The sequence below is a fragment of the Parapedobacter defluvii genome (genome assembly GCF_014642075.1).
GTDB lineage: Bacteria > Bacteroidota > Bacteroidia > Sphingobacteriales > Sphingobacteriaceae > Parapedobacter > Parapedobacter defluvii.
This window is the reverse complement of record NZ_BMIK01000005.1, coordinates 1-57,671: the sequence shown is the minus strand read 5'-3', so window position 1 is coordinate 57,671 and position 57,671 is coordinate 1. Positions and strand designations below refer to the sequence as shown.

The 57,671-nt window shown below is 46.6% G+C and carries 57 protein-coding genes and 1 tRNA gene (1 of these 58 running past the window's edge); 33 read left to right on the top strand and 25 right to left on the bottom strand.

Annotated elements, in window-relative coordinates; all coding sequences use genetic code 11:
• Window positions 1-1,143 carry the end of a ligand-binding sensor domain-containing protein gene (locus tag IEX60_RS09615; protein WP_188749963.1) on the top strand. 1,980 nt of this gene lie to the left of the window's left edge, so only the last 1,143 of its 3,123 coding nucleotides appear in the window; the start codon falls outside the window, past its left edge; the stop codon is at window positions 1,141-1,143.
• A gap of 1 nt (window position 1,144) precedes the next feature.
• On the top strand, window positions 1,145-1,930 hold the full coding sequence (locus IEX60_RS09610) for a response regulator transcription factor (RefSeq protein ID WP_188749961.1): 786 nt from the start codon (window positions 1,145-1,147) through the stop codon (window positions 1,928-1,930).
• A gap of 53 nt (window positions 1,931-1,983) precedes the next feature.
• Here IEX60_RS09610 and IEX60_RS09605 read toward each other — a convergent pair whose 3' ends face one another.
• Window positions 1,984-3,852, bottom strand: a complete 1,869-nt coding sequence (locus tag IEX60_RS09605; protein WP_188749959.1) for a glycoside hydrolase family 2 protein — start codon at window positions 3,850-3,852, stop codon at window positions 1,984-1,986.
• A 297-nt stretch (window positions 3,853-4,149) separates the two neighbouring features.
• Here IEX60_RS09605 and IEX60_RS09600 point away from each other — a divergent pair, with 297 nt between their 5' ends.
• The 3 genes from IEX60_RS09600 to IEX60_RS09590 all read left to right on the top strand — a co-directional run bounded on the left by IEX60_RS09600 (window position 4,150) and on the right by IEX60_RS09590 (window position 6,932).
• Window positions 4,150-4,494, top strand: coding sequence for a hypothetical protein (locus IEX60_RS09600; RefSeq protein ID WP_188749957.1), 345 nt, complete (start codon window positions 4,150-4,152; stop codon window positions 4,492-4,494).
• Window positions 4,495-4,619: 125 nt separating this feature from the next.
• The gene (locus IEX60_RS09595; RefSeq protein ID WP_188749955.1) at window positions 4,620-6,257 is read left to right on the top strand and encodes a SulP family inorganic anion transporter; all 1,638 of its coding nucleotides are present in this window, start codon (window positions 4,620-4,622) and stop codon (window positions 6,255-6,257) included.
• Between the two features lie 12 nt (window positions 6,258-6,269).
• Window positions 6,270-6,932 carry a carbonic anhydrase gene (locus IEX60_RS09590; protein WP_188749953.1) on the top strand — a complete coding sequence of 221 codons (663 nt, stop codon included), beginning with the start codon at window positions 6,270-6,272 and terminating at the stop codon, window positions 6,930-6,932.
• Between the two features lie 541 nt (window positions 6,933-7,473).
• On the opposite strand, the gene pruA is transcribed toward IEX60_RS09590, so the two are convergent.
• Window positions 7,474-9,108, bottom strand: coding sequence for an L-glutamate gamma-semialdehyde dehydrogenase (gene pruA, locus IEX60_RS09585; protein WP_188749950.1), 1,635 nt, complete (start codon window positions 9,106-9,108; stop codon window positions 7,474-7,476).
• Window positions 9,109-9,164: 56 nt separating this feature from the next.
• Entirely contained in the window at window positions 9,165-9,902 is a 738-nt protein-coding gene (locus IEX60_RS09580; protein WP_188749948.1) for an RDD family protein, read from the bottom strand.
• A gap of 84 nt (window positions 9,903-9,986) precedes the next feature.
• On the opposite strand from IEX60_RS09580, the gene IEX60_RS09575 reads away from it, so the two are divergent.
• From IEX60_RS09575 to IEX60_RS09545, 7 genes are read left to right on the top strand one after another with little or no spacing between them, the layout of a single operon-like run.
• On the top strand, window positions 9,987-10,967 hold the full coding sequence (locus IEX60_RS09575; protein WP_188749946.1) for a stage II sporulation protein M: 981 nt from the start codon (window positions 9,987-9,989) through the stop codon (window positions 10,965-10,967).
• Window positions 10,945-11,838: a hypothetical protein gene (locus IEX60_RS09570; protein WP_188749944.1), complete on the top strand. Its 894-nt coding sequence runs from the start codon at window positions 10,945-10,947 to the stop codon at window positions 11,836-11,838. The genes IEX60_RS09575 and IEX60_RS09570 overlap by 23 nt, the downstream gene beginning before the upstream one ends.
• Before the next feature lie 5 nt (window positions 11,839-11,843).
• Entirely contained in the window at window positions 11,844-12,575 is a 732-nt protein-coding gene (locus IEX60_RS09565; protein WP_188749942.1) for a DUF4129 domain-containing protein, read from the top strand.
• Window positions 12,572-13,783 carry a DUF4350 domain-containing protein gene (locus IEX60_RS09560; RefSeq protein ID WP_188749939.1) on the top strand — a complete coding sequence of 404 codons (1,212 nt, stop codon included), beginning with the start codon at window positions 12,572-12,574 and terminating at the stop codon, window positions 13,781-13,783. Before IEX60_RS09565 ends, IEX60_RS09560 begins: the two co-directional genes overlap by 4 nt.
• Entirely contained in the window at window positions 13,747-14,724 is a 978-nt protein-coding gene (locus tag IEX60_RS09555; RefSeq protein WP_188749937.1) for an AAA family ATPase, read from the top strand. Before IEX60_RS09560 ends, IEX60_RS09555 begins: the two co-directional genes overlap by 37 nt.
• An 11-nt stretch (window positions 14,725-14,735) precedes the next feature.
• The gene (locus IEX60_RS09550; RefSeq protein WP_188749935.1) at window positions 14,736-15,191 is read left to right on the top strand and encodes a GNAT family N-acetyltransferase; all 456 of its coding nucleotides are present in this window, start codon (window positions 14,736-14,738) and stop codon (window positions 15,189-15,191) included.
• On the top strand, window positions 15,188-16,606 hold the full coding sequence (locus tag IEX60_RS09545; protein ID WP_188749933.1) for a glycoside hydrolase family 140 protein: 1,419 nt from the start codon (window positions 15,188-15,190) through the stop codon (window positions 16,604-16,606). Before IEX60_RS09550 ends, IEX60_RS09545 begins: the two co-directional genes overlap by 4 nt.
• Before the next feature lie 20 nt (window positions 16,607-16,626).
• Here the strand turns inward: IEX60_RS09545 and IEX60_RS09540 are convergent, their stop codons facing one another.
• Entirely contained in the window at window positions 16,627-16,776 is a 150-nt protein-coding gene (locus IEX60_RS09540; RefSeq protein ID WP_188749931.1) for a hypothetical protein, read from the bottom strand.
• A gap of 57 nt (window positions 16,777-16,833) precedes the next feature.
• Here IEX60_RS09540 and IEX60_RS09535 point away from each other — a divergent pair, with 57 nt between their 5' ends.
• Window positions 16,834-18,153, top strand: a complete 1,320-nt coding sequence (locus tag IEX60_RS09535; protein ID WP_188749929.1) for a serine hydrolase domain-containing protein — start codon at window positions 16,834-16,836, stop codon at window positions 18,151-18,153.
• A gap of 13 nt (window positions 18,154-18,166) precedes the next feature.
• The gene (locus tag IEX60_RS09530; protein ID WP_188749927.1) at window positions 18,167-18,610 is read left to right on the top strand and encodes a DinB family protein; all 444 of its coding nucleotides are present in this window, start codon (window positions 18,167-18,169) and stop codon (window positions 18,608-18,610) included.
• A gap of 72 nt (window positions 18,611-18,682) precedes the next feature.
• Here the strand turns inward: IEX60_RS09530 and IEX60_RS09525 are convergent, their stop codons facing one another.
• The 6 genes from IEX60_RS09525 to IEX60_RS09500 form a co-directional block, all read right to left on the bottom strand.
• Window positions 18,683-20,539 carry a RagB/SusD family nutrient uptake outer membrane protein gene (locus IEX60_RS09525; RefSeq protein ID WP_188749925.1) on the bottom strand — a complete coding sequence of 619 codons (1,857 nt, stop codon included), beginning with the start codon at window positions 20,537-20,539 and terminating at the stop codon, window positions 18,683-18,685.
• Window positions 20,540-20,917: 378 nt separating this feature from the next.
• Window positions 20,918-21,922, bottom strand: coding sequence for a zinc-binding dehydrogenase (locus IEX60_RS09520; RefSeq protein ID WP_188749923.1), 1,005 nt, complete (start codon window positions 21,920-21,922; stop codon window positions 20,918-20,920).
• A gap of 121 nt (window positions 21,923-22,043) precedes the next feature.
• Complete coding sequence (locus tag IEX60_RS09515) at window positions 22,044-22,655, bottom strand: superoxide dismutase (protein ID WP_188749921.1); 612 nt, start codon at window positions 22,653-22,655, stop codon at window positions 22,044-22,046.
• Between the two features lie 167 nt (window positions 22,656-22,822).
• A complete protein-coding gene (locus IEX60_RS09510) occupies window positions 22,823-23,299 on the bottom strand; it encodes a nucleoside deaminase (RefSeq protein ID WP_188749919.1) in 477 nt (158 codons plus the stop codon).
• Window positions 23,300-23,314: 15 nt separating this feature from the next.
• Complete coding sequence (locus IEX60_RS09505; RefSeq protein WP_188749917.1) at window positions 23,315-23,653, bottom strand: tRNA-binding protein; 339 nt, start codon at window positions 23,651-23,653, stop codon at window positions 23,315-23,317.
• Window positions 23,654-23,665: 12 nt separating this feature from the next.
• On the bottom strand, window positions 23,666-23,881 hold the full coding sequence (locus IEX60_RS09500) for a CsbD family protein (protein WP_188749914.1): 216 nt from the start codon (window positions 23,879-23,881) through the stop codon (window positions 23,666-23,668).
• A 202-nt stretch (window positions 23,882-24,083) separates the two neighbouring features.
• On the opposite strand from IEX60_RS09500, the gene IEX60_RS09495 reads away from it, so the two are divergent.
• The 7 genes from IEX60_RS09495 (at window position 24,084) to IEX60_RS09465 (ending at window position 33,325) form a co-directional block, all read left to right on the top strand.
• Window positions 24,084-24,707, top strand: a complete 624-nt coding sequence (locus IEX60_RS09495; RefSeq protein WP_188749912.1) for a hypothetical protein — start codon at window positions 24,084-24,086, stop codon at window positions 24,705-24,707.
• Between the two features lie 38 nt (window positions 24,708-24,745).
• A complete protein-coding gene (locus IEX60_RS09490) occupies window positions 24,746-25,045 on the top strand; it encodes a hypothetical protein (protein ID WP_188749910.1) in 300 nt (99 codons plus the stop codon).
• A 72-nt stretch (window positions 25,046-25,117) separates the two neighbouring features.
• The gene (locus IEX60_RS09485) at window positions 25,118-25,717 is read left to right on the top strand and encodes a porin family protein (RefSeq protein WP_188749907.1); all 600 of its coding nucleotides are present in this window, start codon (window positions 25,118-25,120) and stop codon (window positions 25,715-25,717) included.
• 173 nt (window positions 25,718-25,890) lie between these two features.
• The gene (locus IEX60_RS09480; RefSeq protein ID WP_188749904.1) at window positions 25,891-26,664 is read left to right on the top strand and encodes a succinate dehydrogenase cytochrome b subunit; all 774 of its coding nucleotides are present in this window, start codon (window positions 25,891-25,893) and stop codon (window positions 26,662-26,664) included.
• 50 nt (window positions 26,665-26,714) lie between these two features.
• Window positions 26,715-28,646: a fumarate reductase/succinate dehydrogenase flavoprotein subunit gene (locus tag IEX60_RS09475; RefSeq protein WP_188749902.1), complete on the top strand. Its 1,932-nt coding sequence runs from the start codon at window positions 26,715-26,717 to the stop codon at window positions 28,644-28,646.
• A gap of 85 nt (window positions 28,647-28,731) precedes the next feature.
• Window positions 28,732-29,502, top strand: coding sequence for a succinate dehydrogenase/fumarate reductase iron-sulfur subunit (locus IEX60_RS09470; protein ID WP_229717495.1), 771 nt, complete (start codon window positions 28,732-28,734; stop codon window positions 29,500-29,502).
• Window positions 29,503-29,560: 58 nt separating this feature from the next.
• Complete coding sequence (locus tag IEX60_RS09465) at window positions 29,561-33,325, top strand: sensor histidine kinase (protein WP_188749899.1); 3,765 nt, start codon at window positions 29,561-29,563, stop codon at window positions 33,323-33,325.
• Between the two features lie 20 nt (window positions 33,326-33,345).
• On the opposite strand, the gene IEX60_RS09460 is transcribed toward IEX60_RS09465, so the two are convergent.
• The 5 genes from IEX60_RS09460 to IEX60_RS09440 all read right to left on the bottom strand — a co-directional run bounded on the left by IEX60_RS09460 (window position 33,346) and on the right by IEX60_RS09440 (window position 37,768).
• A complete protein-coding gene (locus IEX60_RS09460; protein WP_188749897.1) occupies window positions 33,346-34,284 on the bottom strand; it encodes a DUF8428 domain-containing protein in 939 nt (312 codons plus the stop codon).
• A 100-nt stretch (window positions 34,285-34,384) separates the two neighbouring features.
• Entirely contained in the window at window positions 34,385-35,524 is a 1,140-nt protein-coding gene (gmd, locus tag IEX60_RS09455; RefSeq protein WP_188749895.1) for a GDP-mannose 4,6-dehydratase, read from the bottom strand.
• A gap of 92 nt (window positions 35,525-35,616) precedes the next feature.
• Window positions 35,617-36,495: a glucose-1-phosphate thymidylyltransferase RfbA gene (rfbA, locus tag IEX60_RS09450; RefSeq protein ID WP_188749893.1), complete on the bottom strand. Its 879-nt coding sequence runs from the start codon at window positions 36,493-36,495 to the stop codon at window positions 35,617-35,619.
• Between the two features lie 198 nt (window positions 36,496-36,693).
• A complete protein-coding gene (locus tag IEX60_RS09445; RefSeq protein WP_188749891.1) occupies window positions 36,694-37,215 on the bottom strand; it encodes a DUF2911 domain-containing protein in 522 nt (173 codons plus the stop codon).
• Window positions 37,216-37,243: 28 nt separating this feature from the next.
• On the bottom strand, window positions 37,244-37,768 hold the full coding sequence (locus IEX60_RS09440) for a hypothetical protein (RefSeq protein WP_229717494.1): 525 nt from the start codon (window positions 37,766-37,768) through the stop codon (window positions 37,244-37,246).
• 83 nt (window positions 37,769-37,851) lie between these two features.
• Here IEX60_RS09440 and IEX60_RS09435 point away from each other — a divergent pair, with 83 nt between their 5' ends.
• The 5 genes from IEX60_RS09435 to IEX60_RS09415 all read left to right on the top strand — a co-directional run bounded on the left by IEX60_RS09435 (window position 37,852) and on the right by IEX60_RS09415 (window position 41,252).
• Entirely contained in the window at window positions 37,852-38,187 is a 336-nt protein-coding gene (locus IEX60_RS09435) for a hypothetical protein (protein ID WP_188749888.1), read from the top strand.
• A 55-nt stretch (window positions 38,188-38,242) separates the two neighbouring features.
• Window positions 38,243-39,163 carry a lysylphosphatidylglycerol synthase transmembrane domain-containing protein gene (locus IEX60_RS09430; RefSeq protein WP_188749886.1) on the top strand — a complete coding sequence of 307 codons (921 nt, stop codon included), beginning with the start codon at window positions 38,243-38,245 and terminating at the stop codon, window positions 39,161-39,163.
• Between the two features lie 11 nt (window positions 39,164-39,174).
• Window positions 39,175-39,879: an SDR family NAD(P)-dependent oxidoreductase gene (locus tag IEX60_RS09425; RefSeq protein WP_188749884.1), complete on the top strand. Its 705-nt coding sequence runs from the start codon at window positions 39,175-39,177 to the stop codon at window positions 39,877-39,879.
• A 28-nt stretch (window positions 39,880-39,907) separates the two neighbouring features.
• Window positions 39,908-40,429: a hypothetical protein gene (locus tag IEX60_RS09420; RefSeq protein WP_188749882.1), complete on the top strand. Its 522-nt coding sequence runs from the start codon at window positions 39,908-39,910 to the stop codon at window positions 40,427-40,429.
• Between the two features lie 91 nt (window positions 40,430-40,520).
• Entirely contained in the window at window positions 40,521-41,252 is a 732-nt protein-coding gene (locus tag IEX60_RS09415; RefSeq protein ID WP_188749881.1) for a lysophospholipid acyltransferase family protein, read from the top strand.
• Here IEX60_RS09415 and IEX60_RS09410 read toward each other — a convergent pair.
• On the bottom strand, window positions 41,249-42,385 hold the full coding sequence (locus IEX60_RS09410) for a glycosyltransferase family 2 protein (RefSeq protein ID WP_229717493.1): 1,137 nt from the start codon (window positions 42,383-42,385) through the stop codon (window positions 41,249-41,251). The genes IEX60_RS09415 and IEX60_RS09410 overlap by 4 nt on opposite strands.
• Window positions 42,366-43,340 carry a lysylphosphatidylglycerol synthase domain-containing protein gene (locus IEX60_RS09405; protein WP_188749879.1) on the bottom strand — a complete coding sequence of 325 codons (975 nt, stop codon included), beginning with the start codon at window positions 43,338-43,340 and terminating at the stop codon, window positions 42,366-42,368. The genes IEX60_RS09410 and IEX60_RS09405 overlap by 20 nt, the downstream gene beginning before the upstream one ends.
• A gap of 108 nt (window positions 43,341-43,448) precedes the next feature.
• On the opposite strand from IEX60_RS09405, the gene ruvC reads away from it, so the two are divergent.
• Complete coding sequence (gene ruvC, locus IEX60_RS09400; RefSeq protein ID WP_188749877.1) at window positions 43,449-44,015, top strand: crossover junction endodeoxyribonuclease RuvC; 567 nt, start codon at window positions 43,449-43,451, stop codon at window positions 44,013-44,015.
• Between the two features lie 6 nt (window positions 44,016-44,021).
• Here ruvC and IEX60_RS09395 read toward each other — a convergent pair whose 3' ends face one another.
• Window positions 44,022-45,065 carry a hypothetical protein gene (locus IEX60_RS09395; RefSeq protein WP_188749875.1) on the bottom strand — a complete coding sequence of 348 codons (1,044 nt, stop codon included), beginning with the start codon at window positions 45,063-45,065 and terminating at the stop codon, window positions 44,022-44,024.
• A 402-nt stretch (window positions 45,066-45,467) separates the two neighbouring features.
• Between IEX60_RS09395 and IEX60_RS09390 the strand changes: the two genes are divergently transcribed.
• Complete coding sequence (locus tag IEX60_RS09390) at window positions 45,468-45,941, top strand: Lrp/AsnC ligand binding domain-containing protein (RefSeq protein ID WP_188749873.1); 474 nt, start codon at window positions 45,468-45,470, stop codon at window positions 45,939-45,941.
• A gap of 3 nt (window positions 45,942-45,944) precedes the next feature.
• Here the strand turns inward: IEX60_RS09390 and IEX60_RS09385 are convergent, their stop codons facing one another.
• Entirely contained in the window at window positions 45,945-47,249 is a 1,305-nt protein-coding gene (locus IEX60_RS09385) for an FAD-dependent oxidoreductase (RefSeq protein ID WP_188749871.1), read from the bottom strand.
• Window positions 47,250-47,390: 141 nt separating this feature from the next.
• Here IEX60_RS09385 and IEX60_RS09380 point away from each other — a divergent pair, with 141 nt between their 5' ends.
• Window positions 47,391-49,064, top strand: coding sequence for a glutamine--tRNA ligase/YqeY domain fusion protein (locus IEX60_RS09380; RefSeq protein ID WP_188749869.1), 1,674 nt, complete (start codon window positions 47,391-47,393; stop codon window positions 49,062-49,064).
• 59 nt (window positions 49,065-49,123) lie between these two features.
• On the opposite strand, the gene metF is transcribed toward IEX60_RS09380, so the two are convergent.
• From metF to era, 4 genes are all read right to left on the bottom strand, one after another.
• Window positions 49,124-50,080: a methylenetetrahydrofolate reductase [NAD(P)H] gene (metF, locus tag IEX60_RS09375; protein WP_188749867.1), complete on the bottom strand. Its 957-nt coding sequence runs from the start codon at window positions 50,078-50,080 to the stop codon at window positions 49,124-49,126.
• 111 nt (window positions 50,081-50,191) lie between these two features.
• A complete protein-coding gene (rimM, locus tag IEX60_RS09370; RefSeq protein ID WP_188749866.1) occupies window positions 50,192-50,713 on the bottom strand; it encodes a ribosome maturation factor RimM in 522 nt (173 codons plus the stop codon).
• A gap of 92 nt (window positions 50,714-50,805) precedes the next feature.
• Window positions 50,806-51,390 carry a 30S ribosomal protein S16 gene (locus tag IEX60_RS09365; RefSeq protein WP_188749863.1) on the bottom strand — a complete coding sequence of 195 codons (585 nt, stop codon included), beginning with the start codon at window positions 51,388-51,390 and terminating at the stop codon, window positions 50,806-50,808.
• 70 nt (window positions 51,391-51,460) lie between these two features.
• A complete protein-coding gene (era, locus tag IEX60_RS09360; RefSeq protein WP_188749861.1) occupies window positions 51,461-52,339 on the bottom strand; it encodes a GTPase Era in 879 nt (292 codons plus the stop codon).
• A gap of 211 nt (window positions 52,340-52,550) precedes the next feature.
• On the opposite strand from era, the gene IEX60_RS09355 reads away from it, so the two are divergent.
• Window positions 52,551-52,626 (top strand) — tRNA-Met (locus IEX60_RS09355).
• Between the two features lie 193 nt (window positions 52,627-52,819).
• Here IEX60_RS09355 and istB read toward each other — a convergent pair.
• Window positions 52,820-53,566, bottom strand: a complete 747-nt coding sequence (gene istB, locus IEX60_RS09350; RefSeq protein ID WP_188749858.1) for an IS21-like element helper ATPase IstB — start codon at window positions 53,564-53,566, stop codon at window positions 52,820-52,822.
• Window positions 53,567-53,590: 24 nt separating this feature from the next.
• A complete protein-coding gene (gene istA, locus IEX60_RS09345) occupies window positions 53,591-55,117 on the bottom strand; it encodes an IS21 family transposase (protein ID WP_229717492.1) in 1,527 nt (508 codons plus the stop codon).
• Between the two features lie 218 nt (window positions 55,118-55,335).
• On the opposite strand from istA, the gene IEX60_RS09340 reads away from it, so the two are divergent.
• From IEX60_RS09340 to ric, 3 genes are read left to right on the top strand one after another with little or no spacing between them, the layout of a single operon-like run.
• A complete protein-coding gene (locus IEX60_RS09340; protein ID WP_188749854.1) occupies window positions 55,336-55,653 on the top strand; it encodes an ATP-binding cassette domain-containing protein in 318 nt (105 codons plus the stop codon).
• Between the two features lie 5 nt (window positions 55,654-55,658).
• The gene (locus IEX60_RS09335; RefSeq protein WP_188749852.1) at window positions 55,659-56,426 is read left to right on the top strand and encodes an ABC transporter permease subunit; all 768 of its coding nucleotides are present in this window, start codon (window positions 55,659-55,661) and stop codon (window positions 56,424-56,426) included.
• 46 nt (window positions 56,427-56,472) lie between these two features.
• Window positions 56,473-57,417 carry an iron-sulfur cluster repair di-iron protein gene (gene ric, locus IEX60_RS09330; RefSeq protein ID WP_188749850.1) on the top strand — a complete coding sequence of 315 codons (945 nt, stop codon included), beginning with the start codon at window positions 56,473-56,475 and terminating at the stop codon, window positions 57,415-57,417.
• The last annotated feature ends 254 nt before the right edge of the window (window positions 57,418-57,671 follow it).

The window sequence follows — 57,671 nt, the reverse complement described above, 5'->3', positions numbered from 1 at the left end:
AACAAGGAAGGTTCGCCCCTGCGGCAGTCAATCACCTTTACGGATGACATCGAGCTCAAATACAACCAGTCGTCCTTCAGCATCGACTTTGCGGCGCTGAGCTTCGTGTCTCCCGGCATGACGGAATATGCGTATAAAATGGAGGGATTGGACAAAGAATGGACGCATATACGCACCAACCGAAAAGCTTATTTCACCAAACTGCCTCCGGGCGACTACCTGTTCAGGGTCAATGTGGCAGATAACGGCGGTGGCTTTAAGGGCAGGGAAACCACCCTGCATATTACCATCCTGCCGCCTTTCTGGGCGAGTATCCCTGCATACCTGCTTTATGCCGCACTGGTGCTTGCCGTAACCTGGTACATCATCCGGAGCTATCATCGCCGCATCCGGGAGAAAAACAAACGGAAACTGGAGTTGATACGGCATCGCAAAGAAGAAGAACTCTACCGGGCAAAGATTGATTTTTTCACGAATGTAACCCATGAAATACGCACACCGCTTACACTGATCAAAGCACCGCTGGAAAAGGTAATGAAACAAGCGGATGAATTGCCGGTCGTCAAACGGCACCTGCAAACGATGGAGCGGAATACCGAGCGGCTCCTGGAACTGACCAATCAGTTGCTTGACTTCCGGAAAACCGAAGTGACGGGTTACCAATTGACCTTCGCTCCCATCTCCATCAACGAGTTGCTCAAAGAAAATTGCCGCAACTTTAAATGGGTTGCCGCGCAAAAAAATATCCGTCTGAAGCTTGACCTGCCCGCTGCTTCGTGTGTGGCCTCCGTCGACAAAGAAGCCGTAACCCAAATCATCAGTAACCTGCTGACGAACGGACTTAAGTACGCTGAACGCACGATCCATATTTCGCTCTCGGAACAATCCCCGGGCGACAGCACATGTACCATTCTGATCAAAAACGACGGTTACCTGATCCCTACGGAGATGCGTGAGAAAATTTTTGAAACATTTGTACGGCTAAAGGCAACAGGCAACCAGCCGGGCTCGGGATTAGGCCTGGCGTTGGCCCGTTCCTTAGCCCAACTGCACAATGGCAGCCTCCGTTTAGGAATGCCTGACAACGATATGAATGTCTTTGTATTGACATTGCCGCTTGAGCAGCAAAAAAATGAAATGTGACATGGAACGAGTACCCCAACAGACCGAACGTCCGCTCATATTGGTCGTAGATGACCATGTGGAAATACTGGATTTTATCGCCGATGATCTGAGTGATGACTATGAAGTTTTGCGGGCAGAAAACGGTCATCAGGCTATCGAAATATTAACCGATCATGCCGTACAGCTTGTCGTGAGCGACGTGATGATGCCTGAAATGGATGGCTATGCGCTTTGCCGGCTGATCAAATCAGATGTGGAACACAGTCATATCCCGGTAATCCTATTGACCGCAAAAAACACCCTTCAGTCGAAAATACAGGGGCTGGAACAGGGTGCCGATGCATATATTGAAAAACCGTTTTCACCGGAACACTTACACGCCCAGATTAACAGCCTCCTGTCGAACCGGAATAAAGTCCGCGAATTTTTTGCAAGCTCACCACTGGCACATATCAAAACCATGGCGCACACCCGGGCTGATGAGCGATTTCTGGAAAAATTAAATGAATTGATCCTCGATTGCATGGGCGATGCCAGCTTTGACGTAGAACATCTGGCAGACAAAATGAATATGAGTCGCCCCACCCTGTACCGAAAAATCAAAGCGATATCTGACCTGACGCCGAATGACCTCATCAACGTGGCCCGGCTAAAAAAAGCGGCTCAACTCCTCAGCGAAGGCCAATATAAAATCTACGAAATTTCTGATCGCGTGGGGTATAGTTCACAAACCCATTTCGGGAGGAATTTCCAGAAACAATTCGGCATGTCTCCGAGCGAATACATGGCCCAATTCAAAACGTAAGCCCCGGCAGGCAGGTGCGCTGTCGGGGCTTCGCTAACTGAACCAATTCAATATCAGTCGGTCTTCGTATTATACAGCTGTTGATGCCATTGATGCAATTCCGTCTCGGGCATCTTAATTACCTTGCGGTCGTAAGTCATCAACCCATTGGTTTCAATTTCGACATCCGTGGTCTGTGTGTATACGGCAGCCGAAAGTCCAAGCGGAATAAGCCTCGCGAGGTCACTTACCAAACCTTTGTAACGGTTTTTCAATTCGTCTACATTTTTGAAGCTTTGGTATCCCCAGTTGTCTTTTTCCTGCCACGTGTGCCCTTCAATGGGCAACCCGAGTCCACCGAATTCTCCCAACACCAGAATCCGGTCATTTCCGAACAATTCCGGCCGTGGCATCACTGCATCTGGGTAATTGTGGATATCGAAAATGTGGCCTGTTGGGAAGAAGTTGCCTCCGCTGGCGCTGTTCACCAACCGGGAAGGATCATATTTCATGGTCCATTCGGTAATTTCGACGGTTTTGAATTGCCCCCAGGCTTCGTTGAAGGGAACCCATACAACAATACTGGGGTAATTATGCAGGGCATCTAGGATGGCCTTCCATTCTTTGCGATAGATGGCCTCTGAGGCGGCCGACCGGTCTTTGTCATGCTGTTTGCCCGAAGTAATACCCGGACGCATATCCCAATGGTTGCCACCCAGATCGCCGCTGGGCATATCCTGCCATACCATCACACCAATGCTGTCGCAGTAATAATACCAACGAGCCGGTTCTACCTTGATGTGCTTGCGGATCATGTTGAAACCCATTGCCTTGGTTTTTTCCACATCGAAACGCAACGCCTCATCTGTGGGTGCGGTATACAGTCCATCCGGCCACCAACCCTGATCCAACGGACCGTACTGAAATAAAAATTCATTGTTGAGTAACATGCGCTGAATCCCCTTCGCATCTTTCCCCATGGAGATTTTACGCATGGCGAAATAGGAGGATACCTCGTCGACCACTTTTCCCTTCCGCAACACCGACACCTTCAAATCATAGAGGAATGGATTGGATGGAGACCACAGTTCAGCATTGCCGATTGACAACGACACGTCCGCACCTACAGCCGCTGTTTCTTCAGCAACCTTCTCCTGTCCTTTCCAGGCAGAAATCCGCAGTTGGTCACCTTCTTTGGCCGATTCCACCGCAGCTTGCACCAGAAGCTTACGTTGGTCGACATCAGGGGTTTGTTTCGTTGCTGCAATATAGGTTTCGGGGACACCTTCCAGCCATACGGTTTGCCAGATGCCCGTAACGGGCGTGTACCATATACCATGGGGATTTACAACCTGCTTGCCATTGGGCTGAGGGCCTTCGTTGGTGGGATCCCACACGCCTACCGCAATCTCCTGGTCGGCGCCTTTTTTCAGATAAGAAGTAATATCAATTGAAAACGGATCGTAACCTCCCTCATGCGAACCTGCCTTCTGACCGTTGACATACACTTCACATTGCCAATCTACGGCTCCGAAGTGCAAAAGCACCCGTTGCTTGCGGATGTCTTTATCCACAGCTATCGTCCTACGATACCATAAAGAACTGTCTTTACCAACTGTCTTTCCTACACCCGAAAGCGACGATTCTACCGCATACGGGACTAAAATCTGTCCATCGTAACCCGTGGGAGCTGTTCCCAGTTTGCCGGGTGCGATGGCATATTCCCAAGAGCCATTGAGATTTTGCCATCCACTGCGTACAAGATTCGGGCGTGGATATTCCGGCAGTGGTTGCTTGGGATCAATGTTTTCAGCCCATGCCGATCGGATTTTGTTGCCAACCGGCTGCCAAACCGCTGGCTGCTGGGCAACAAGATGTCCTGCCTGTAGGCAGAATAAACCTAACAAGACTGACACGAATTCTCTTTTTCCTGTTTTCTTCATTTGAATAAATTGTTTTTAATACTTACGAAACTTGCAGGTTTTTATACCAAGTTATCGCATAGTGGATCCGTTTTTATATATATCTGTTTATGTATGGATAATTAAGGCAACGAATATAGGTACAAAATCAAGCTTTTTTGTCTCATTATTTCGACATATTGTCTTATGCGATTTACACCTCCTCCATGTCAATTGTTAAAATTACATTATTTTCTAGTTTATTTTGTAACATTTTCAGAAGAGGTCTATAATTTTAATCATTTTTTTAACTACTTTTGTTCCCATAACATACCAAGCATGGTTATGTCGACGCAGGTTACTAGGAAAATATTTGCAAAACTGTTCTTTGCCATCTTTTTCGCAAAGATGTTTATTTCCACTGCACCTATTTTCATTCAGCAGTTTGATAGAGACACCTTATTACAGGTGGTCATGCAGCTTGAGATCGAAAACAATACCGGGAAATCTGGCATAGGCGATCAGGTAAAGGATACTTTCGCCAAGGATTATGCCAAGTCGGCAATCCATTTCACACTGCAACCCCCTACAGACTTTTTCATCCGTACAAATTTTATTTCAGACGATGCGAGGCATATCTGTGCCTTTTACCCATCTGTGCCAACTCCCCCTCCCAACTGTTAACGCCTCTTTATTAATCAGTTAATTTAATTGGATAACCCCTTGCACAGTGTTTCCGATAAGGGATTCGTGAGCCTGTTCATAGCGGGGATTCCAGAGATGTTGTACATTTTATATGAGTTGTTCCTATGTTTGGTACACGTGTATCCGCGTTTTTGAAATTATCAAAACGGGATTTGAAATATGACTTTCCGGCAAGTATTGTAGTTTTTTTGGTAGCCTTGCCGTTATGTTTGGGGATTGCTATGGCCTCGGGTGCACCGCTATTCTCCGGTTTGTTAACAGGAATCATCGGAGGCATTGTTGTCGCCTCTTTTAGTGGTTCGCAATTGAGTGTGAGTGGTCCCGCAGCGGGACTGACCGTTATCGTATTGGGCGCCATCCAGCAACTGGGTGCTTACGAGACTTTTCTGCTTGCGGTGGTCATTGCCGGATTGATCCAGTTAGTTTTAGGTATCATCAAAGCCGGCATGATTGGCAACTACTTTCCATCGGCCGTCATCATCGGCATGTTGGCAGCTATTGGCATCATTATCATCCTTAAGCAGCTTCCACATGCCGTTGGCTATGACTCGGGGTTCTTTGGCGAAGAGAGCTTTTCCCAACTTAATCAGGATAATACCTTCTCAGCGCTCCAGAAAGCACTCGGAGCCATTAATTACGGCGCCACCGTCATTTGTCTGATTTCCCTGGCCATACTAATCGTGTGGCCGACATTTAAGCGACTGAGACTGGTTCCTGCCCCCCTTGTTGTGGTCATTCTGGCCGTCGTGTTGGGTCAGGTTTTTGAAGGTACTTCCTTCGCGTTGGATACAAAGCATTTGGTGGTAATTCCGGTCGTACAATCATTCGGCGAGTTTTTGGGATTATTTATCTTCCCGGATTTTACGCAGATTTTCAATCAAGAGGTCTGGGTAGTGGCTTTTACCATTGCCATTATTGCCAGTTTGGAGACCCTGCTCAGCGTTGAGGCGGTAGATAAAATAGACCCCTTCAAGCGCAACTCACCAACCAACCGTGAGCTTTTTGCGCAGGGTATCGGCAATGCCACCAGTGGCTTGCTGGGTGGCATCCCCATGACGGCTGTAATTGTGCGGTCATCGGCCAATGTCAACGCAGGTGGCCGTACACGGCAGAGTGCTATCTTGCATGGCATCTGGTTATTGCTTGCGGTGATTACCATCCCCCAAATAATTAACCTTATACCGCTCTCGTGCCTCGCAGCGATATTGTTGCACACCGGCTATAAGCTGGCGAAGCCATCGGCATTCAAACAAATGTGGCACAAGGGACTGGATCAATTCGTTCCATTTTTAGTAACCATTGTTGCCGTAGTTTTCACCGACCTGCTTACCGGAGTCGGCGTAGGTCTATTGGTAGCGATGTTCTATATTCTAAGGAACAATTTATCCAATGCTTTTGAATATGATATTGAAGAAAATGAGGATGGAGCGAAAATAACTTTTATCTTAGCGGAAGAAGTGACATTCCTCAACAAAGCAGCGATACAAAAGGCCCTTTATGCCCTCCCAAAACGCATTAATGAAATTGTCATTGATGGTTCGCAAAGCCGCTTTATAGACAAAGACGTTATTGAAGTCATCAAAGATTTCGAACAGCATGCCGTGAGCAAAGGCAAGACCATCGAACTGGCAGGAATCGTAAACCGGAAAAATGTGCCGAATATCAAGCGTTTTACACAAGCGATCCTGAAAAACGGCTCACCGACACGTCCTATAGTAAAAAAACCATCAGAAACCATTTAATAAAAACATACCATGTATAAAAAACAGTTAGAAAACCCAATATTAAAAGCAAGCTTCGAGAAAATACTAGCTGGCAATGAGGAATGGGTAAAGCAAGTTAAGGAAGATACAACGGGTAAACTTCAGCAATTGGCCCAGGGCCAAAGCCCCGAACTATTATGGATTGGCTGCGCCGACAGCCGGGTGCCGGCTAATCAAATCACCAACACACTGCCGGGAGAGGTGTTTGTTCACCGCAATATCGCCAATATGTGTGTGCATTCGGACATGAATATGCTGAGTGTACTTGACTATGCTGTTAACGTACTGAAAGTAAAACACATCATCGTAGCAGGGCATTACGGTTGCGGGGGGGTATCGGCCGCACTCAGCCGTAATCAATTCGGCATTATTGATAACTGGCTGTGCCATATCAAGGATGTATACCGGTTCCACAGTGATGAAATTGACGCCATTGAGGACGAGGTGCAAAAAGTAAACCGTTTGGTTGAGCTGAATGTTGCCGAGCAGGTATTTAATTTATGCACCACATCGATTGTACAGAATGCTTGGAAGGAACGGAACGACCTGGCGGTGCATGGGATGGTCATTGATATTGCTACAGGTAAATTGATCGACCTTAATATCACCTTCACGGATAGTTTGGGTTTGGGTAAAGTATTTGCATTTAAATAAAAGAGAGTTGCTTCCGCGGCATTTTTCCGCTCAAGCCGCGGAGGCTTTGCTCAATCGCTGCAAGGGCTTGTTGGCGAAGCGCACAAGGCTTTCCGTCGCTCGCCGCGACAAGGCGTTACTTTCTGACCGCAGAAAGTAACCAAAGACTCGCCTCTTGGAGATCCTCTTGGAGATCCTGCTACGGTTGGTAGTGCATCCCACTGCATCCCGCAGGATCTCCCATGTGGCATAAAAAACGATACGGCGGGTCCGTGCGGATAGACGCACGGAAGGGTCGTTCGTAGGAGAATGGCCGTCCTCCCCCACCAAACCTCCGTTCAGAGGGGGATCGGCCTTGAAGGATCGGGAAGTAGGGAGCAGCAAAGCATGTGCAGAAACAACCGTACCGGCAACAAACAAGCGGATTGAGGGAGCGCAGCGGCTGCAATCCGCGCTATGAATGCTTTGCAATCAACCTACGACCGAGGCTTCAAAGCCTTGAACTTTTGGTTCTTTTCTTTCAAGAGAAAAGAACGAAGCCCGCCCGACGATGGCAAAAATCTTATTTCTCTTCCATAAAAGGGTACCGGTAATCCGTAGGCGGATCAAATGTTTCTTTGATCGTCCGCGGCGATACCCACCTCAGCAGGTTGATCATTGATCCAGCCTTGTCGTTCGTGCCCGATCCGCGGGCACCACCGAAGGGTTGCTGCCCGACAACCGCACCGGTACACTTATCATTCACGTAGAAGTTGCCTGCTGAATGACGAAGGGCATGCGTCGCTTCGCTGATGGCATAGCGGTCGCGGGCAATCACGGCTCCCGTCAGCGCATAAATGGAGGTGTTGTCAATCACTTCCAGTATCTCGCCCCATTTTCCGTCTTCGTAAACGTATACGGTCAATACCGGTCCGAACAATTCCTCGCACATCGTCACATAGTCGGGCCGTTTCGCCTGAATCACCGTCGGATAAATATAGTACCCTTCACTTTTATCATACGTACCTCCTACCAGAATTTCGGCATCGGAATCCTGTTTTGCTGCATCGATGTATTTCGCCAGTTTATCGAATGATTTCTCGTCGATTACTGCATTGATGAAATTAGTGAAATCATCCACGGGACCGACTTTGAATGACTCCACATCCCTTACAATCAAGTCCTTCAATTCCGGCCACAAGGATTGCGGAATGTACACCCGGGATGCTGCGGAGCATTTCTGGCCCTGGTATTCAAATGCGCCCCGCACGATCGCGGTTGCGGCTACCTTTACATCGGCCGACCGGTGTACCAGGATAAAGTCCTTGCCGCCTGTCTCTCCTACGATCCGTGGATAGCTACGGTAACGGTGGATATTCTCTCCGATGGTTTTCCATATCTGTTGAAACACGGCTGTTGAACCCGTGAAGTGGATTCCCGCAAAGTCGCGATGTTTGAAAATCACCTCCCCCGCTTCTGGCCCATCTGTGTAAATCAGGTTGATTACCCCATCGGGCACACCCGCTTCCCGGAACACCTCCATTAATACATGGGCAGCATACACCTGGGTATTCGCTGGCTTCCAAACCACCACATTCCCCATCAATGCAGCAGAGGTGGGCAGGTTACCCGCGATTGCCGTGAAATTGAAGGGAGTCAGCGCGAAGACGAACCCTTCCAACGGACGCTGTTCCACCCGGTTCCAACTTCCCCGGGGCGAAACCGGAGGTTGCTGGGCGTAGATCTCACTCATGTACCTGACGTTGAACCGGAGGAAATCCACGATTTCGCACGCCGAATCAATCTCCGCCTGAAATGCGTTCTTAGACTGCCCCAGCATCGTTGCGGCGTTCAACTTATATCGATAGGGACCTGCTATCAGGTCGGCTGCTCTCAAGAAGATAGCCGCCCGTTCTTCCCAGGGCAATCCTTCCCAGGCCTCCTTTGCTTTCAACGCGGCATCGATGGCCGCCTGCACATGACTTTTGTCTCCGTAGTGGTAATATCCGAGCACGTGCTTGTGCGCGTGCGGTGGACGGATAGCAATTTGATGTTCGGTACGGACCGCCTCGCCCCCGATATACATCGGAATATCCACCTGCACCGCCAAGGCGGCTTGCAGTGCCTGTTGCAGCAGTTTACGTTCTTTGCTCCCTACAGCGTACGAGAGTACCGGCTCATTTACCGGATCCGGTACCTTAAAAAATCCTTGTGACATGCTTTCATTCATTTGTGTGACGCAACAAAGCTACCAAAACCCACAGGACTGTGCAATTAATTTACCTCCCGAGCGGTGATGGCATTGTAATCTTTGACGATGGTATGGAGAAATCCCATTTCATCCATTCCCTCAGGGATTTCAAGATTCAGGTGGCTTTTCAGCTTATTTGCCAGTTGATAAATCAATAGACTGTTTCCAGACTTTGAATAGTTCAGCAACACTTCATGTACCAAGGCAATATCGCGATCGTTCAATGCGTCAACTTCCGGAAAACGGGGCTGGTACCCTTCAAGAACCGGCTTAAAGGCGACAGCTGATAACCCCGTGCGCGGTGTGGTTTTGATAAGGGTCGTATTGGCGACTATATCGCCGATCCGTTGCTTGTTGGTGGTTACTGCTACGGAAATAAGTGCGCCCAAACCACTGGTAAGCAAAAAATCAACGATCCGGAACGTCCACCGCAATAGATACTGCCCAAGGCTCGGTTGCGCTCCGTCCAGGCTGATGACCTTGATTTTCATGGCACGCTTGCCCACGCTCTGCCCGTTGAAAAAGAGCTCACATACCAGATCGTAGAACACATAAAATACACCAAAGATGATCAATAAGACGACAAACCCCACCTCATCCGCACCAGCGCCGAATAATATTCCGGCCAGTATGGCTCCCAAAATGTATAATAATATAAATATACCCATGTCGATCAGTCGGGCGGCGATACGTTCGCCAAGTCCGGCAACATCGTATTCGATATCGATATTTTGTGTGGTGCTTACTTTGATGGTATTCATTTGAACAAATATAGTGGATGTGCTAAAACATTGGCCGATGTTTACTATTTTTATTGCCATCCATTAACGATAAGTGACTGAAACATGCGCGAAGCATTATTTGTAAAGCAGAACGCAGCGAAGTGGGAACAGTTTGAAAATATGCAATCCAATTCGCCGGACGAGTTGGCAGACCGTTTTATTTCCATCACGGATGACCTTGCATATGCCAAGACTTTCTATCCCAAATCGCGGACAACGGCCTATCTCAACGGGCTTGCTGCGAGGCTACACCAGTCCATCTACCGGAATAAACGTGAAAAAGGGGGAAGGTTCATCACCTTTTGGAAGTACGAACTGCCGTTGCTTTTTAAGCAACACGAAAAGCAGTTGCTGTATGCACTGCTGTTTTTCCTGACCTTTTGCGTCATGGGAGCCTTGTCTGCCCGATACGATGACACATTTGTACGGCTCATCCTGGGTGATAGCTATGTAAACATGACGAATGAAAACATTCAAAATGGGGATCCATTTGGTGTTTACAAACAGGCAGATCCGTTCGAAATGTTTTTTTTCATTGCCATCAATAATATCTGGGTATCCTTTCTTGCCTTTACCCTGGGCATTATCTTTTCGGTGGGTACACTCTATGTGCTTGTCCGCAACGGTATCATGCTGGGATCGTTTCAGTATTATTTTTTCAGCAAAGGACTGGGCTGGGATTCGGTGTTGGTCATCTGGATTCACGGCACATTGGAGATTTCAGCCATTGTCATCGCCGGCGCTGCCGGCCTTGTCATGGGCAACAGCTTCTTATTCCCCAAAACCTATAAACGGATGGTTGCCTTTAAACAGGGGGCCAAAGATGGACTGAAAATGATCATCGGCCTGATTCCGGTTTTTGTAGCGGCAGCTTTCCTCGAAGGTTTTGTAACCCGTCATACCGGGATGCCCCTATGGGTGAGTTGCTCCATATTAGCCGGATCGCTCGCCTTTATCAGCTGGTATGTGGTAATCTATCCGAATCGTTTACATCTATCCTCTAAATTAACTAAGTTGCACCATGGAACAGAAGGTCGAATTTAGCCGTACCCGCGATTTTGGCGAAATGATCAATGACAGCATCAATTTCGTCCGGCAAAACTTTAAAGCATTGTTTACGCCGCTGCTTTACATCTGCCTTATTTTCATACTGGCAGCCATGGCTACCGGTATCCTGATCCAGGTCAAGACCATCGGACTCCTGGGCGCGGAAAGAGCCGGTACATTGGGTGCTTTTGGCGGTACGGCATTTCTTACCGGATTTGGAATTAACTATGTACTGTATCTGCTGTTTTATTTCCTTTCTTTTACCGTTGTCCAGTTGGTTACGTTGTGTTTCATCGATCTATACAAGAAAAACGGCAACGTTGCTCCCACCAAAGAAGAAGTTTGGAATGCCTGCAAAACACATTTTTGGCGCTTCACACTGGCCTCGCTCTTATTGAGTATCATCGTGGCTATTGGCACCCTGTTTTGCATCATCCCGGGGATCTATCTATTTCCGATTGCGAGTTTGGTGTATGTAATGATCATTATGGATGGTGCGCCATTCGATCAAGCGTTTACCCGGGCATTTACCTTGATCAAAGACAATTGGTGGAAAACGTTCGGCGCACTTTTCATCGTTTGGCTGATTGCCTACTTCAGTGTCGGATTGGTTGCCCTGCCCGGCACCCTGATGACCATGAGTAGTTTACTTTTGGGTGAAACATCCTCCCTGTCGTTGACCGGAGCGATACTGAATGTGGTTGTCCAATCCTTCGGCATGCTGGTCTACTCCCTTCCCACAATTACCACGGCACTTTGCTATTTCAACCTCCGCGAAGAAAAGGAGGGCACCGGGCTGATGGAACGTATTGAAAACCTCGGCACAAACACGGATACGGGCCGGGATTTACCCGATGAAGAATATTGAAACTGATGTGGAAGTTCCGATATATCCTTTGGTTACTCTGCTGCAGTAGCTGGCTAAGTGTCTCTGCCTATGCAGACCATGCCCCGGCAGACCAAACGGCCAAAATCGTCATGCCGGACTCGTCTGCGGTAACTCCCCGACAGTTTGACCAAGCTTCGCTGGACAGCTATAAGGCGCGCGCCGACTTCCAATACGACGAACAGCGGGTAGACCTGTCGTGGTGGCAGCGCTTTAAACAATGGCTCGCGTACAAGATCGCGGAATTGATGAGCCGGGAAGGCTCCCATGCGCTGTTGAAAAACGTGCTCGTCGTCTTGGGTATCGCAGCACTGCTGTACCTCGTCATAAAATTGCTGGGGATGGATGCGGCAGGCATTTTTTCCCGGAAGTCAAGAACTTCCGATCTCGGTGTTACCGAGCATACTGAAAACATCCATGGCATCGATTTCGCAGCGGAACTCCAGAAAGCGATGGAAAACGGGAATTACCGGCTCGCAGTACGGTTGTTGTACCTGGACTGCCTGAAAAAACTCAGTGATTCAGGCCTCATCCATTGGCAGCCGGCCAAGACCAACGCTGCCTATGTAGGCGAACTGGAGGACACCAGGGTTCAATCGGAATTTAAACGGCTCACCCGGCAATTTGAATACATCTGGTACGGTGATTTCGGCGTCAATCGCCAACATTTTAACCAATTGCACGAAGCATTCCAACAGTTTGATGAAGAGCTGAAATGAAGGATCTGAAGGTATACATCATCATTGCGTTGCTGGCATTGGGCACATTTCTATACGTCCAATACCGGAAACCTGCTCCGGTGAACTGGACAAAAACCTATGCCAGAACGGATAAGATCCCCTACGGAACGTATATCCTGCACCACGAATTATCCAACTTGTTTGGCGGAGTGGCCGTTCGCCCTTACCGAAAACGGATATACAATACCCTTGAGGAAGCGGGCAACGGCGCCGATAGTTACCTGATTATTGCCTCCCAACTGGATATGGACGAGCCGGACTATCGGAAATTGCTGGCTTATGTAAAAAGCGGAAATGACCTGTTTATCGCGGCGCATCTATTCGGATCTGTATTTTCCGACAGCCTAAAACTAACAACCCAGGGCTATTTCCCATGGGGCGACACCGTAAAAACGGTCAACTTCACAAACCCAGCACTCCATTCCGAAACGGGATTTCGGTTTGACAAACGTATATCGGAAGGGCATTTCACAGAATTTGATACGTTACGGACTACGGTACTGGCAACCAACGGCAGGGGCAATACGGTTTTTCTCCGCTATCCGGTTGGCGATGGCAACCTGTACTTGCTGTCATCTCCCGACTATTTCACCAATTATGCACTCTTATCGCCGGAAGGAGCTGCCTTTGCGGCCAATGCACTTTCGTACCTGAATCCGCAACGGCAGTTGATCTGGGACGATTACCAGACATTGGGAGACCCGACACAACAGTCTCCCTTGCGCTTCTTTCTCACCAATGAACACCTGCGCCCCGCCTACTTCATCGCGTTGTTCAGTTTACTCGCTTTTGTACTTTACGGCATCAAACGCCGCCAGCGGGCGATTCCCGTTGTGGAACCTCTTAAAAATACAAGCATCGAATTCGCACAGGTAGTCAGCTCGGTTTATTACCAACGTCGGGATAACCGCGATTTACTTGCCAAGCAGTACCGCTATTTTCTGGAACACGTGCGTTCGGCCTACCATCTAAACACCAACGAAGTCGACGGAAACTTCATGCAATACCTGAGTTTACGGTCGGGCGTGGATGCGTCTATTTTGTTAAACATCCTTCAGGGTATGAACGAGATACAGCGCGGCAGCACCATTGACGACAAGAAATTGGTATCCTATCATCGTGATCTTGAACTTTTTTATCAGCAAACTTTATGGAAGAACAACATTTCGAACAACGTACTGACCTGAGTGGACTAACAGGTGCTATCCAACAGATCAGGGACCTGCTGGCAACCGTAATTGTGGGGCAACAGCAGATGGTCGATCTGCTTATTGCGGGGATCCTTGCCGATGGGCATCTCCTCATAGAAGGTGTACCGGGCGTAGCAAAAACGCTCAGTGCAAAGCTGATCGCCCAGTGCATTGATGCCAAGTTTTCCCGCATTCAATTTACGCCGGATCTCATGCCTTCGGACGTTTTGGGTACATCTGTATTCAACCCGAAGGAAAATGAATTCAGCTTTAAACCCGGACCCATTTTCGGTCATATTATCCTGGTCGACGAAATCAACCGTTCGCCCGCAAAGACACAGGCTGCCTTATTTGAAGTGATGGAAGAACGGCAGGTTACCTTAGACGGCCATACCTATCCGATGGAGGAACCCTTTGTGGTACTGGCTACACAGAACCCGATTGAACAGGAAGGTACCTACCGGTTGCCGGAGGCCCAATTGGACCGCTTTTTATTTAAAATAGAAGTTGGATATCCTTCCCTGGAAGAAGAAACACAGATATTGGCCTACCATCATACGCAGAAACTGGATGAAAAAATTACCTCCATCAAACCCATACTTACCACGGCAGATATCCGCAATTACCGCAAGACGGTGAAAAGCCTGCATATCGAAGATAAATTATTGGAGTTTATCGCCCGTATCGTACATGAAACGCGCAACCACAAATCCATCTACTTGGGAGCGTCGCCCCGTGCCTCGTTGGCAATTGCCAACAGCGCCAAAGCAATCGCCGTAATGGATGACCGCGACTTCATTACACCGGACGATGTAATACGCGTGGCCCCTGCTGTATTACGCCACCGCCTCATCCTCACCCCTGAACGTGAGATGGAAGGGTTGACGGCAGACGACGTGGTGTCACAGATCATCAAAGGGATTGCTGTGCCCAGGTAAACGCAAGAACCATGATTAAACTCACAAGAACCGATTCGGGCAATCCGGACTTTGCAATGCTTGTCGGGTTGCTGGATGCCGACCTGGCGCAACGGGATGGGAGTGAACATGCTTTTTATCACCAGTTCAATAAAATTGACCGCATTAAACACGCCATCGTCGCCTATGAAAACAATAAACCCGTTGGCTGCGGGGCCATGAAAGAATATGCGTCCGAAATAATGGAAATCAAGCGGATGTATGCACTGCCCGAATCTAGAGGCAGGGGTATCGCCACCCAGGTGCTTGCCGAACTGGAAAGCTGGGCTGTTGAACTGCGTTATAAACGCTGCTTATTGGAAACAGGGAAAAAACAACCCGAAGCTATTGCCCTGTATGAAAAGAACGGCTACACGCGGACTGAAAACTATGGTCAGTATATCGGTATTGAAAACAGTGTTTGTTTTGAAAAGAAATTAGCTTTATGAATCCGCTACGCACGCTACTACCGGCATTGGCTGCCTTTTCCATCGCCACCGCCGCCTACGGACAAACAAACTGGGAACATGGCCGCCTACAGGTTACACGGGATGGCCACTACCTGCAGTATGAGGATGGGACCCCATTTTTTTGGTTGGGAGATACGGCATGGGAACTGTTTCACCGCCTTGCAAGGGAAGAAATTGCGCAATACCTCGATAACCGGAAAGCCAAAGGTTTCAATGTTATCCAGGCCGTGGTGCTGGCTGAGATGGACGGTTTAAAGCGCCCGAATCAATATGGAGATATTCCGCTGGCCGACCAGGATCCCGAGAAGCCGAATGAATCCTATTTTCAACTGGTGGATGAGGTGATCACATCGGCGTACGAAAGACAGCTGTTCATCGGATTGTTGCCAACGTGGGGCGACAAGGTGACCCGCATGTGGGGCGGCGGTCCGGAGATTTTCACTACCGAGAATGCCTACCGTTATGGCAGCTGGCTCGGAAACCGTTACAAAGACAGGGAAAATATCATCTGGATTTTAGGGGGTGACCGTCCGGCCATCCATGATTCCGTAGATACCCGCCCGGTATGGCGTGCGATGGCCAACGGCATTCTTGATGCCACCGGAGGGCAAGCACTCCTCTCCTATCACATTTCGGGCGGACCGAACTCGACCTCCCGGCAAATCCACGACGAACCGTGGCTGCACGTAAACATGATGCAGTCCGGGCACGGGTCGGGACACGATGTACCTGTATGGGAATGGATTACACGCGACCGCGAAAGAGCGCCGACGAAGCCGACATTGGATTCGGAGCCGAATTATGAAGATCATCCGGTAAATCCTTGGCCGGCATGGGATCCTAAAAATGGTTATTTCAACGATTACGACGTTCGCAAACAAACCTACCGTTCCGTCTTTGCGGGTGCATGCGGAGTGACATACGGACATCACAGCATCTGGCAATTCTGGAGTGAGAGAGAGGAAAAAATCAACCATGCGGATCGGTATTGGACCGAAGCCCTTGACCGACCGGGTGCATTCCAGGTCGGTTATCTCCGTCAACTCATCGAATCACGTCCGTTTAAGGACCGCGTACCCGATCAGACCATCGTTGCCGGCGGACAGGGAAAAAAAGGAGAACACATACGTGCGTTCCGGGATCGTAGGAGAAGTTACCTCATGATCTATATACCTCAGGGACGGGACATCACCGTCAATACATCAGCACTCAAAGCCGGTGCACTGCGGGGATGGTGGTTTAATCCGGCTACTGCAGAAACCACCGATTTGGGAACATTAAACCGTACAGGAGAACTTCAGCTGGTGGCACCGACGCAAGGTTTCGGCAAAGATTGGGTACTGGTAATCGATCATGCAGCAGCGGGGTATCCGATTCCGGATTTCAAGCGGTGAGCACGCGGAAGTGTGCCTCCTCATCCATGCTCCCCCTCATACACCTTTACTCCGCTATCTAGCCGCTTGCCCTTCGCTAATAGGTCGATGGCGGGCACTTTTACCGAGGTATATGCGGGGGATATGGGGATAGGGACCGAAGGAAGGGTAAGGGAAGCGGGCAGGAGCATAGGTGTGACATAATCTGGTTATCGTAACAATCTGGAGTGGCTAGGCGTCAAAGCAGCATGAAAAAATCAACTTTTATTACATTACTGTGTTTATTCGGCGGGGTAGTTGCCTTTTGCCAAGACGTTGACAAAAGCAAACTGGACGCTTACTTCGACACCCTTGAAAAGAATAACAGGTTCATGGGTAGCGTAGCCATATCAAAAAACGGAAAACTGATTTACACGAAATCCGTGGGATACCTCGATGTGGAAGGGCAAAAAAAGCCGGATGAAAACACCAAATACCGAATTGGCTCCATAAGCAAGACATTCACCGCAACGCTGGTGCTGAAAGCAATAGAGGAAAATAAACTGCGTCTCAATCAAACGATCGATTCATATTTCCCAACGATAGCAAATGCGGAAAAAATAACCATCAGCCAGTTGCTGAACCATCGAAGCGGTATAGCCAATTTCACCAATAACGACGATTACTTAGAATGGAATAAGCAACCGAAATCGGAAAAGGAAATGGTGGAAATCATTTCGGCATTCGGTAGTGATTTTGAGCCGGATTCCAAAGCGAGTTACAGCAATTCCAATTATGTATTGCTGACCTACATACTGGAAAAAGCTTTTGGAAAGCCCTATGCACAACTACTGGATCAGTATATCACTAAGCCGGTAGGTTTAAGCCATACATTCCTCGGTGGCAAGATTGACCCAGAAAACAACGAAGCGCGGTCCTATACAGCTTCAGACGGATGGATCAGGGATTCCGAGACCGACCGTTCGATACCGCTTGGAGCCGGAGCCATCATTTCTACACCCACAGACATCATTAAGTTCGGCGAAGCCCTGCTTACAGGAAAAATCTTGTCGGAAGAAAGCGTAGCGCAAATGGAAACCATCCGGGATGGCTATGGAATGGGACTGTTCCAACTACCGTTTTACGAAAGGAAAGCATTTGGACACTCGGGCGGTATTGATGGATTCCGCTCTACCTGGGGCTATTTTCCCGAGGACCAAGTTTCGTTTGCCCTTCTGTCTAATGGTACAGCAATGAATAACAACGATGTTGCAATAGCCGTATTGAGTGCAACGTTTAACAAACCGTATGACATCCCTGTGTTCAGTAGCTACTTGTTGGAAGAAGACAAAATCCCTCAGTATCTGGGCGTATATTCGTCTTCCCAACTACCGATACATATTACCATCACAAGCGACGGGAGTCATTTACTGGCGCAAGCAACGGGACAGCCTTCGTTTCCCCTGGAGGCTACCGGAAAGGATAAATTTAGTTTTGACCAAGCTGGGGTGGTCATTGAATTCAATCCGGCGGAAAGTTCCTTTGTGCTCAAACAAAACGGCGGGGAATTTACGTTTACCAAGGAGTAAAGTAGGCAAGAAAATGAAAACATTCTTTGAGAATCTGTTTACGTATAATCACCACTGCAACCAGCAATTAGCAGCCATATTGAGTGAAAAACCCGAGCAAGCCGATGTAAAATCAATGTCTCTGTTCAGCCATATGCTGAATGCTCACCAGATATGGAATAACCGGATTCTGGGCCAACCAACCGGCTGTACCGTATGGGAAAGCCGTCCAAGTGACGCATTCGCAGCAATAGATCAGCACAATTTTAACCAAACGATTACCCTGTTGGGCAGTTTCGGATTAACCGACCCAATCACCTATAAGACCAGCGATGGGCGACCTTTTGTCAATACAGTGGGGGATATTCTTTTCCATGTCATCAACCATTCTACCTACCATCGCGGACAAATTGCACTCTTATTCCGACAAAACGGAATGGAGCCGTTGATTACGGATTATATCTTTTACAAACGGTAGTTCCGCGACAAGTCCTACGTCTACACATACCATTAGCCGATCACCCCGTGGCTGCGAGCACCGTAAAACCAATCAGTACCCCGGGTTTTGCGTCATGGTGGGATTTCTTTCCATTTCCTGCTGCGGTATGGGTATCAGTTCCCGATAGGCTGGTATATCCAATACTTCTTCTGCTTTACCATTTCGCTTTAGCGCCGAAAAGCAAAGTCCGTCTTTCCCCAATTCGTCTTTAATTTCGTCCAACAGTGCCTGTTCGATTACGGCACGATCTGTTGAAGCCAATGCAGATTTGCCTTTACTCTGCCTAATTTGATTCAGATATCCGACGGCTTGGTCAACTTCTCCCAAATTAAGACAGGCCTCCGATGCCGTTAACACGATTTCAGGATAAGTAACATATTGGATGGTATTGCTGTTATTAATCAGCTCTCGGTAGTCTGGATTAACTAATTCTTCGAGAAAATCGGCTGACAGGGTATAACCATATACGTTTTCAGTCCCTCCCCACCGATCGGGTGAAAGACTGAACAATCCGCTTTGAATAACGTCCTCTGCGTATTGCTTTGCCTTGATATAATTGCCTTCCAACAGGTATAGCCTCGCCAAAACAGCCAACGGAAATGATCTACTGATGCCATATTGATTGTTTGCTGCCTGAATGTGCTGCGCCGCAGCTTCAATCGACGGAGTGAGGTAAGACAGGATATCAATCATCCGGGTTCTGGGAGGAGTTATTAGATTATCCAACTGCGCAGGATCCAAATACGGAATGTCCCCCCATAAGGTCATCATTGACCAATAAAGGTAACCTAGGTGGGTATGTGCGTAGCGCGCAATCTCGTTTGCCATCGTCAGTTGACTACCTTCCCCCTTTTGTATCAGCAAACTAAACATCCGCACGGTTCCGTAAGCTTTTACCCATAATTGGAATACCGGTGTATTAGTAGGTGCAAATTGATGCCCTGCAATTTCAAAATAGGTTGGATTGGTGCTCGCGTCTACGGTGTGAGCATATGCAGCTTCAAACACTGCAAATGCCTGGTAATACTCATAAAATGATTTTACCGCCGCACCGTAGGCCACAATAAAATCTTCTTCGGTCGTAAAAAAATCTTGTTCAGTGATTTCATCTATGGGTATTACGTCCAAAAAATCTGGAATCTCCACTTCCATTCCCAGGTCACGGTACCGTGTAACGACATTGTCGGCAATATATTCCATATTCAACGACCGTATTGATTGCTTGATCCGTTCACTGTCTGCTTCACTGAGCGCTCCATCCGACTCGATTTGTTGCGCTAGGGAATTCAGCGTTTCAGTCAACGCTGCATCAGACGAAACCGTATTGAGCAGCGCGGACGATATAGCTAGCAATGAAGCTGCATTGTTATTGTTGTCTACAAGGCTCACATTATCGGACGTGACGTCCAGCTCTTCGCTAATGTAAAACGCCTGCAGGATTTCGCTACTCGCTTGCTTCTTTGCCTGCACAAAAGTAGCCCCTTCCTTCATCAAATGTTTTACGCGTCGTTGCTCAAGATGGGTAATGACATTGACATTGACCGTATTCTGCGAACTGATATCGACCAAGGCACCCAGTGTGATACGCGAGTTCGAAAGTGCCCCAGTTACCTCATTAAAATAGAAACCGTCTACCAATACCTGCACATAGGGCGACACTAACGCTAGATCATTCATCTCAAAATGCCCCAAATCACTCAGTATCTCTGTTTTAAAAATCCGACCCGTTGGATTTAGATCTGCTGACAACTCCACGATAGATATTTGGGAACCTTTTAAAAAGGGTCCTTTTTCAACCGCACCGGTTAATTTCGGTTTTACGATACGTTCGGTCTCTGGATTATCCTTTTTGCAAGCGAAAGTGAATGCCAGTAGGAATAAGGTGATTAAAAAGTAACAATATTTCATATACGTGATGGTCTGATACCAATTTCTAAGATACAATAATTTTGGTTTCGTTGTTCGTCGATTTCATCCGAAAATTTCAGGTATTTCCTCTCCTTGATTTTCTTGCTTTTTTACCATAACATTAGATCTATTGACACGGTAAATCATCGTTAGGTTTGTTTTCCATTCGGCTCAAGATTTCCTGTATTCATAACTGTTTTCGTTGCAGGACGAAAAACCCATTCTTACGGGAAACCGTAAAATCTCTTAAAAACTTGGAAATACTTTTGTTTGGCCATGGTTAAGTTGATCACATGATCAATCGATTCCTTATATTCCGCCACGGAGCCCCGATACGGCGGATAGTACATGCGCCCCTTTTTCCTTGTTTTCCGAAATTCACATCCTTTCTACACTCAACACAATTTTTCCGAACTGCGATGAGTCGTCCATACTCCGAATAGCAGCCTCCGCCTCATCGAGGGCATACACACTGTCCACAACAGGCTTGATTCGATGGTCATCAACAAAGGACAGCATTTGTGAAAAATCGCGGGGTGATCCCATAGTGGTTCCTAATATGGAAAGTTGCTTCCAAAATATCTTCCGTGCATTGAGCGGGGGAATATTTCCGGCTGTTCCCCCAAAAAACACGATCCTGCCCCCTGGATTCATCAAATCGAGATGATGTGTAAACGCATCTCCCAGTGCACTGTCTACGATTACATCAAATCCACCTGTCTTTTCCAACAATTGCTGTGCCCAGCCTTCCTCAGTATACAATGCACCGCCCGATGCACCCATAGCAATCGCCTGTTCAATTTTTATCCGGCTTCCCGAAGTAACGTACACTTCGGCACCGGCATGCAACGCAAACTGCAGGGTAAAGGAGGCTACGCCGCCACCGGTACCGACCACCAGCACTTTTTCGCGGGCTACCAGCTTAGCTCGGCTGAAAAGGGCCCGATATGCGGTAAGCCCGCCGAGTGGTAACGCAGCTGCTTCCTCAAAAGAAAGGTGCCGGGGTTTCTCGTACAAATTTTCCACCGGTACCCGTACATATTCTGCAAAGGTTCCATCCTGCGGCAGCCCCAAAATAGAAAAAGACTTTTGCTGGAATGCTTCATTATCTCCCCAGGCCATAGAAGGATTGAGGACAACCTCTTTGCCCACCCAGGTATTGCCCGCATCTGCACCGACGGCTTCGACAATTCCCATACCGTCGGAACCCAGAATAATGGGAAACTTCAACCCTGCATATTGTCCTTGCTGTATCCACCAATCTCGGCGATTCAACGCGGCGGCCTTGACACGTACCAACGCCTCGTGACCACTTAATTGGGGTGCAGGCACTTCCTGTATTACTAAAGGCTTTTTGATTCCGTGAAGAACGATCGCTTTCATTTTTTTTTGATATGAGATATGAGACATCAGATATGAGACATCAGACTCTTTGGCCATACTGCCAAAAAAGCGGCTCATACAAGGATGTACGGCCGCTTTTTTTACTTCTATGTTTTACTTTTTATTTCTTTGCATCGGCATAGCGCTTGCCTACTGCATTCCAGTCGATTACATTGAAAATCGCTTCCAGATAGCCCGGACGTTTATTCTGATACTTCAGATAATAAGCGTGTTCCCACACATCGATTCCCAGGATAGGTGTACCCTTTACCTCAGCAATGTCAAATAGCGGATTGTCTTGATTAGGCGTTGATGTAACCTGCAATTTACCGGAATCATCCACAACGAGCCAGGCCCATCCCGAACCGAAACGGGTAGCTCCCGCTTCCTGCAGTTTCTTTTTTAACTCATCAAACGACCCAAATGTTTCATCGATGGCAGCCGCAAGGTCACCGGAAGGTGTACCTCCACCATTTGACGAAAGAACCGTCCAGAACAATGAGTGATTGTAATGCCCCCCACCATTGTTGCGTACCGCTGCAGGGTATTTGGAAATGTTTTTGCAGATTTCTTCGATCGTCAGATTCTCCGCATCTGTACCTGCAATCGCTTTATTAAGGTTATCCACATAAGCTTGGTGATGCTTGCCATGGTGGATTTCCATGGTTTCCTTGTCAATATGGGGTTCTAATGCATCTGAGGCGTAAGGTAACGCCGGTAATTCAAAAGCCATAATACGTATATTTTAATTAAAAATTAGTTATTAGTGTTGGACAAACTTAGCTAAAGTTGCCCACAAAAGCAATTTTATTGATCGCAGCGACGCTGCCTGAAAGCCGCCCTGCTAGCATAATTAACGATTATCAAAGCTAATTTGTTTGCAGGGCCAATCATTAATGATTATTTAATACGTTTATTACGAAAAAATGACGTGATCAGCTCCGCACATTCAGCTTCCAGCACGCCACTCATGAGCGTTGTTTTGGGATGCAGTACATTGGCGCGGCCCAAATTGGAAAAACCGCGCTTTTCGTCACGGGCCCCAAACACGATGCGGGTGATTTGAGTCCAATATGCTGCACCCGCACACATCACACAGGGCTCTATGGTTACATACAAGGTGCAGTCGTGTAGGTATTTGCCGCCAACGTAATTTGCCGCAGCGGTAAATGCCTGCATCTCCGCATGGGCGGTGACATCGTTCAGCCGCTCTGTCAGGTTGTGGCCGCGACCGATGATCCTGCCATTGGATACAATAACTGCACCGATCGGAACCTCACCCTGCTCCAACGCTTTATGCGCTTCCTTCAGCGCTTCCTTCATGTATATTTCGTCGGAAACCGTATCGCTGGCTTCTTCAAAGTTGATATATTTCATGCGTTCTTCCGTGAATCAAATCAACTTGGCTCCATTGGGTACCGGGCGTTCGACCGTGCTTAGGACAATATCACCGTTTTTATCGGAAAATCCGGTAATCAGGCACTCCGATAGGAAGTCTGCTATCTGCTTTTTGGGAAAATTAACCACCCCGATCACCTGTTTCCCCAATAAGTCCTCCTTGCTGTAGTGTTTGGTAATCTGTGCACTGCTTTGGCGCACTCCTATTTCTTCGCCGAAATCAACTCGCAATTTATAGGCTGGCTTTCTGGCTTTTGGAAAATCTGAAACGTCGATAATGGTACCCACACGCAGTTCTACTTTTTCAAAGTCCTGCCACGAAATTTCTTCCATGCAATATCCTTTTTAAACCCGATTGCTCTCCAAATCCGCCAGCCCCTTTTTCAAGGTAAACAGCACATAATCGCGGGTCCGTTTTATCCGGTTGGCTAAACGGCTTACCAACTCGTCCTCTTTCCCCTGCTCGAACGCAAGATCTTCATCAGAAAGATGGTTGTATTTCCGCCTGAGTTTCTTTTTCAGGATTTCCCATTCCGGTATTGTGATTTTTATATCTGCCATATCCTACCTGTTTTATCAATTGATTAACTGCTAACAAAAGTACATGAAGTTTTTTGAACTCCACACAGGCATCTAAAAATTGAAACCGCAGCGAACTCCAAAACCCCCTTTAGGGGGGTATCAGCACGAAAGACACGTTCTATCTTTGGATCGGAAAAACATATATCTAACAGAAATTTTTAAACACACAACTAATCAGCAAATGAAGAATGGCAAATTAATGAAAGGACTGTGCATGGCAGTGTTCATCACAGCCGTAACGGTGTCTGCAGGTTTTGCCCAAAAACCGAAGGTCGTATCCGGCAATCTCGACTTCCTGAAAGGGCAGGAAAACGTCGCTGTAAAACTAGACCTCAGTGAGGTCAGGTTTTACGATGAAAATCTCAGTGAACAGCAGTACATCGATAAGCGCGTTAAGGAAATCGAAGAAAAAAAGTCCGGGGAATCAGCGGATTGGTTAGCGGATTGGAATGACGCCAAAACCAACCGGTTCCTGGATCATTTCATCGCCGCCGCGGAGAAACATGCCAAGACCGGCATCCGCTTTGTCAAAGAAGGAGAAACACCGTATACACTCATTGTCAAAACCAAATGGATCTATCCGGGTTGGTTCGGCGGCATCAAAAACCAGCATGCCAAAGTGAGTTCCACCTTAACCTTTGTGGAGACGGCAAATCCGGGCAATGCGCTTCTGGAGATTGAGGCCGACCGGGTACCCGGCGACAATTTTTTTGTAGGCACCCCCAACCACAATGACCGGATTGCTCAGGGATTTGCCATGACGGGCAGGTGGCTGGCGATTATCACCAATAAAGGATTAAAATAACCAGAATCAGTTAATTACCATTTTAAATTTTAAACGTTATGAACACGAACAAGTCAATTTTCGGGATGCTGTTTATCACCGGGTTTCTACTGATATCCGGCTGCAAAAAAGACGGAGGAACAGGCCCATTGGGCTGCAAAGCCGAGCGGGAATCTGCGGCCTACCAACAGGCAATAGAAGCCTATGTTGCCGATCCGTCCTCCGTCGAAAATTGCGAACGTCTGAAACAGACCGCAACTACGCTGCTGGAAAAGATAAAGAACTGTACGCTTGCCAACCGGAAGGAACTGGAAGAGGCGATCGCACAATACGAAGACATCGACTGCACCAATCCTTGACCGGCCTACAATGGGAAAGCGACGATTTCGGCTCGAATTTTGTAGTGAAATGTATTTAAATTATTAAATACTATGAAAAAGTTTTTTATCACAGCTTTTCTATTGACATCGGCAATTGTCGGGGCGAATGCCCAGTTATTGCCAAGCTTACAGTTTGGCGTTAAAGCAGGGCTGAACTTCTCCAGTTTAAAGTCGGACAACGAAAAGTATTTGGACGCCAGTACACGTACAGGTTATCAGGCTGGTGTTTGGGCCCGCATCGGCGGTGCAGGTGTACACTTTCAACCCGAACTTTATGTGACAGGCAAAAGTTCTGAAGCAAAACTGGTTGAACAAAATGAGGAAGGAAAGGTATCCTTCACCTCCTTGGACCTGCCCTTATTATTGGGTACCCGTATCGGCATGGGGCCTGCGGGGTTGCGCATTGTTGCAGGACCGGTTGTCTCCTTCGTAGTAGACAAAAATATCGCTAATACGTTTACGGAACAGGTACTGAATGTCGATGACTATAAAAATCAGGCGTGGGCAGTGACCGGTGGTCTTGGCCTTGACATCAGTAACTTCCGTGTAGACTTACGGTACGAACACGGATTGAGTGAATTGAGCAAAAATGACAGTGCCCCCCAAAAGTTAAATCTTTGGACCGTTGGGGTTGGATACAGGTTGTTTTAACGACTTGGCACGATCGTGTCTGAACACGGCCATGCCATTTCTGGCATGGCTTTTTTATGCTCCTATATGTCAAAAACTTAGAACAGTTCTAAATTAACTATTTTGCTTGTTTGTTTTTACCGATAATAAATCAATTGGTAGATTTGCTTACCAAAAGCAAATAATCGAGGAGAATGAGCAAATCAAGACATCTGCTTTCTTCATCACTGGGGAAGAAGTTGATAATGAGTTTAACGGGTCTGTTCCTATGTACATTCCTGATCGTCCATCTGATTGGCAACCTGCAGTTATTTTACAACGATCAAGGTAAAGCATTCAATGACTACGCCCACTTTATGACCCACTTCACCCCCATCCGGGTCGTTTCCTATCTGCTGTATGCATCCATTGTTATACACGCGATTTATGCGCTGGTAATAACGATCCATAACCGGAAGGCAAGACCCGTAAAATATGCCGTATACCGCGGATCCGCAAACAGCGCCTGGAATTCGCGCAACATGGGGATACTTGGTACGGTGCTACTGGTCTTCATTGTGACCCATATGAGCAATTTCTGGTGGAAGTACCATAACGACGGCGTGCCTTACATTGAATATCGGACCGACCTGGCCACCCAGGAAACCACGGTAACTGAATTAATCGGAGATGAATACACGGATTACGTGAAATACATCGACAACGATGTGGAGGTAATCAAGGCAAAGGATTTATATAAACAAGTTCAGTTTACCTTTAAAAACTGGCTTCTGGTTGCATTTTATGTGATTTCCATGGCTGCCCTCTCCTTTCACCTGATCCACGGCTTTAAAAGTGCATTCCAGACACTGGGATTTGATCATAAGAAATATGCACCCGTCATCCGGTTTCTGGGTGTCTGGTTATTCGGAGTCGCCATCCCCATCGGGTTTGCCGCCATGCCGTTGTATTTTTATTTTTCCAGTTAAGCGATTCGCGATGCCCATAGCGGGCATATTGATATAATGGTTATTACACTATGTTAGATTCAAAAGTACCAGCAGGGCCCTTGGCCGAAAAATGGTCGAAACATAAGTTCAATCTGAAACTGGTCAACCCGGCCAACAAGCGGAAATACACCATCATCGTGGTAGGTACCGGATTGGCGGGATCGTCTGCTGCAGCTTCCCTAGCAGAGCTGGGGTACAACGTCAAAGCTTTCTGCTACCAGGATAGCCCAAGGCGGGCCCACTCCATTGCCGCACAGGGCGGGATCAATGCGGCCAAAAACTATCAGAATGATGGTGACAGTGTATACCGTTTGTTTTACGATACGATCAAAGGAGGCGACTACCGGGCGCGCGAAGCCAATGTATACCGACTAGCTGAAGTCTCCGTAAACATCATTGACCAATGTGTGGCCCAGGGTGTTCCGTTTGCCCGGGAATACGGCGGTTTGTTGGATAACCGCTCATTTGGCGGTGCACAGGTATCCCGGACATTCTATGCCCGCGGACAAACGGGTCAGCAGCTGCTGCTCGGTGCGTATTCTGCCCTGAACCGCCAGATCAATAAAGGAAAAATAGAAATGTTCAACCGGCATGAGATGCTAGATTTGGTTACCATCGATGGGCATGCCCGCGGCATTATTACCCGCAACATGGTAACGGGAGCCATCGAATCGCATGAAGGTCATGCCGTGCTATTGTGTACCGGGGGATATGGCAACGTATTCTTCCTATCCACAAATGCCATGGGCTGTAACGTTACCGCCGCGTGGCGCGCTCATAAACGCGGGGCGTTCTTTGCAAATCCCTGCTATACGCAGATTCACCCTACCTGCATTCCGGTCACAGGGGATCACCAGTCAAAATTGACGCTGATGTCGGAATCGCTCCGGAACGACGGACGGGTATGGGTACCGAAAACGGTGGAATTGGCCCAAAAACTACGTAAAGGGGAAATCAAGATATCCGACATCAAGGAAGAGGACCGCGATTACTATTTAGAACGCAAATACCCTTCTTTCGGCAACCTGGTACCACGTGACGTGGCTTCCCGTAATGCCAAGGAGGTTGTGGACGAAGGCCGCGGCGTAGGCGCCTCAGGTATTGCAGTTTTCCTAGACTTCGAAGATGCAATCAAACGGTTGGGTGAAGATACCGTACGGGCGAAGTATGGAAACCTGTTTGATATGTATTATCAAATTACGGATGAAAATCCGTACAAGCAGCCCATGCGGATTTATCCTGCTGTGCATTACACGATGGGCGGCCTTTGGGTAGATTACAACCTGATGACGTCAGTTCCAGGCTTATATGCCCTGGGTGAATGTAATTTTTCCGATCACGGGGCAAACCGGCTCGGGGCATCAGCACTGATGCAGGGGCTAGCCGATGGGTATTTCGTAATTCCATATACCGTGGGCGATTACTTAGCCGGACTGGGCTTCGACCCTGTTGACAAAAATCATCCGAACTTCGAAAAAACCCGTAAAGAAGTTGAAGAGAACGTACACAGATTGCTTTCGCTGAAAGGAAGCAAAACAGTGGACGACATCCATAAAAAGCTGGGGCACATCATGTGGGAGTATTGCGGCATGGCACGCAACGAAGTCGGGTTGACAAAGGCAAAAGGGCTTATTCAGGAATTACGCAGGGAGTTTTGGTCTGATGTAACCGTATTGGGCGAAAATGAGGAGATGAATCAGTCGCTCGAAAAAGCCGGTCGTGTGGCCGATTTCCTTGAACTGGGAGAACTGATGGTAGACGATGCGCTCAACCGGCGCGAATCATGTGGGGGGCATTTCCGTGAAGAAAGCCAAACCGAGGAAGGTGAGGCTAAACGGGATGATGAAAATTTCCGGTATGTAGCCGCTTGGGAATATCAAGGTGAAAATCAACCCGAGGTACTCCACAAGGAAGCATTGGAATTTGAAAATGTGAAGCTGACACAGCGGAGCTATAAATAGGAAGTACGAGGTACGAGATTAGAAGTACGAGGTACGAGGTTAGAGGTACGAAATCTCTGAAAAGAGAAGTCAAAATAAGATAATCATGAGTGGAAACATGAACCTGACGTTGAAAGTATGGCGTCAAAAAAATGACAAAACGAGGGGTAAATTTGTAACCTATCAAGCGAACGGGATTTCTCAGGACATGTCTTTTTTAGAAATGCTGGATGTTGTCAACGAAGATCTGGTACGCAAAGGTGAAGACCCCATCCACTTTGACCATGATTGCCGCGAAGGTATTTGTGGAATGTGTTCCCTACACATCAATGGCCGCCCCCATGGCCCTAAGCAGGGAACGACCACCTGCCAGTTGCATATGCGCAGTTTTCACGACGGGCAGACCATTGTAATTGAACCGTGGAGAGCCTCCGCTTTTCCCGTAATCAAGGATCTGGCGGTAGATCGTACAGCGTTTGACCGCATTCAACAGGCAGGCGGATATGTTAACGTGAATACCGGCGGTGTACCGGATGCAAACACCATTCCCATTCCGAAGGTTGTAGCCGACGAAGCTTTTGAATCTGCCACCTGCATCGGGTGTGGAGCCTGTGTGGCTGCCTGTAAAAATGCATCTGCCATGCTGTTTGTCTCTGCAAAAATTTCCCAATATGCGTTGATGCCGCAGGGGCAGACGGAACGCTACAGCCGTGCGCAGGCCATGGTGGCTCAAATGGATGCTGAAGGTTTCGGCAGCTGCACCAACACAGGTGCCTGTGAGGCCGAGTGCCCGGTAGGCATCAAATTGACAAATATTGCACGGATGAACCGTGAATACCTCAACGCCAAAATCTTTAAAGAAGAAGAGGCTCATTGATCACCATTGGTATTTAGCGGGGGATTTGCTATTTTTACGTGATTAACCCGTCTAAAGGTTGAGTACAGTCGTCAAAATAAGGTTGCTGCTGTTGGTGCTGACTTTGTGTTTCATCGGCACTGCTATTTCCATTAACCTTACCTTCAATGACGAAGAGATTCTTCTCTTAGACGCCCGGAAAATCCAGAGTAACCTACACAAGAAGGAACAAATTGTTCTTGACTTCCTCAACGATACCAGCCGGTTCAATGCACTGAAAGCATTGGACACCGATGTCAAACTTACGGAAGACATCCTTGATTACTTTGTTGATCAGAATGACATCTATCCCTTTACATACATAAATAACGAATTAATCTTTTGGGGAACGGATACGTTCGTACCGAAAACCGATGCAGGTATCCGCAATGGGGTTGACATGATAAAAACGGAAAACGGATGGTATGAATCCATCAAAAAGAGTACTGGAAATTTCGCCGTGCTGTTCCTGATTCCGATAAAATCAGATTTCCAAAAAAACAATGAATATTTACGGAATGTATTTTCGAAAAACCTCGTTGAGACCGACAATCTTGAAATTGCCGGATACGACGATCAGCTGATTCACAACATCCGGAGTGTGACCGGCGAATACCTGTTTTCCGTCAAATTACGTGAAGGCCAGCACGACACCTTTTTTTCAAAGTTGGAACTTGCCATGTGGCTGCTCGCAGGATTCTGCGTGGTATTATTGCTCAATATCATCTGTGCGTGGATGGCAAAACGAGGCTGGGTTTGGTATTCGGTTTTACTGTTTGCCTGTAGCTTGACGGGCATACGCTATCTAGAGCTTCACTACGGCTGGCTAGCCTCACATTTCTACACCGGAATTTTTGATCCCAGAAATTTTGCTTCTAGCTTTCTGTTTCCCCATTTGGGTGGCCTCCTGCTCAATGTGATTGCATTTACCTGGTTTACCGGATATCTTTTTGCATTCCGGAATCAGCTGAAAATCCCTGCATTTGGATACACCAAAGCAGGTAGCTTTGTTTTACTGCTGCTGTTCGGATTGTTCATTTATTTGGTGAGTCTGGGTATCACAAATGTATTCGCCGGACTTGTCACCAATTCAGACATTAACTTCGATGTCACCAATATACTGAACCTGAATATATACAGTTGGATTGGGATCATTGCCCTATGCCTCAGTATTATGTCGCTGCTCCTGCTGATCGATTTGCTGGTTACACTGGCACACGCAATTGTTCCCAATCCAAGGAGGCTACTTTTTATTGGCATTGCCTTTATTCTATGTGCGGGGATAATCCGCAGTGTTTTCTTTATGAAACTTTCACTTGATAATTTCCCCGTTACCTTCATTTTATTATTTGTATTGATCGGATTACGTGGTTGGTATGTCAAAAAATGGGAGGGCCAATTCGATTTGGCCATCTTTATCTCGACCTTATTATTACTTGCTGCCATCACCGCTATAAAGCACGATCAATTCCAGCGCTATAAAAAAGAGGAAGCGCAAAAACTGGCCATTTTTAGAATGGAAGCCCCGGATGATGGCAACGCGATTGCTTTGTTTCATGACCTTGAAAAAGAAATCGTAAAAGACCCCGTTCTGATCGAATATTTTGAATGGCCGGAAGCTGAGAACCGAGATCTGCTTAACGAACACCTCAAAAGAACTTACCTAAGCGGCTATCTCTCGAAATACGAATTTGTGGCGAATGAATATGATACCAATTGGATTCCCATTGGGGAAAGTTCGGTTAGTAAACTCGAATCATACCGCAATAAAGTAATATCAGGCGCCATTAAAGTGTCTGAAAATTTTTACAGGGGAAACAGCCGGTTCGGCAATTTCGAATACTTCGCGCAGCTGCCGGTCGAAAAAGACGGAAATCTGCTAGGCATTCTGCTCATCGAATTGCAAAACCGCTCGTTCAGCCAGCTTGCCGCTTATCCCGACATTCTAATCGACAGCCGAATCGATCAACGGCAGACAGAATTGGTTACACAGTATTCTTTTGCATTTTACCGGGACGGCACCCTTGTAAGTCAATACGGCGACTACGTTTATCCATTGTCATCGGAAGCGTATCCGCCGGATCAACGCAAATACATCCCCCTTGGCAACGAAGGTGGTTTCGATCACATGATGTACCGGCCCAACAGCCGGACGCTGATCGTTGTCAGCCAGCCACAGCAAAGCAGCTGGAAGCAGCTGGCAGCACTTTCCTTTATTTTCCTTGTCTTTCTGTTATTTGCCATTCTTGCTTTCATTTCACGGTGGTTGGTATTGACACTGAACAGCAACGATTTCAGCTTGCGGAACCTCCGATGGAGCTTCTTAATTCTCACCAATCGTGTATTGTACAGCACGCGCATACAGACATTTATGGTGGCTGCAGTCGTATTTACGCTAATCGTGGCGGGAATCATCACTTTCTTTAGCATCAGCAGCCAATTCAGAAAACAACAGGAAAGTGCCGTACTGAAATATGTGGTAGACATCGCGGGGAGATTAGAGTCAAAAATCCTTAAGGAGGCAAATGTTAACCGGGAAATTTCCACTGACGAGCAATTCAATACCATTGCGGAATCCATTGCTTCGGATCTTAATCTATACGGGATTGATGGACAACTGACCTATTCCACCCAACCCCGTATCTATGACCTTCGCTTGGTATCCCGGTACATAAACCCCAAAGCCTGGCTTCATTTAGCCCGCCAGCAACGGTCGGAGTTTATTCAGCATGAACAGATCGGCAATTTGAATTTTATTGCCGCCTATGCGCCGATCCGAAATGATGCATATGAACCGGTGGCTTTTCTGAGTTTGCCCCACTATAGTTACCAAAAGGAATTTGAACAGAATATCGGACTGCTCCTCAACACGCTGGTCAATATATATGCACTGGTTATTCTTGTGTTGGGACTATTCGCTGTATTTGTTGCCAATAAAATAACCGCTCCATTGGCGCTGGTACAACGCAGCCTGGCCAAAACCAGTATCGGCAAACAAAATGAGCCGATCTTTTGGAAACGTCACGACGAAATCGGGAGCTTAATTAAGGAATATAATCTCATGATTGCGGCACTCGAACAGAGTGCCAATACGATTATGCGATCGGAACGGGAATCTGCCTGGCGGGAAATGGCAAAACAAGTGGCCCATGAAATCAAAAATCCATTGACCCCCTTGAAGCTGGGGATTCAACAGTTGGAACGCTCGTGGAAAGAGAAAGATCCACGGTTTGACGAACGGTTTGCCCGATTCAGCGAATCATTCATCGAACAGATCGATAGCCTATCGCTGATAGCCTCCGAATTTTCGGAATTTGCGAGAATGCCGGATACACAACTCAAAGAAGTAGATGTGCTGGATATCATAAATAAGACAGTGGAGGTATTCAGTAACAATATCGGTGTCAAAATACAGATTTTTAATCGTTGCGGGGACCCCGAGATTAAGATACAGGGAGACCGCGACCAACTGTTGAGATCGTTTAATAATCTGATTAAAAATTCAATTGAAGCAGCGATTACCAAACGAAAATGTCTGATCGACATCCACATTAACTATGAGTCCGACAATTACGTTTCGATCGCAATCGAAGACAACGGCCATGGAATCAGTCCCGAGGCACGGGAAAAACTATTCCAGCCCAACTTCACCACCAAAAGTTCAGGAACAGGCCTCGGTTTGGCATTCGTAAAACAAGCCGTCGAAGGAATGGGAGGAAGCATTCAGTACGAAACGTATGTTGGAAAAGGTACGACGTTTTTTATCCGGATTCCGGCAGTAGGTGTAAAACAGCCTTTGACATAGGTTACTAAGCATAGGCATTGTTATTTCAATACGACACTTCCCTGTCCCATTATTGCATTGTTCGCATATAACAGGATGGTATATGCGCCTTTTTGGAAAGCCCGGGTATCCTTCCAGTCAATGGTGTAGGATGCACCGTCATTCAGGAATTCGATGGCCGTTTTATAGGTGTATTGAATTTGATTTCCATTCACTTCAAAAAGCCCGTAATCCGCCGTACGTAAATTACCATTGGGATCAATTACACGAAGGTAAACATCATGCATCCCCCTTTCTGCCAACGGATTATCGGCTATCGTAAATGTGATTTTTAGCTTATCGGTCCTTCTTGCACGCGTTTCGACATTTTCTTTATCGCTATTGCGTTCCTTCACACCATTCACCACAATGTCTGAAATTTTCAATGCCGATGCTACCTTTACTTTATCTGTTAGATCTGTATTCAGATCCTCAAGTTCGGCAACCCGTTCTGAAGACGATGAGATTTCCCGTTTCAACTCATCCCTCTCCGATGTAAGGCGTGCGTTTTGATTCTTCAGCTGTTCTATTTCCTCTTTGTACTGAGAAACCTGCAGCTTTAGTTGATTGATTTCCTGTTGGGCTTCTGTCAGCTGCTCCCGCGTAAGATTGTTTTGTTCCAATTGGTGTCGAAGGGATGCAATGGCAGACTGTACACTATCCTGGGAAGCCTTCAATGCAGCATTGATTTCAACATTTTCATTGGTCAGCCGATCCATTTCCGCTTCAATACGATCAATCTCAGCCTGCATATTCACCTTCTCGCCCGTCAACTCATAAACCTGATCGCCCGTATTTTTATACTTCACATAAAAGTACACGTTGGTAGCAAGCAACGCAACAATGGCCACCACAAAGAAATAAATCTTGGTTGAATCTTTTCTTATCTCCTCAGGCTTGGATTCAGTACCTGTTTCTTGCATGGTATGTATTTCTTGCATGGTTTATGTACGGCAAAACCCCTTTCCTTACAACACACAAACCCATGCAAAAATTGTTCCAACATCCTTCGAACGTAGGCCGCCAAGGCAACCCACCGGCTTATTCAAAATAATTCAGCGTCCCGAAACCACCCTTTTTAAGATATTCCTCCTTACGCATCAGCAGTAAGTCTGAATGTATCATATCCTGTACAAGTGCTTCTAGGTTGTATTTAGGTTGCCAACCCAATTTCACCTGGGCCTTTGTGGCATCACCGATTAATAAATCTACTTCAGTTGGGCGATAATACGTTGGATCTACCTTAACCACCGTTTGGCCGAATTTCACGGTTGATGGTTGAATACCCAGTTCAATAAGCCGCTTTTCATCCGCATCAATGATTACGCCCTTTTCACGATCTCCCTTTCCACTGAATTCCACTTCAATACCCAGCTCTGCAAAACTCATCTTTACAAAATCACGTACCGTTGTCGTCACACCTGTTGCAATCACATAATCTTCTGCTGTCTCCTGTTGCAACATCAGCCACATTGCTTCTACGTAATCTTTTGCATGCCCCCAGTCACGTTGGGCGGAAAGATTACCCAGATACAGTTTGTCCTGTAACCCCAGTACTATCCGGGCTACGGCCCTTGTTATTTTACGTGTCACAAAAGTCTCGCCGCGGATGGGGCTTTCGTGGTTGAACAGTATTCCGTTGCAGGCGAAAAGGTTATACGCTTCCCGATAATTGACGGTAATCCAATAGGCATACAACTTAGCCACTGCGTACGGGCTGCGCGGGTAAAAGGGGGTTTTTTCATGCTGGGGTACTTCCTGAACGAGACCATACAACTCGGAAGTAGCCGCCTGATAAAAACGGCATTTATTACCAAGACCTAATAACCGGATGGCTTCCAATATGCGGAGTGTTCCCAATCCATCGGCATTCGCTGTATACTCCGGTGTATCAAAACTCACTTTAACGTGACTTTGTGCGGCTAGGTTATAAATTTCATCCGGCTGCGTCTCCTGGATAATCCGGATCAGATTGGTGGCATCAGTGAGATCGCCGTAATGTAATGTAAAATGACGACCCGACTCATGGGGATCTTGGTACAAATGGTCAATACGGTCTGTGTTGAACAGCGAACTCCTTCGTTTTAAGCCATGCACCCGATACCCTTTTTTCAGCAAGAACTCGGCTAAATAGGCTCCATCCTGTCCAGTTATGCCGGTAATCAACGCAGTTTTTGACATTCCTTCAGTTATTTTTCATTAGAATAAATTGTTTCTAAAAGGTGATGAAGCTTGCATGAGCCGCTTATTTATATCCTTTTTTGAGCGGTAGCTCATACAGGTTTCTTCAATACCGATTTCAGCAGGTATTGGCCGTATCCGCTTTTTAGCAACGGTTGGGCAATGGTTTCTAATTGCTGGCCATCGATGAATCCCATGCGGTAGGCGACCTCTTCTATACACCCGATTTTCAACCCTTGCCGTTCTTCGATGACCTGCACAAATTGTCCTGCCTGCATCAGCGAAGTAAAGGTTCCGGTATCCAGCCAAGCTGTGCCGCGGCTAAAAACTCCTACTTTCAGCCGTCCCTGTTCCAGGTATACTTTATTGACATCTGTGATTTCATATTCACCGCGGGCTGACGGTTGTATATTCTTAGCGATTTCGATGACCGTATTGTCATAAAAGTAGAGACCCGGGACCGCATAATTAGACTTAGGGGATGCCGGCTTTTCTTCAATGGACACCACATTTCGTTGCTCATCAAATTCGACCACACCATAACGTTCAGGATCGGATACGGGATACGCAAACACGACCCCTCCTCCTTCCGGCAACTTAGCACTTTGCTGCAGCAAGCGCGACAACCCTTCACCGTGAAATATATTGTCTCCCAATATTAAGGCAACGTCTTCACGCCCCACAAATGACTCTCCAATTACGAAAGCCTGGGCTAATCCATTTGGAACCTCCTGTACGGCGTAAGAAAAAGAACATCCCAATTGCGAACCATCTCCCAATAATTTGCGGAAAGCGGGCAAGTCATGGGGGGTGGAAATAATCAGCACTTCACGGATACCGGATAGCATCAAGGTGGATAGTGGATAATAAATCATGGGCTTGTCATACACGGGCATCATTTGCTTGCTTATCGCCAGCGTTAATGGATGTAAGCGCGTACCGGAGCCCCCGGCCAGAATAATACCTTTCATTCAACTAGTGTTTGTTCAATGGTCTGTGGAACGCGCTGCTCTAGCAAGTTCCACTGTACCTTTATTTTGACTGTAAAAAGCCAAAAGTATTAAATTTTACGGATTAAAATGGATGGGTAAACAGGTTTAGTCAATTAAAACTTCGTGGAGCCGGTGTCAATTGAATGAGCCGCGCATCCACGAAGACTTTACTGCTAATTAATTAGCGGCTTTAACCGTAAAAGGTACCGAATAAGGTCCCCAAACCAGCGTAACCGTACCGTTTTTATCGGCTTTGATGGTAAACTGCTCAACGGACTGCCCGCTTTCGTTGCCCATAACAACTACGCGAAGGGCATCCTGGGACTCGTCGTACTGAGTGCCCCACTGATCCCACACTTTGTTGAAAATGATCGTTGTGTTCTGTTCGGTGGGGATGGAATACAGACTGTATTTTCCTGCGGGAAGTGCCTGTCCCTGCACCAGCACGTCTTTGTTCACTTCAAAGGTAGTGGCTTCATTTGCACCGGTACGCCATACCTTGCCAAAAGGTGCAATATCAACACCTATTTTGCGCCCTTTTAAGGAAGGCTGACTGTAATGGATGTCAATGGTGACTCCGTCCGCCGTAGTTACGGTAGTATGAGCCGGAGGGCTCGCCCGTTTACTTTTATCCTGTTGTGCAAAAGATAGCACAGACAGGGCCATTACAAACACGAAAGATAACACGGTTGCTTTCATACGTTTTAATTATTAAGTTTACAATGTATCATTGAAGCCGTTCAAAATTAAAAACCAGGTAACCTGCAGTACCCTCTAAATCCAATGGCATCCGCAGCACAAGCTGTTCACTATCTGCGTAGGAAAGATCCAGCCGATAACCGGCGGTCACGTTACTCGGCTTATCTCCAGGGTATATTTTCTTGAACTGAAACTGCGGCTGCCCGTTGCCCTTCCCGGGGTTATAAATAGACCACACAATGTTGCGTACAGCCCCCGGTGCGCAAAGTGTACCTTCTGCATCGAAGGTGATGGTACCTTTGCCATTGTTTGGCAGGTTCCAAACACTGCCGACAAAACACTCCGGTGGAGCTTCTTCAAAAACTGATTTCACCGAATATGCAGAAGGAAAATTTTCTTTGTCAATAGAATGCAGTACCCATTGTCCTTTCACCCCGTTTTTCCACGCAGTCGCAGACGGCCCCCCTTCAACAGACCTCTGCTGAGAGGAACAGGACGTCGAAAATAAAACCGAAGACAGAAGCACTGTGAGTACAAATAATGACCTATTCATAGTATCGCAAAAATCTGTGTGATTGGAATTGTATTTTTGTGCCGTAAAGATAATAGATTCGCTTGTAAAAATAATTATTCTGTATGACAATCTCTCCCAAAAACCATACCATCAGTAAATTTGTTGCAAAATTGCTGGTCAGACTTTTCATGCTACTGCTGCTGTTTGCGTTTGCGCCAGCTATTCTTGAAAATAAAATAGCCAAGCCATTGAGTTCCACCTTTGTGTACATACAAAATAAATGGGCCTTTATTTTTCCCGGTATCCTCTTTCTGAGTTTTTTAACGTTGCTTATTCTCACGCTGCGCCATAAGTATCAAAAAGCAGATCTGAACTGGATGTTGTCCTTGAACACCGGCCTGCTGATTGTATACTTGATTATGCTGTATGCCCGACTTTATCCCCTCATCTTCGGTTGAAGCCATTGCATTACTCTTAACGTTTTTTATACCTTTGGAGCTTCACGCGTAGATTATGAATAAAAAAAGGTTATGGAATATTTTAAAAACGGTTCTTAAACTTTGCTTTACAGCAGCCGCGTTATATTGGGTATTCCGCAAAGTAAATGTGGCCGACCTGAAGGAGGCGCTGATCGACTCCAACCCCCTATTCCTTGTATTGGCATTTTTGGCCTATGCGTGTTCAATTTTAATTGCTTCTTCACGATTAAACGGCTTTTTCAAAGGGATGGGGTTAATTCTTTCGGAACGGTATAATTTTAAGTTGTATCTTTTGGGGTCGTGCTACAACCTCTTTCTGCCGGGCGGAGTGGGAGGTGACGGATATAAAATCTATTTTTTGCGCCGTAAGTTTAAAGTTAAAGGCCGAAGGCTATTATCCGCCGTTTTCTTCGACCGCCTTAGCGGTCTTTGGGCACTCTGCTTCATTACCGCTACCCTGGTCATCTTTATCCCCCGTTTGCAAATACCGAATGAGGTTCCGATCGCTGCAGTTGCATTGGGTACGGTGGCTTATTATGCAGTATTGAAACGTTATTTCCCTACCTATAGCAAACATTTTTTTCTAACACACCTGAAAGCCCTGGGTGTACAATCCATGCAGGCAGTTACTGCTGTTCTCATTCTCTATGCCCTTCGCTTTGACGGTAAATTTTCTCCCTACTTACTGATGTTTTTACTTTCGTCGCTGGTTGCCGTCATTCCTTTTTCTGCAGGCGGTTTGGGTTTACGCGAAGTTGGGAACATGTATGGAGCACAGCTTTTTGAACTGGATCCTCATTTAGCTGTATTGATCAGTCTACTCTTCTATCTCATATCTGCGGCGCTTTCCATTACCGGTTCGTATTTTATTTTCCATCCGCAGGGCTTGGGCGAAGACAGGCTGCCTACTACGGCCGAAGCGGAGATGGATGAGGAAGACGATGAAAATGAATAAAACTGACTGCCATGGCAAATATTGTGATTACCGGAGCAAGTAATGGAATTGGCTTTGAGGCCGCCTTGGCCTTAGCGGAACAGGGGAACAAGGTGCTGGCAATTGCCCGCACAGGGGAGAGACTCGCCGGACTACAATCCGCCACCTCGGGGAAGGCATACGCTTCTAACATCCACATTCTTCCTTTTGACATCATAAACGGGGATTATAAGCGGATACTCACCCCCATGGTTAACAAAAAATTGGGAAAAGTCCACGCGCTCATCAATAACGCCGGTGCGTTGCTGAATAAACCCTTTGTGGAAACATCGGCTGCTGATTTTCTATCGATGACGGAAAGCAACCTATTGGGTCACGTGCAAATCATTCAACAGCTGTTACCTTACCTGACAACCAACAGCCATATTGTCAATATCGGAAGCATGGGTGGTTTCCAAGGCAGCGTGAAATTTCCCGGACTAGCAGCCTATTCGGCCAGCAAGGCTGCATTGCATGTACTTACGGAATGCTTGGCCTTGGAATTCACGGATATGAATATCAAAATAAATTGCTTAGCTTTGGGTTCGGCGCAAACAGAAATGCTGGAAAAAGCGTTTCCAGGATACAAGTCGCCAGTGACTGCCGCAGAGATGGGTAAATATGTTGCCCATTTTGCCCTCACCGGCCATCAGTTCTTTAATGGAAAAATACTGCCTGTTGCAGTCACAACCCCATAAAAGAACACATTAAAATGTACGGAAAGCCATGAATACGTCAAATCTGCGATCTTTAGTTCTATCCCTTCTCATTTTAACAGCATTTTCATGCCGGAATGATTCCCGACAGCATAAGGCATCGGAAATCCGCGATGACGAGGTAGCTGAAGAAATTGCCGAAGATATGGAGGCACCCCTGCCTGCGCTGCCCTACCTTGCCGTTTTTGATGAGCAAACCGAACAACTAACGATTGAGAAGAATACAGATTTCGATACGGCTTCATTGAATGCCGATGCTCTTACACAGGCATTGATAACCAATTACCCTGAAATCAAACCGGAAATCGATCGGATTTCCAACGACACACTTTACCTGCATATCACCGATGCTCAATATCTTACGCAACAGATGGGATCGGCCGGGGCACAGATGTACTTAATGGAAGCTACCTATGCATACACTGAATTACCCAATATCAATGTCGTACATTTCAGTTTTGAAGAAGGGGATCATGCCTTGCCGGGAAATTACACACGCAATAGCTTCAACCAACGGTCCAGGGTACAGTAGATCCCATACCTACCGCGGCGAACGCTTGCTAAACTGTTGATTAATCGTATCTTTGCAGTTTTTCAATGAACCCGTTAGTGGACAACCATACATGAGAAAACTTTTCGGTTATATTCTTTCGCCAATTTTTTATTTACTTTTCGGCATTATCATTACAGTTTTTCATCCGATACAATGGATTTGCCTGAAACTGGGGGGATACAAAGCCCACAAAAAATGCGTGGATGTACTCAACTGCTTTTTACTCTGTACGTATTACGTACTGGGAAACACGGTGAAGTTCACCAACAGGCAGCGGCTACCGATAGACCGTCCCATTCTGTTTGTGGCAAACCACCAAAGCATGTATGACATTCCGCCATTGATTTTTTTTCTGCGCAAGCATCACGGAAAGTTTATCTCGAAAATTGAGCTCGCGAAAGGCATCCCAAGCATATCATTCAATCTACGCCATGGCGGGGCTGCCAACATCAACCGGAAGGATCCCAAGCAATCCATTGCCGAAATCCTCAAACTGGCAAATAATATGAAATCCAAAAATTGGTCGGCTTTTATCTTTCCCGAGGGTACCCGTGCGAGAACCGGAAAAATCAAACCATTTAATGTGGGAGGAATCGCAACAATATTGAAAAAGGTTCCAAATGTGCTGGTGGTGCCTGTGGCAATAAATAACTCCTGGCAGATGGTTCAATATGGTTTTTTCCCACTGAACACGTTTACCCGGATGTCATGGGAAGTCCTTCCTCCCATAGAACCCCAGGGACTCAGCCCTGACGAAGTGGTAGCCCAGGCAGAAACCCGGATCCGTGAAAAAATCAATTAATTGACCCGCCGGCCTTTCCATTGGTATTTACCCATATTGCCGGCAACTCCGATATATACCATATAAACCACGTGCACGATGGTCAATACGGGAAGGTACGTCAGTAAGTCCTTCCGTTGGGCAAACCTGCAGAGCGGATAGAGAAAAATGAATTCGATCAGGAATTTCAGCGAAATTGCCGCAGCAAATACCGGCCACAGCTCCTGGCAGCACGTTAACGCTGCCACTCCGCTCAATAACAGCAGAACGTTGAAAAACCAAATGGAAATACCCAACGCAACAATCCCCCGGTTTTTATAATGCGTACTCTTGGATGCCCAGCGTCTCCGTTGGTTCATAAATCCCCGTAAATTTCTTTTGGCGTCCGTATAGACAATTGCATCCCTTGACTTACAGAATCCGATTTTATCCGGATATTTAGCCGCCACTTTATGAAGGAACAATTCATCGTCGCCTGAAGCAAGGTGATCAATTCCATTGAATCCTCCCATTTCGTAAAACACATCCCGTCGATAGGCAAGGTTGGCTCCATTGCAGGTAGAGGGATATCGGTTTCCAATACCGGCTGCTCCCAGTCCGATGAGATAAAGAAACTCCAATGTCTGTAACTCTTCAAAAAAACTACGCTGCTGCGAATAAACCACCGGTGCCGATAAAAGAAAATAATGATGCTGCTCTATGCAGGTAACCACCGTGGTTAACCAATTTTTTCCCATCCGGCAGTCGGCGTCCGTTGTAATAATCAGCTCACCGATAGCTTCGGCGATTGCCATGGATATCGCTTTCTTTTTATAAGAATTCAAAGGTTCTGATTCACGGAGGGTCAACAATTTCACACCCTGCTTAGAAAAAGACTGCACGATGGCAGATGTACGATCCGTAGAATGATCATCAACTACAATAATTTCCAGCAGCTCTCTGGGAAAATCCTGGGCCAAAATATCCGAAAGCGTACGACCTATATTTGCCTCTTCATTACGTGCCGCAATCAGCACACTGACCTTCGTTCCGGCCTTTTTCTCCCCACGCGAAAAGACAGGCAACGCGCCCCAACCGCTACGCATATACCCCACCAACAGTATATAAACACCGGTGAAGATCACCAATGCGATACTAATCAACTGAATCGCCAAAGAAATTAATTTTTAAGACAAACACCGAACCTAAAATGGCGGGCAATATAAGGTTTATAAACCAAATACAGGATGCGATTGCCATCACTGCAATGTCCTGATCGGTAATGTGTCCATATAAATAACTCGCCGTAACACTGCGGACGCCAAAATCAAACAGATCCAGTGTGGGCAAAGCCGCCTGAACAAAAAATAGAATAAAGATCAAAAGCAGCATCGGCACAAAGTCAATACCGGGGATAAGGACCAGCATCAGTATGCAATACTGGGAAGTAAAAATAACAAAACGTGCCAACGAATTCAGGAAAACGATGAGTAATTCCTTTCGGTTATAACGCGTAAGAATCTCAAAAAAACGATGAAACCTGCGCAGGAACCCAATCCGCTTTATCCAACCGTCAATCCACCTCACATTAAAATAAAGCGCCAGGAAAAACCCCGCATATAGCACCGCCAACAGCCATAACGCCCCACCTGCGAAGACGCTGACATCAAAAAACCGATTGACGAACCAAGCGATGCTAAGTGACCCTGCTACGCTTGTCAACACCAACTGCGCCAATGCACCGACTCCCATGGCTACCACACCAAAAATACGCTTGCGTGGCTTGAGAAAGAGTACCCGACCGCCGAATTCACCGATACGGTTGGGCGTAAATACGGCCCATGTTAACCCACAAAATACCGATTGAGTCGCCTTCCACAAACTGATCGGTTCGATATACCGGCACAGATATCGCCATTTTACCGCTTCCAGCAACCAGTTGACAAACATCAGGGCAACCACCACAGATAAGGTAATTGCAACAGTTGCTGTACCTAACCCGAGCATCAGGCGTTCGAATTCCAACAAATTTTGGTGATTATTAAGCTTACGGTATAATACCCACGCTACCAATAGCAGGATAGTAACTTTGAGTACGATACCCAGTATCTTCTTTACCTTATTGCTCAAACCCGATGATTTAGCGTGCAATGTTACAAATTTTATATGGCAAACCTAACAAGATCATTTAAGGAGCAGCTGATTCGTAATCTCCCGGGAAAACCCTAATATTGCAAGATGCAAAAGTCCACGGATAAGGAGCGGATTATCTTGGGTATTGATCCGGGCACTGCAGTATTAGGTTATGGCATCGTCCGGGAAATCGGCAAACAGCTATCCCTGATCAGTTTAGGTATCATCAAATTGGATCACCTATCCGATCATGGCCTTAAATTGCAGCAGATTTTCCAGAAAACAACGGCGCTTATTGAGCAGTATCAGCCGGACTGTATGGCCTTAGAAGCACCTTTTTATGGAAAAAACATCCAGGTAATGCTCAAACTGGGTCGGGCACAGGGTGTCGCTATGGCCGCCGCATTGAATCGGGACATCCCGATTTTCGAATATGCGCCGCGGAAAATCAAGCAATCGGTTACCGGCAATGGGAATGCGGGCAAAGAACAAGTAGCTGCCATGCTTAAGACCTTACTGAAATTTCAAGAGACTCCCCAATTTCTGGATGCTACAGATGGGCTAGCTGTGGCGGTATGCCACGCGTTCCAAAACAATTCGCAAGGAAGCTCCAGAAAAGGGTACTCCGGTTGGAACGACTTTATCAGGGATAACGCAGATCGTTTGGGTTAGCCATTCCTACAATTTCACCTGCCTGATCACATTTTTGACATTCAATTCGATAATATCCGTCATGGTACGGCATTTCAGGTATTGTTCATTTTGGTAATAAGCCGCGTACCCTTCCCTAAGCCGTTTCACATTGGCGGAGGTTGACAATTCTTCGGTATTGGATACATCCCGCAGCGCAGCAATCCGGTGACGTTCGCTGCGCACACGATGCACAATGGATGAACGCTCCTCTTGCTGATATTGGGATGCCGTGCGGTCAGTCAGGTGCTCCATACACAACTGCACGTAAGGCAGGTTGTCTTTAAAAAACTGCGGCATGTATATTTTGGGATTCCCCTCATAGAATTGCTGGTCAAAGTCGATGGCACGTATCCGAAACTGGAAATCATCAAAGTCAGGGGTAATTTGCATGACAAAATTATACGATCGCATATCGCCTAGTAAGGTAATGATACACCGTTCGTTGAATTTAACAAACTCTTTGGCGATCCGCTTGGGATTATAATCGGGATTATGCATCAACGTACGAGCAAATACATCGCCCGGAATACCGACAATATGTTCCTCCACCAAAGTCTGTCCGTCTACCAAGTAGTTCACCGGATTTGGCGAGATAATCTGTTCCAATTCCAAGCCGTATATTCTGGAAGCATCCGCTTGCTTTACATAAAAATAATCGTATACATCGTTTAGCCGATTGACAATGCGTATGCGGAACGGATGTGTGTTGCCAAAACTGCAATATTCGACCCGATCAATATATTTATGTTCCACGACCCGCCTATTCCCTGACGCCTTGAGCTCGGCATAAATAATCTTCAATCCGTTGTAAAGCGTTTCTTGTACATGCGGTGGGTATAAGGGCGTTTCCCACAACGTATCCTTTCCGTTTTTATCGATTACCGGAACCGTCTCATAAAAATCTAACAGATTCCCATAGCTGATAGGCATCCTTGCATCGCGTTGATAAGCACGTAGATACTTTTGTAATGCAGGAGTTACCGGATATATCGGCTTCTTGCGCGAAATTTTTACATCATCCGTCTCCATCGTCAAACGCCATTTTAAGGTTATTTTGAAGCGTAAAGATACATTTTTAATTGCGCCGCGTAAATAATTGTAATATTTTCATAAATGAACCGATTTTAGTCTATATTTTTGAGAAATTTACAATGAAAACCCGCTATTATCGCTAACTTGAATGATTGACAATTTATGTTTAAAAGGAAGAAGCTCCTTTGGGAGAGGAGCTTCTACGCTAACCAATTATAAACCTATATTAAATTGAGGGAGGGCAAACTACTTTGATCAACATTTCATTATTTAATTGCTGATCGATTGATACAAATATAACAATAACCACAAATTATTAAAGAATTTTTATTAAAAAAATTCAATTTTTACGTTTTTTATAATTATTTTTGAGATAAATTGAAATAAATATCGTTTTATATGGAAAAAAAGCTCGAAAATTTAGATCTTGACAACTTGGATATACAAATTTTATCCATTTTAATGAATGATGCATCGATACCATACACAGAAATAGCAAAAAAATTGATCGTTTCCGGCGGAACTATTCATGTTAGGATGAAAAAGATGGAAGAATTGGGAATAATTAGAGGCTCAAACTTAATAATTAATCCGCAAAAGGTCGGATTTGACATCACTGCCTTTCTGGGAATCTATTTAGAGAAAGGTTCTCAATATAATAACGCCGTTGAGCAGCTAAAACAAGTAAAAGAAGTAGTGGAATTACATTATTGTACGGGGACGTACAGCATGTTCGCTAAAATCATCTGCCGCGATACCACCCATTTGCGTAAAGTATTGAATGAAGATATTCAAGCGGTGAAAGGTATACAACGGACGGAGACCATTATCTCCCTAGAAGAAAGCATAAAGCGCCAGATCAGTTTGACCTGATTTTCAGCGCTGAATGGTACCGTTAAGCCCTACTTTCACGGAAAAAGGACCGCAGTAGGCGTCTAATAGCACGGCTACATACTTACGCGTTGCGATGCGTTGCTCATCGTATTCATCCTCGAAATGAAAACGCCGTTTCCAGTTTTTCTGCACCTGGCCTTCTAACTCATTACCCCGTTGGCCGACAAACTTAATATAGCTGAATACATCTGCCAATGTAAGTGTATCAACATCGGCATGATCAACAAACCAAATCTGGCTCCTTGAAAAAAGTTGATTCAAGACCGGCTTGATCTCGGCCACTGTCACGGCCTCATCGGCATCAAAATACATACGTCCATCTTCGCTGATCCTACCGGACAGCATACCCGTAGCACCCGTCCGCTGAATCGCCGAAAAATAGGGCTTTTCGAGTGCCACATCGCTAAACGGTATCAATCGGCCTCCATATTTCAACAATTCGCCCTGCACATCTCGTACATCCACCTTATCCGAGGTTGTTTTAAAAAAAGCGACATAAGCAGCCGCAGCTCCAACCGCCTGGCCCACATGCATCAATAACGGGATGTCTTGCTCATCGCCGGTTAACAGGTGCTGGACCACAGGCGTCCGTTGGGTCAGAAACAAGTTCCTGTCGTCGCCCGGTATCAACCCCGACAGTGGTAAGGTAAACGCACGGCCATCCTGCTCGCCCACAGCGACTCCCGTACGGAAAAGTTCACTGGAAACTGCAGATTCGAAATACGAATCGGGTATGGTTGCCCGTGTAGCGATGCTATCAATCTTTCCCCCCGCCAACTGATATAGATAGGCGTCTTTAGAGGCATCCACCACAGCCTTGACTTTCATACGGCTCTTATCTGCCAACTCGATCTGCCAATCCTTTCCGGATTTCTTGATGGAGCGAACCTGCCCCTGTTCAATAATCGTCAGATTTTGGGTGGTTTTCAGCACACTATCGATCACATTCTGTACAATCCGTGGATTTATCCGTCGCCGGGCTATCGCCGAAAGTGAGTCGCTGGGTTTATCGGATCGCAATGTTTTCGCCAGGAGATTGGCCCAAATTCCCGCATCCAGTCCCGCATCGGAAGGAATGGAAATTATTTCCGAAGTCAACTCGGGAATCATTTTGTCTCCGTTGACCACCCAAACCGTATTCAGGTTCGATAAAGAAGATTGCAATGCCGCGGCATAGGCATCTACTCCATATCCATACACGAATACCTGGGGTCGTTTTTTGCTTTGGGCAAGACCGATCATCGGCAGGACCAGCAGCAAACAAAAGGAAAACCGTATTTTATTCATTAGAAAATCATTTATTCGTAAAGGCCCAAGGAAACCTGTCGTATCAGGTTTCGCAGCTTCGATTCATGAAGACGTAAAATTAGACATAAATGCTTCAGTAAGGTTTATTTTTTGATCAAAACTAATAATTACCTTTGCAGCATGTTAAACGACGAAAAATCTCTCAATTTCATCGAGGAAATTATTGAAGAAGATATCCGCAATGGAAAGCACGGCGGAAGGGTGCTGACACGTTTCCCACCCGAACCCAACGGCTATCTGCACATCGGGCATGCTAAATCCATCGTACTTAACTTCGGATTAGCCCAAAAATATATGGGCAAAACTAACCTCCGATTTGATGATACCAACCCCGTTACCGAAGAAACGGAATACGTGGAAAGCATCAAAAACGACATTAAATGGTTGGGCTTCCAGTGGGCCGAAGAATTATATACTTCTGATTATTTCGAGACCTTATATGGCTATGCCGTTAAACTTATTAAAAAGGGCCTTGCTTATGTAGACGACAGCTCTTCGGAAGAAATCGCGGCATCCAAAGGTACCCCCACGGAACCGGGCAAGCCCACTCCTTACCGTGACCGGAGCGTGGAAGAAAATCTCCGCTTGTTTGCGGAAATGCGCGAAGGGAAATATCCGGACGGAGCGAAAGTGCTGCGTGCTAAAATCGATTTGGCCAATCCCAACATGCACCTTCGCGATCCATTGCTTTACCGGATCAAACATGCACACCATCATCGAACGGGCAACAAGTGGTGCATCTATCCCATGTATGATTTTGCACATGGACAAAGCGATTCGATCGAAAACATCACACATTCCATCTGTACGCTGGAATTCATACCGCACCGGCCGCTGTACGACTGGTTGATTGAGCAGCTCGAAATTTTTCCGTCTAAACAATACGAGTTTGCCCGGCTCAACCTGAATTATACCGTAATGAGTAAGCGGAAATTACTCCAACTGGTCAATGAGAAGTATGTAGACGGCTGGGATGACCCGCGCATGCCCACCATCAGCGGACTACGCCGCCGTGGGTATACGCCTGCCAGTATCCGCAACTTCTGCGAACGTATCGGCGTGGCTAAACGCGAAAATATAATCGATGTGGGACTATTGGAGTTTTGCATCCGGGAAGACCTCAACCAAACCGCATGGCGGCGCATGGCAGTGCTCGATCCGGTGAAATTGGTTATCACCAATTATCCCGCCGGAAAAACGGAAACATTGATAGGCGAAAACAATCCGGAAGTTGAGGGAGGGGAAGGCGAACGCAGCATACCTTTCAGCAATGAACTGTGGATTGAGCGGGAAGATTTTATGGAAAATCCCCCCAAGAAATTTTTCAGGCTTGCCCCCGGACTGATGGTAAGGCTAAAACATGCTTACATCATCAAGTGCGATGAAGCCGTAAAAGATAGCGAAGGAAATATTACGGAAATCCGCTGCACCTATTTACCTGAATCCAAGAGTGGTGAAGATACCAGCGGCATAAAGGTGAAAGGCACCATCCATTGGGTAAGTGTACCCCACGCCAAAACCGCTGAAGTCAGGCTATACGACCGGCTCTTCAACGTGGAAAATCCGGCCGCAGAAGAAAATTTTAAATTGACCATCAATCCGGAGAGCCTGCAAATCATCGAGAAAGCCTATGCAGAACCTGATCTACTGAATGCGGTTCCAGGCAAAGGTTATCAATTTATCCGCAAAGGTTATTTTACGTTAGATGACCAACAATCCACTCCGGACCATCTCGTATTTAACCGTACGGTGACACTGCGGGATACCTGGGTGAAAGAGATGAATAGGGAGTAAGGATTTTAAATAAGGAGCAAGGATAAAAACAATGTAAGGATATGGACGTGGGGCAGGAATTAGAATACCTGCTCCACAATTTGTCTAGTCGGAGCCGGGTTACCCATCGTATAAAAATGTAATACCGGAGCACCGAATTCAACCAGCTCCTTGCACTGCTGTACCATCCATTCAATGCCCACTTCTTTCACCTGTTGCGCGGTTTTACAGGCCCCGATTGCTTCGCTGAGTTCCACCGGGATGTCAATGTGGAAAATCTTCGGAAGCGTAATCAGTTGTTTGGCGGAAGTAATGGGTTTTAATCCGGGAATAATGGGTACATTAATCCCATCGGCCCTACAGCGTTCCACAAATGCTTTGTACTTACTATTGTCAAAAAACATCTGCGTTACGATAAAATCGGCACCCATTTCAACTTTTTTCTTTAAGTACCTAAAGTCAGTTTCGAAATTAGGCGCTTCAAAGTGCTTTTCAGGATAACCAGCCACCCCCACACAAAAGTCGGTACATTCCGAATTCTCAATGTCTTCGTGGAGGTATTTACCACCATTCATATTCTTGACATGCTGCAACAGATCGGTGGCATAGGCGTGTCCACCTGGAGTCGGCACGAAATCTTTGTCCGCTTTACGTGCATCACCCCGTAAAACCAGTACGTTATCAATACCCAGGAAGTGTAGGTCGATCAGTGCGTTTTCGGTTTCCTCCTTTGTAAATCCACCACAAATCAGATGTGGCACGGCGTCCACCTTATATTTGTTCATGATCGCTGCACATATGGCCACCGTACCCGGACGTTTGCGATAGGCGATACGTTCGAGCAAGCCATGCGGATGCTGCTTGTAGATGTAGTCTTCGCGATGATACGTCACATCAATGAAAGGTGGCTTGAACTCCATCAATGCATCGATCGTATTATAGATACTGGCAATACTTTGCCCCTTCATCGGAGGCAGCAGTTCAAATGAAAACAGGGGTTTTCCGTTGGCGTTTTTTATATGTTCAGTTATCTTCATTTCATCGAGCCTGACTATGGCAGCCGCCAAACTTAGACAAATTATTGGTATGGATCAATATTCTTTTTAAGCGAAAGTACTGTGATCGCTTATGGAATCAAACCGGTTTATTTATGAATACACATCTACCAATCCTTCGGGTAGATTTACCTGTAATCGATGACCTTCCTGATCGATCGAAACAATCAGATCTTCAATCAACGGAAACATCAATTCTTTACCTCTATAAGCGACTGCTGCAACAAATTGCTGCGGATATTCGTGCACTTCGACGATTTCACCCAATTCGCCATGGGTCAAATCATACACCCTAAATCCTTTCAAATCGCCGATCCTAAAATCATCCGGATTACGTTGAGGCAGCTTGTTATTGGGCAGATACACCTTTTTTCGGACAAGAGCCTTCGCCTTGTCGATGTGGTCTACATCTTCCAGGAACAAGTATGCGGTACGGTTACTGTGGATTTTCAGGCTGTCAACAAAGAAGGGAACAAGCTTCCGCTCCATTTCCAAAAAGAGCACGTCCATTTCCAGTGCTTCATAGTCGTCAAACTCAAAAAACAGCTGCACCTCCCCTTTGAGTCCACGGGTTTTGCTTATATAGCCGATGTAGAAACTATCTGTCAACTCCATTCAATAGATGGTCAGGATGTAACCGAATAATGAAAAACCGCTCAAGGATGAATTCCCCGGAGCGGTTTTGTTTTGTTTGAAGAATAATTTGATTACTCTTCCGTCTTTGACTCTTCATCAGCCGGAGCTTCTTCAGTAGCCGGAGCTTCATCGGCTGTCTCAGCAGCAGCATCCACTGCAGGGACTTCTTCCTCTGTCTCGGGAGCTTCTTCTGCCGGAGGCGTGTTTTTCGCTTCGATGGCAGCAGCCATTTCTGCTTTCTTCTTCGCTTCAGCAGCCAATGCTGCTTTTCTCGCCTCTTCTTTAGTCTGAGCCAATCCGTCTTTTTTACCTTGGATTCTAGCTTCTTTTGCGCTAAGCCATTCTTCAAACTTAGCATCGGCAGTTGCTTCGTCAAAAGCACCCTTTTTCACACCGCCTTGCAAGTGCTTTTTATAAAGCACACCTTTATACGACAAAATCGCACGGGTAGTATCTGTGGGTTGTGCACCTTTGTTCAACCAATCAAGCGCCTTATCGAAATTTAAATCAATCGTTGCCGGATTGGTGTTGGGATTGTATGAGCCAATACGCTCAATAAACTTACCGTCACGTGGAGCACGCGAATCGGCAACTACTACATGGTAAAAAGGCTTTCCTTTTTTACCGTGTCTTTGCAATCTGATTTTAACTGCCATTCTGTTCTTTAAAATATGTATTCAACATAACCCCGGAGCGCTCTGCTGCGGGGCTGCAAAGATAGAAAAACTATCGTTCATAACCAAACCTCTTTAGGTAATTATCTTTTTTCCGCCAATCGGGGATTACTTTGACAAACAGCTCCAAAAATACTTTTGTCTGCAAAAAGTCCTCTATATCCTCCCGTGCATACGTACCTACTTTTTTTATCATACTGCCTGCTTTCCCGATTAGGATATTTTTCTGCGAATCCCGTTCAACAATGATTTCCGCACTGATCCGGGTGATGCTGGCTTCCTCCTTAAAAGTGGTGATTACCACTTCCGTACTGTACGGAATCTCTTTTTCATATAGCTTAAATACCTTTTCCCTGATGATTTCCGACACGAAAAAACGCTCGTTCCGATCGGTGAGCGCATCTTTTTCGTAGTAAGGCGGATGTTCGGGAAGACGGTCCAAAATAAACTGCATTACCGACTCCATGTTGTGCCCATGAAGTGCGGACACAGCAAAAATTGCTTGGGGATTAACAAGTTCCTGCCAGCTTACTATTTTCTGTTTAACTTCCTCTTCTGTCGATGTATCGATTTTATTAATGAGTATCGCAACCGGCGAATCCGTCTTCTTTAATTTTTCAATCACATCGTTTTCGTCGTATTTCTCATGGATATCCGTGACCAATAAAATCAGATCGGCATCAATAAGTGAACCTTGGACGGAACTCATCATGGACTCCTGCAGTGTATACGCAGGTTTAATCACGCCAGGCGTGTCGGAAAAAACAATCTGATAGTCCGGCTCATTGACAATTCCGATAATGCGGTGCCGCGTTGTCTGTGCCTTTGGCGTTACAATAGACATCTTCTCTCCTACTAACGCGTTCATTAACGTGGACTTACCCGCATTCGGCTTTCCAATGATACTAACAAATCCGGCTTTATGGGACATTTTTTGAAATTTGATTTGTTTTGCAAAGAAACAAATTATATCTTTGCAGTCCAATTCGGAAAAGGAATTAAAAAAATCCGGCAGCGAGTGTTCGGATACAATATAAAAGAAACATTGCGGGGTGGAGCAGTTGGTAGCTCGTCGGGCTCATATCCGCCAGTTGGCGGACACTGGTTCGAGTCCGAATGAGAATGAAATACTGAAAATACATTGCGGGGTGGAGCAGTTGGTAGCTCGTCGGGCTCATAACCCGAAGGTCACTGGTTCGAGTCCAGTCCCCGCTACCAAAGGAAGCCGGTCAAGAAATTGATCGGCTTTATTTTTAAACCGAAAACCATGTTTGGATATACCATTTAAACTGTCCCCCCTTCACCACTTCAAAGTGTCCCCTCAGAGTTGAGGTTTGAAAAGAACAAAAAGTTGTTGTGGAGATCGGTTCCTTAGACGGATATTTTTTGTCCGGTTTAACAACTATTATTTCTACAAAAATACATTTTCTGGATTAGTTTTTTTTCTCCTTAGTGATTCTCCAAAAAGTTCAACCCTTACTGAGTGGTGTACAATTCGGTCAAGGACTGCGTCAGCCACGGTTTTTTCACCAATAATATCGTACCATTCCTTGACCGGGATCTGCGAAGTAATTACCGTAGAACGCCTCTGGTGCCTATCTTCAATGATATCAAGCAGCGCAAGTCTGGACTGTGGGTCGAATGGCTGGAGGCCGAAGTCGTCCAGTATAAGCATGTCCAGGCGCTCTATGCGCTTAAGTTCGGCCAACATGGTACCTTTTGCCTTGGCCAGCTTTAACTGCCCCATAAGCTTAGCCGTATTCACGTACATCACTTTGTAACCATTTTGGCAGGCATGATAGCCTAGAGCAGTGGCCAGGTAGCTTTTACCGGTTCCAGTGGAACCGGTAATAAACACATCTTTGTGTTCTTTGACGAACTCAAGTCCGGCAAGCCTGTGGACCTGGTTCTTATCCAGGCCACGCTCAAAGGAATAATCTATCTGCTCTAAAGAGGCGTTGTAGCGGAAGTTTGCCCCTCTGATGGCTCTCTGTACAGAGCGGTTCCGCCGGTCGTCCCATTCGCTGGCCACCAACAGTGCAATAAATTGGTCTGCGGTCAGGGATTCTTTCACTGAAGTCTCCAGATTGGTTTTAAAGGCATCATACATGCCGTAAAGGCGAAGCTGACGCATCTTCTCTAATGTTTCGTTATTCATGCTTATGATAGGATTGTTAATGTATTACTGATAATATTCTTTGCCTCTGATGTTGTTATGGGTCGGGATGCTGCTGGCTGGTTCATCCTCAGGGGTAAGCTGGTCCAGCCGTTTTCTCAGGATCTCCTCAATGATTGGATAGCTGTACTGGCCAAGATTGTCGGCCCAACGGCAGGCATTGGCCAGACGCTCTGGTCCGACACGTCTGGTGAAGCTCAATATACCGGAACATGATTTGTAAGCTTGTTCAGGATAGGTCTTACGTTCCAGGACCTGAGAGATGTATTTGGCTACATCCCCGTGGATCTGCTCGGCTTCCTGGATAAACTTTTCAGGTGTCCATTCGGTCAGAAAACGGTGCTGTGAGGCCAGGTGTTCTTTGTCGGTGGTGTAATGATATTTGGTCCGGTTGCGTTTATGGGCCGCAATCTGCGTGTAGTGGTAATAGATCAGGACCATTCCGGAGGTATAAAGTACCTTTACTTTCTTGCCGATATAGGTGTAAGGAACGCTGTAGTAGTGAATATCCTCACCCAAACGGACATAGCCGTTCTTCATCACTGTTACCATAACTTGCCTGTGAACCTCGTAGCGGATCGGATTGAGTGCACCCAGAGCTTCCCGTTCCACTTCCTCGAACTGTTCCCTGCGCGAGTAACTCCGTCCTGAAAAAGGTTTGTTGTTGTGGATTTCCAGTGCGGACCGTATGGCTGCATTCAGTGATTCCAGGTCGCTGAACCTGCGGCCTTCCAGCCGCTGGTAAATGCTCCGGTAGATAAGTTTAACAGCCCCTTCCACCAAAGACTTGTCACGGGGCTTATAAGCCCGGGCGGGGACCACTGTAACCGCATAATGCTCGGCAAAAGCCGCAAACTCATCATTGAGTACGGCTTCATATTTACTTCCCCTGGTCACTGCAGAACGCAGGTTGTCGGGAACAATAGCCGCCGGGACACCTCCGAAATAGTGCAGGGCATTCTCACAGGCCTTGATCAGGTCCTCTTTACGCTGGCTCTCTACTGCTTCCACATACGTAAGCTGGCTGCAGCCCAATATCGCTACAAATACTTCTACATCACGCTCCGGGCATGAAGCTGGATGAAGCTGTAGTTTGCTTCCGGCAAAGTCGATATAGATCTTATCTCCTGCTTTATGGTCAAGGTGCATGACAGGCTTGGAAAGCTGAAGATAGGTATGGATGGCATTGTTGAACCGAGAGCGCCCATAACCCTGAGGGTGCTTCGAGAGATATTCCAAATGAAGCAGCTCACGGGTTACACCCTTCTTTTTTAATCGTTTACAGTAATCCGGCAGTAACAGTTCCAACTCCTGCATACGGGGGCTACATATCGATTTGGCTGCCGTCGTATTGAAAAGAACGGATAGTTCACTATCGCTCCTGGAATTGAACTCTTCATGGGTGAGACCCAGTTCGTGCCAGATCCGCACATACTTTTTGATAGTCGTACGGGAAGTGCCTAACATCCCGTGAATGGTCTTTGTGCCGGTTCCCTGGCAATAAAGGCGGATAATCTGTCGTAGTTTATTCATTTTGATCGGTGTATTGGACATCGTAATCAAGGGTTTTTGTTCATCGAAAATCTAAACAAAAACCCCGTCTAACCAAACCGACTGGCAAACTACTTTATACTCTTTTCAGGGGATCACTTTGGCCCGGCGAAAGGGGGACACTTTGCTTTGGCCGAAGGGGATCACTTTCCTCTGGCAGAGGGGGACAGTTTCTGATGGTTTAGGGGGATCATTTTGGTGTGGTTTATCCAGCCTGTCTCGCCTTCCTGTTCAATCCCGAAGTGCTTATTCTTGACGAGCCAACGGCCGGGCTGGACCCACTTTCGACCGAATTACTGAAAGACAAGATTATCACCGAAACACAACGGAACAAACTGGTTATCATTACTTCGCATGTATTGAGCGACCTGGACGATCTGGTATCGGAGGTCATTTACATGCAGGAAGGTAAGCCACTGTTCCACAAGTCGTTGCAATCGCTTAAAACGGCAACCGGGACGGATAAGTTGTCAAAGGCAGTTGCACAGGTAATAGCCATCCACGAACTCATCGATTAAGCAGCATGAAAAAGATTATCAAATATGTCATTGCCGACCTGCTCAGGAGCCGTACCATCATCGTGTATACAGCCGTGTTATTAATACTTTCATTCAGTGTGTTCAGCATGGAAGACAACGCGGAAAAGGGGGTAGCCAGTTTATTGAGCATTGTGCTATTTGTGGTGCCCCTGGTAAGTATCCTCTTTTCCACGGTCTACCTGTACAACAGTTCGGAGTTCATCGAATTGCTGGTCAGTCAGCCGCTTCGCCGGAAGGTAATCTGGATGAGCATTTTCACCGGATTGGCTGGGGCCGTATCGTTGGCTTTCATTGTTGGCGTGGGTATTCCTGTGGCTTTTTATGCATTTACAGCGTCGGGCATCCTATTGGTACTCTGCGGCTGCGCATTGTCCTTGGTCTTCGTGTCTATAGCCCTTTGGGCTGCTGTGCGTATACGCGACAAAGCCAAAGGCATCGGATTGTCCATCCTGCTCTGGCTCTATTTTGCACTGCTGTTTGATGCATTGGTACTGTTCTTCCTGTTCCAGTTTTCGGACTACCCCATCGAAAGTGCAATGGTAGCGCTGTCCATGCTGAACCCCATCGACATCAGCCGGGTCCTGATCCTGTTGCAGATAGATGTTTCGGCCATGATGGGGTATACCGGGGCGATATTCCGGAACTTCTTTGGGACCGCAGGAGGTATGGTAACGACAGCAGCAGTACTGGTACTGTGGACGGTTATGCCGCTGTGGTTCTCATTGCGGTTTTTCAAGCGGAAGGATTTGTGATAAAAAACAATACATACCGCGTAATACGAATTAAACAATTGAGGCCATGAAAAAAACAGCAATATTGGATATCACTAAAATTGAACCACAAGTGAGACATTCCACGATTTTAGCGCATTTCGAAGCATTGGACCAAGGTGAAGATTTCATCATGTTAAATGACCAGGATCCTAAGCCGCTGTATTCTTCCCTGCTCGCCGAGCAGTCTGATCGGTACAACTGGGAATATCTCGAAGCAGATCCGGGACGCTGGCGTGTCCGAATTACGAAGTCGCTTGCAGGAAGGGAGGAAGCGGATACGATAGGCAGAATCGTTGCCAAAGATATCCGCAAGGCAGAAGTATTCATGAAATTAGGCATCGATTTCTGTTGCGGTGGCAAAAGGACCCTTCGGGAAGCAGCGGAAGCGGCCGGCGTGGAAGAACAGCATTTACGCAGTGAACTGGAAGCGGCCGGGGAAGTCCGGAGCGCGCAAGTGGCCTATGATTTCGACCGGTGGGATCTTGGATTTTTAGCAGATTATATCCACAACGTACATCACCGATATATACGGGAAAATGGACCTATCATTGAACAATTGGCAGATAAAGTGGCACTACGCCACGGCTTCGAACATCACGAACTGATGGAGTTGGCCGAAGGCTTGCACGTATTCATGGCGGAACTTAATATTCATCTCCAAAACGAAGAGCAGGTACTTTTCCCCATCGTCAAAAAACTGGAAAACGGAGCCGACGATTTGCCTCAGCAAATCCACGAAGCGGTGCAAGACTTGGAACGGGAACATCAGGATGCTGGAAATGAATTGCGCAACTTCCGTAAATTGACCGCTGATTATCAGCTGCCCGCCAATGCTTGCAATTCCTACACATACCTGTATGAAAAGATCAAAGCGTTTGAAAATGATCTATTCCAACATATCCACCTTGAAAACAACATCCTGTTTCCAAAGGTCATCAAAATCGAAAACGAACGCTTAGCACATCGATAGAATTTTATTTTGATAAAATATAAATTACGCTCAGGCATAAAATTACCAGGTACGATTGCCTAAAGATTAACTAAATTTGTATAGATGAAATTGCTCACGGCACTGATAGTAACCACTTACCTTTTTTCGACAACGGAGCTTTACCAGTTGTTGAAATTGCCGGCATTGGTCGCTCATTATTTCGAGCACAAAGAAAAAACTCCGTCAATGTCTGTGGTAGACTTTCTGATATTTCATTACAAAGGCAACCACTT

Excerpts from the sequence above, each read along its gene's own strand:
- IEX60_RS09480 (WP_188749904.1), top strand. The coding sequence starts at position 25,891 with ATGAGCAAATCAAGACATCTGCTTTCTTCATCACTGGGGAAGAAGTTG.
- IEX60_RS09595 (WP_188749955.1), top strand. The coding sequence starts at position 4,620 with ATGTTTGGTACACGTGTATCCGCGTTTTTGAAATTATCAAAACGGGAT.
- IEX60_RS09590 (WP_188749953.1), top strand. The coding sequence starts at position 6,270 with ATGTATAAAAAACAGTTAGAAAACCCAATATTAAAAGCAAGCTTCGAG.
- rfbA (WP_188749893.1), bottom strand. The coding sequence starts at position 36,495 with ATGAAAGGTATTATTCTGGCCGGGGGCTCCGGTACGCGCTTACATCCA.
- ruvC (WP_188749877.1), top strand. The coding sequence starts at position 43,449 with ATGCAAAAGTCCACGGATAAGGAGCGGATTATCTTGGGTATTGATCCG.
- IEX60_RS09540 (WP_188749931.1), bottom strand. The coding sequence starts at position 16,776 with ATGCTCCTGCCCGCTTCCCTTACCCTTCCTTCGGTCCCTATCCCCATA.
- metF (WP_188749867.1), bottom strand. The coding sequence starts at position 50,080 with ATGAAGATAACTGAACATATAAAAAACGCCAACGGAAAACCCCTGTTT.
- istA (WP_229717492.1), bottom strand. The coding sequence starts at position 55,117 with ATGAATAAACTACGACAGATTATCCGCCTTTATTGCCAGGGAACCGGC.
- IEX60_RS09495 (WP_188749912.1), top strand. The coding sequence starts at position 24,084 with ATGAAGAATGGCAAATTAATGAAAGGACTGTGCATGGCAGTGTTCATC.
- IEX60_RS09520 (WP_188749923.1), bottom strand. The coding sequence starts at position 21,922 with ATGAAAGCGATCGTTCTTCACGGAATCAAAAAGCCTTTAGTAATACAG.
- IEX60_RS09430 (WP_188749886.1), top strand. The coding sequence starts at position 38,243 with ATGAATAAAAAAAGGTTATGGAATATTTTAAAAACGGTTCTTAAACTT.
- IEX60_RS09440 (WP_229717494.1), bottom strand. The coding sequence starts at position 37,768 with ATGAATAGGTCATTATTTGTACTCACAGTGCTTCTGTCTTCGGTTTTA.
- IEX60_RS09575 (WP_188749946.1), top strand. The coding sequence starts at position 9,987 with ATGCGCGAAGCATTATTTGTAAAGCAGAACGCAGCGAAGTGGGAACAG.
- IEX60_RS09415 (WP_188749881.1), top strand. The coding sequence starts at position 40,521 with ATGAGAAAACTTTTCGGTTATATTCTTTCGCCAATTTTTTATTTACTT.
- gmd (WP_188749895.1), bottom strand. The coding sequence starts at position 35,524 with ATGTCAAAAACTGCGTTGATTACCGGCATAACTGGACAGGATGGAGCC.
- IEX60_RS09380 (WP_188749869.1), top strand. The coding sequence starts at position 47,391 with ATGTTAAACGACGAAAAATCTCTCAATTTCATCGAGGAAATTATTGAA.
- IEX60_RS09385 (WP_188749871.1), bottom strand. The coding sequence starts at position 47,249 with ATGAATAAAATACGGTTTTCCTTTTGTTTGCTGCTGGTCCTGCCGATG.
- IEX60_RS09425 (WP_188749884.1), top strand. The coding sequence starts at position 39,175 with ATGGCAAATATTGTGATTACCGGAGCAAGTAATGGAATTGGCTTTGAG.
- IEX60_RS09535 (WP_188749929.1), top strand. The coding sequence starts at position 16,834 with ATGAAAAAATCAACTTTTATTACATTACTGTGTTTATTCGGCGGGGTA.
- IEX60_RS09510 (WP_188749919.1), bottom strand. The coding sequence starts at position 23,299 with ATGAAATATATCAACTTTGAAGAAGCCAGCGATACGGTTTCCGACGAA.
- IEX60_RS09335 (WP_188749852.1), top strand. The coding sequence starts at position 55,659 with ATGAAAAAGATTATCAAATATGTCATTGCCGACCTGCTCAGGAGCCGT.
- IEX60_RS09545 (WP_188749933.1), top strand. The coding sequence starts at position 15,188 with ATGAATCCGCTACGCACGCTACTACCGGCATTGGCTGCCTTTTCCATC.
- IEX60_RS09525 (WP_188749925.1), bottom strand. The coding sequence starts at position 20,539 with ATGAAATATTGTTACTTTTTAATCACCTTATTCCTACTGGCATTCACT.
- IEX60_RS09420 (WP_188749882.1), top strand. The coding sequence starts at position 39,908 with ATGAATACGTCAAATCTGCGATCTTTAGTTCTATCCCTTCTCATTTTA.
- IEX60_RS09395 (WP_188749875.1), bottom strand. The coding sequence starts at position 45,065 with ATGGAGACGGATGATGTAAAAATTTCGCGCAAGAAGCCGATATATCCG.
- IEX60_RS09490 (WP_188749910.1), top strand. The coding sequence starts at position 24,746 with ATGAACACGAACAAGTCAATTTTCGGGATGCTGTTTATCACCGGGTTT.
- IEX60_RS09530 (WP_188749927.1), top strand. The coding sequence starts at position 18,167 with ATGAAAACATTCTTTGAGAATCTGTTTACGTATAATCACCACTGCAAC.
- IEX60_RS09515 (WP_188749921.1), bottom strand. The coding sequence starts at position 22,655 with ATGGCTTTTGAATTACCGGCGTTACCTTACGCCTCAGATGCATTAGAA.
- IEX60_RS09550 (WP_188749935.1), top strand. The coding sequence starts at position 14,736 with ATGATTAAACTCACAAGAACCGATTCGGGCAATCCGGACTTTGCAATG.
- IEX60_RS09570 (WP_188749944.1), top strand. The coding sequence starts at position 10,945 with ATGGAACAGAAGGTCGAATTTAGCCGTACCCGCGATTTTGGCGAAATG.
- IEX60_RS09445 (WP_188749891.1), bottom strand. The coding sequence starts at position 37,215 with ATGAAAGCAACCGTGTTATCTTTCGTGTTTGTAATGGCCCTGTCTGTG.
- pruA (WP_188749950.1), bottom strand. The coding sequence starts at position 9,108 with ATGTCACAAGGATTTTTTAAGGTACCGGATCCGGTAAATGAGCCGGTA.
- IEX60_RS09600 (WP_188749957.1), top strand. The coding sequence starts at position 4,150 with ATGGTTATGTCGACGCAGGTTACTAGGAAAATATTTGCAAAACTGTTC.
- IEX60_RS09560 (WP_188749939.1), top strand. The coding sequence starts at position 12,572 with ATGAAGGATCTGAAGGTATACATCATCATTGCGTTGCTGGCATTGGGC.
- IEX60_RS09485 (WP_188749907.1), top strand. The coding sequence starts at position 25,118 with ATGAAAAAGTTTTTTATCACAGCTTTTCTATTGACATCGGCAATTGTC.
- era (WP_188749861.1), bottom strand. The coding sequence starts at position 52,339 with ATGTCCCATAAAGCCGGATTTGTTAGTATCATTGGAAAGCCGAATGCG.
- IEX60_RS09555 (WP_188749937.1), top strand. The coding sequence starts at position 13,747 with ATGGAAGAACAACATTTCGAACAACGTACTGACCTGAGTGGACTAACA.
- IEX60_RS09565 (WP_188749942.1), top strand. The coding sequence starts at position 11,844 with ATGTGGAAGTTCCGATATATCCTTTGGTTACTCTGCTGCAGTAGCTGG.
- IEX60_RS09390 (WP_188749873.1), top strand. The coding sequence starts at position 45,468 with ATGGAAAAAAAGCTCGAAAATTTAGATCTTGACAACTTGGATATACAA.
- istB (WP_188749858.1), bottom strand. The coding sequence starts at position 53,566 with ATGAATAACGAAACATTAGAGAAGATGCGTCAGCTTCGCCTTTACGGC.
- IEX60_RS09435 (WP_188749888.1), top strand. The coding sequence starts at position 37,852 with ATGACAATCTCTCCCAAAAACCATACCATCAGTAAATTTGTTGCAAAA.
- IEX60_RS09365 (WP_188749863.1), bottom strand. The coding sequence starts at position 51,390 with ATGGCAGTTAAAATCAGATTGCAAAGACACGGTAAAAAAGGAAAGCCT.
- IEX60_RS09500 (WP_188749914.1), bottom strand. The coding sequence starts at position 23,881 with ATGGCAGATATAAAAATCACAATACCGGAATGGGAAATCCTGAAAAAG.
- IEX60_RS09610 (WP_188749961.1), top strand. The coding sequence starts at position 1,145 with ATGGAACGAGTACCCCAACAGACCGAACGTCCGCTCATATTGGTCGTA.
- IEX60_RS09605 (WP_188749959.1), bottom strand. The coding sequence starts at position 3,852 with ATGAAGAAAACAGGAAAAAGAGAATTCGTGTCAGTCTTGTTAGGTTTA.
- IEX60_RS09470 (WP_229717495.1), top strand. The coding sequence starts at position 28,732 with ATGAGTGGAAACATGAACCTGACGTTGAAAGTATGGCGTCAAAAAAAT.
- IEX60_RS09505 (WP_188749917.1), bottom strand. The coding sequence starts at position 23,653 with ATGGAAGAAATTTCGTGGCAGGACTTTGAAAAAGTAGAACTGCGTGTG.
- rimM (WP_188749866.1), bottom strand. The coding sequence starts at position 50,713 with ATGGAGTTGACAGATAGTTTCTACATCGGCTATATAAGCAAAACCCGT.
- IEX60_RS09460 (WP_188749897.1), bottom strand. The coding sequence starts at position 34,284 with ATGCAAGAAATACATACCATGCAAGAAACAGGTACTGAATCCAAGCCT.
- ric (WP_188749850.1), top strand. The coding sequence starts at position 56,473 with ATGAAAAAAACAGCAATATTGGATATCACTAAAATTGAACCACAAGTG.
- IEX60_RS09475 (WP_188749902.1), top strand. The coding sequence starts at position 26,715 with ATGTTAGATTCAAAAGTACCAGCAGGGCCCTTGGCCGAAAAATGGTCG.
- IEX60_RS09580 (WP_188749948.1), bottom strand. The coding sequence starts at position 9,902 with ATGAATACCATCAAAGTAAGCACCACACAAAATATCGATATCGAATAC.